Here is a 56,670-nt window from a genome sequence, read left to right as displayed (position 1 = left end):
GGCGGGAACGGCCACGGCGGCGTGGCGCGCTCGGTCCGGCGGGTTCGACGGTCGGACGGCTCTTCAATGGTCTGGAAGCAGACCATTAGGTGGGTGAGCAGCATCGTTCCGGCTGGGCCGGGGCCGCGTCAAGAGCCGAGCGGGAGAACGGGGCGGAACGAGGCCGAACGAGTTCGATCGCCCGCCCGTAGGTACGATTCCGGCGTGGACCTGGACGAAGCACGTGAGCGGGCGCGGCTCGACTGGCAGGCCGGCGCGATCTTCCGCCCGGTCCGCACCGGCAACGCCTTCGAGGAGACCGTCGAGCGGCTCCTCCAGGCCATCAAGCTCGGCGTCTTCGGCTACGGCGACCGCCTCCCGGCCGAACGCGACCTCGCCGCCCGGCTCGGCGTCAGCCGGGAGACCCTGCGGGAGGCGCTGCGCACCCTGCAACAGGCCGGCTGCGTCGAACCCCGCCGCGGCCGCTACGGCGGCACCTTCGTCACCTACCGGATGCCCGCCCCCGACGTCGACGACCTCCGCCGGGCCGCCCGGGACCTCGGCGGCGCGCTGGAGGACGCGCTGACCTACCGCCAGGTCCTGGAGACCGGCGCCGCCGAGGCCGCCGCCCGCCGCGCCCTCAGCCCCGGCCAGCGCGCCCACCTGGAGAGCCGCCTCACCGACCTGGAGGACGCCCCGTCGGACCAGTACCGCCAGCTCGACTCGCGCTTCCACCTCGCCATCGGCGAACTCACCGGTTCCCCCACCCTCGCCGCCGCCATCGCCGAGGCCAGGATGCGCCTCAACGACCTGCTCAACGCCATCCCCATGCTCGACCGGAACATCGAACACGCCGCCGACCAGCACCGGGCCATGGTCCGGGCGATCCTCACCGGCGACCCCGACGCCGCCCGCCGCGCCACCGAGGAACACCTCGCCGCGACGGCCGCCCTCCTGCGCGGATTCCTGGCCTGAGCCCCGGGCCCGTCTGCCGCAAGCACCGCCACTTTCCGCCGGTAGCGATCGCCGGTCAGAGCGCTGTCCTGCTCCGGCAGGCGCTGGCATGGTGTTGGCCATGACTCTGGGATTCAGCGGTGACGTCGCCGGTTACTACGCGAAGTACCGCCGCGGCTACCCTCCCGCGGCCATCGACGCTCTGCAGTCGGCGTTCGGGCTGCACACCGATGATGTCGTGCTCGACCTCGGGTGCGGCACCGGTCAGCTGGCCCTGCCGCTGGCTCGCAGGGTGCGCTCGGTCATCGGCATGGATCCCGAGCCGGACATGCTCCGGCTCGCAGCAGAAGCAGCCGAGCGGCAGGGGATCGCCAACGCGACATGGGTACTCGGCGCCGACAGCGACGTCCCGGCCGTCGGAGCCCTGCTGGGGCAGCGGACCTTGGCGATGACGGTCATCGGCAACGCACTCCACTGGATGCGGCACGACGAGCTCTTCCGGACCCTCGTGCCGATGCTCCGACCCGGTGGCGGAATCGCCGTCGTGGCCAACGGCACCCCCCTGTGGCTGCAGGACAGCCCATGGTCCCGGGCGCTCCGGACCTGCTTGGAACACCACTTCGGCACCAGCCTGTCACCGTCCTGCGGCACCGGCCCCGAGGACCGGGATCGGTACGCGCAGGCGCTCGCCGCCGCCGGCTACGAACGGGTGCAGGAAATCGCGATCGAGTACGACGACGAACTGACCTTCGACCAGCTCATAGGTGGCATCTGTTCCGCCATCCCCGCGCACAAGCTGCCCGGCCCGAAGGACCGGCCGGCCTTCACCGAGTACGTTCGGCAGTCCCTGCCGGCCGGCCAATCCTCCTTCGCCGAACTCGTCAAGGTCTCCGCAGTCGTGGGCAAGGTCGGGTAGCACGGCGGCTTCGGACGCGGGTGCTCGGTGCTCAGCCGTTGAGTGCCGCGGCCGCGGCGTTGACCTGGGTCTGCAGAGCGGTCCTGATCTGCGCCATCGCGGCGGTGTTCTCGGCGATGGCCTGCTGCTCCGTCACGTCGAAGCCGCCACGGCGGGCCGAGCCGTCGCCCTGGACAACGACTACTTCTGGTCGATCCCGCCCGACGAGCTCTACGACGTTGTCAAGGAGCCGGGCAGCCTGACCATCGGGCAGCTCTCCGAATCCTGGCAGCACTTGCAGGATCTGCTCGCCGATGAGGATCGGGCGCTGGGACACCACCTGGTGTGGCTCGCCGACATCCTGAGGGCGATCGGCCAAGAACGTCCCGCGTAGCTGCCACGCGCACCATGCCAAGCGAGCCACCGCCGCAATGCCAAGGGCCACCACCGACACCCGGTCGGCCACCCCGCGCGGCTCTGACGGACACCGAGCGCGGTCGCCGTGCACGGCACAGGCCGGGCGTTGGCCGGGCGCGGCTGAGCGCTCTGCTGCCGCAGTGCGTTCCCGGCAGATATCGGCGAGCCTGCTCGCCTGACGCAACCACCCGAACAGGCCGATTGCCGGGCCGAGGCCGAGGGGAAGGGCTCTGTCGGCCGGGTGCCTCATCGCGCGGGAGAGCCCGCGCGACGGCTCGTCCCCCGGCTGATCGGAGATCGGGTGATGGTACGAAAGGCTCCCCGCAGGCGGCACGCCATCCGCGTCGCCTCGACGGCTGCGGCGGCGTTGCTCGTGGTGGCCGGGCCGAGCGCGACGGAGTTCTCCGCAGCGCCCGCCGCGTCCGGCACCACGAGCAGCGCCGCCGCACCCGACGTGGACACACCCTCCTACCTGCGACGGGACGCCGAGGCGGTCCAGCGGGTGGGGGCGGTCGGGGTTCTGGCGGAGCTACGGGACGGGGAGCGGCACGTACGCGCCCGGGCCGGTGAAGCGGAGTTGGGCAGCGGGCGGCCGGTGGCGTGGCGCTCCTCGATCCGGGTCGGCAGTGCGACCAAGGCGTTCACCGCGACGGTGGTGCTGCAACTGGTCGGCGAGGGGCGGCTCTCCCTGGACGACACCGTCGAGCGCTGGCTGCCCGGCCTGGTCGCCGGCAACGGCAACGACGGCCGGGCCATCACCGTCCGCCACCTGCTCCAGCACACCAGCGGACTCCCCACGGTCTCCGACCTGCCGGGCTGGGAGAGCGCGGAGCAGTTCGAGAAGCACCGCTACGACGCGCACGACCCCCGGTACGTCGTGAAGCTCGCCATGCGGCACCCGCCCAGCAGCGCCCCCGGCACCCGGTGGGAGTACTCCAACACCAACTACACGCTGGCCGGACTGGTCGTCGAAGCGGTGACGGGCCGCTCCTGGGACCACGAGGTCACCTCGCGCGTCATCGTCCCGCTGGAGCTGACCGGCACCTTCGTCCCCGGCCACCGCCCCCACCTGCCGCTCCCGCACCTGAACACCTACTACCAATTCGCCGAGGGCGAGCCGTGGTTCGACACCACGGTGCTCAACATGAAGGACGCGGACGCCGAGGGCTCCATCGTGAGCACCACGGAGGATCTGGGCCGGTTCCACGCGGCGCTGATCGGCGGCAGGCTGCTGGGGCGAGCCGAGCTCGCCGAGATGACGACCACCGTCCCGGTGCCCGAGTTCACGCGGTGGGGGATGCGCTACGGCCTCGGCCTGATGTGGTTCGACCTCAGCTGCGGAGGCGGCTACTGGACGCACTGGGGCGACACCCTCGGCGCCTCCACCCGTGGCGGGATCACCCCGGACGGGCAGCGCGGCATCGTGGTCTCCACCAGCGGAAACGGTGACCACCTGAAGCTCCCGATGGAGGACGAAGCGCTGCACCCACTGGTGGACCACGCACTCTGCCGAGGGCTGTCATGACCCTCCGCCGACGCACCGTCGTCACCGCCCTCGGCCTCACCGCCCTCGTCGGCGCGCTCCCGGCCACCACCCCCGCCGCGGCGGACGGTTGCCCGCCGGTGGGTGACGGCGGGCTCCAGGCCGACGTGGACGCGGTGGCCGCCACCGGTCCCGTGGGGGTGCTCGCGCAGGTCACGACCCCGCACGGCACCCGCACCGCCCGCGCCGGCACGGCCGTACTGGGCACCGCCCTCCCGGTGCCCTGGCCGTCGCGGGCGCGGATCGGCAGTACGACCAAGGCGTTCACCGCGACGGTGGCCCTGCAACTGGTGGGCGAGGGGCGGCTCTCCCTGGACGACACCGTCGAGCGCTGGCTGCCCGGCCTCATCACCGGCAACGGCAACGACGGCCGCGCCATCACCGTCCGCCACCTCCTCCAGCACACCAGCGGACTGTACGACTATCCCGAGGACGCGGCCGGGGTGCCTCAGCTGCGTACGGCGGAGGCGTTCCGTACGCACCGGTTCCGGACGTACTCCGCGGCGGAACTCATCGCCGTCGCGCTGCGCCATCCGCCGGGCTTCCCACCCGGCACCGCGTTCAACTACTCCACCACCGGCTACCAGGTGATCAGCCTGATCATCGAGAAGGCGACCGGCGAAAGCTGGGAACGGCACGTCACCCGGCGTATCCTCCGGCCCCTCGGCCTGCGCGGCACGACCGCCCCCGGCAGTGACCCGCTGATCCACGGCCCGCACCCGCGCGGCTACCGCTCCTTCCCCGACGAGCCGCACCCGGTCGACGTCACCGTCTGCAACCAGACCCTCGGCGGCGCGGGCGGCGCGCTGATCAGCACACCCGCCGAGGTGAACAGCTTCCTCGCCGCGTTGCAGCGCGGCGACCTGCTGCGCCCGGCCGAACAGGCCGAGCTGCACCGCAGCGTCGCGACAGCCGGAGACGTCGCGGAAGCGTGGCCGGGCTCCCGCTACGGCCTCGGCCTGATGTGGACGCCCTCCCCGCACGGCGGGTACTGGGGCCACCACGGTGACACCTTCGGCTTCCATACCCGGGCCGCGACCACGCCCGACGGGCGGCGCGGCTTCACCCTGGTCTGGACCGGCCCCGGCGACGAGGCGACCGAAGCCGCCGCCAACACCCTGGCCGCACACGCGCTCACGGCCGAAGGCGGCGGCGGACCGGAGGGCGGCTGCGGCAGTCGACCATGATCGTTCTCGCCGGGGCCCGACCCACCCGCAGCTCGGGCCCACGGCGGGGATTCCGGGTCGCGCGCAGGTGGACGCTTGCGCGTCGTACGTGTTGACACTCCGATCCAGGCGCTCCAGACTCCCGTATGGGAGCGCTCCCACAGGTCAACTGGCTCCACCCTACGGCGAGTTGAGGAGTTGCGCCGGAGGTCGGGGGCAAGGCCGGCGGGTTCTCCCAGCACGGTCCTTTCCACCCCCCACCCAAGGCCGCGGTGCTGCTGACGGTACGTGCCGAGAGCCCGCTCCGGGCGCTGCGGGCCGTACCGCCCGTGCCGCGGCCGCTGAGAAGGAGACCATGCGTACGACACGCAAGGCGGCCGCCCTGGCGGCAGCCGCGGTGTTGCTGGCAAGCGCCGGAGCCGGCGCCGGGGCCGCGCAGGCCGCCGGCACCGGCCCCGGGCGAGCGGTCCGCACGGCGGCCGCCACCGCGGGCCCGGCGATCACCGTGGACGCCACCAGCGGGCGGCACGCCATCGACCCCCACATCTACGGCATGAACTTCCCCGACGAGGCCCTGGCCAAGGAGCTGCGCCTGCCGATCGGCCGCTGGGGCGGCAACGCCACCACCCGCTACAACTACCAGCTCGACGCCTACAACGCCGGAGCCGACTGGTACTTCGAGGACCTGCACTACAACAACGACACCGCGGCGCTGCCCGCCGGATCGCAGGCCGACAGGTTCGTCGACCAGAACCGCAGGACCGGCACCGACACGCTGATGACCGTGCCGATGATCGGCTGGACGGCGGCCGGCCGCGACAACGGCTGCGGGTTCAGCGTCGCCAAGTACGGTCCCCAGCAGGAGACCGACGCGCAGTGGCGGCCGGACTGCGGCAACGGCAGGAAGCCCGACGGCACCCTGATCACGGGCAACGACCCGGCCGAGACCAGCACGCCCGCGGGCCCGGACTTCGTCAAGGGCTGGGTGAAGTACCTCGACAGCGCCCACGGCACCGCAGGCAGCGGCGGGGTGCGCTTCTACAACCTGGACAACGAACCGGACCTGTGGTTCGGCACGCACCGCGACGTCCATCCGACCGGGCCGGGCTACGACGAACTGCGCGACAGCACCTACGCCACCGCCGCGGCCGTCAAGGCCGCCGACCCGGCCGCGCAGACCCTCGGTCCGGTCGGCTGGGGCTTCAACTCGCTGATCTACTCCGGCCTGGACCAGCAGGTGTGCGGCGAGCAGGGCGGCAGTTGCTGGTCGAACCCGCCGGACGCCGCCGCGCACGGCGGCGTGCAGTTCGCCCCGTGGTACCTGCGGCAGATGAAGGAGTACGAGCAGGCGCACGGGCAGCGGATCCTGGACTACTTCGACGAGCACATCTACCCCCAGCAGTCCGGCGTGTCCGGCAGCGCGGACGACCCGGCGACGCAGGCCCTGCGACTGCGTTCCACCCGGCAGTTGTGGGATCCGTCCTACGTCGACGAGAGCTGGATCAACCAGCCGATCCAGTTCGTCCCCCGGCTGCGCTCGCTGGTCGACCAGAACTACCCGGGGACGAAGCTGGCCGTCTCGGAGTACAACTGGGGCGCCCTGGACCACATCGACGGCGGCCTGGCCGAGGCCGACGTGCTGGGGATCTTCGGCCGCGAGGGGCTGGACCTGGCCACCCTGTGGTCACCGCCGAAGGCGACCGACCCCGGAGCGTACGCCTTCCGCATGTTCCTGAACTACGACGGCCGGGGCGGGGCCTTCGGCGACACCTCCGTCCGGGCCGCGAGCGCCGACCAGGAGAAGCTGTCGGTGTACGCGGCCGAGCGGAGCAGCGACCACGCCACCACGGTCATGGTGATCAACAAGACCACCGGGGACCTGACCGCACCCGTCTCCGTCACCGGCAGCACCGCGCTCGCGGCGGCGGCGCAGGTCTACCGCTACGGCCAGGCCGACCCCACCGCGATCCAGCACCCGGCCGACCAGCCGCTGAGCGGCGGCTCCTTCACCGCGACCTTCCCGGCGTACTCCATCACGGAGTACGTGATCCCCGCCGGCTCGGCCCAGGCCACCCCGCCCTCGGCACCCGGCACTCCCACGGCCGCCGCCCCCGGCGCCGACCGCGTGACGCTGACCTGGCCGGCCGCCACACCCGGCACCTCCCCCCTGGCGGACTACCGCGTGTACGCCGGCGACCCGGCCACCACGGCGCCGCTGGCCACCGTCCCCGCGTCGACGACCACCGCCACCGTCACCGGCCTGACCCCGGCCACCGCCTACACGTTCCGCGTGGTGGCCACCGACACCGCGGGCCGCAGCTCACCCCCGTCGGCCCCGCTGCAGCTCACCACCGGTCCGGCCACGACGAGCGGCTGCACCGTCGCCTACCGGATCAGCAGCGACTGGGGCACCGGCTTCACCGCGGGCGTGACGATCACCAACCGGGCGGCGCCGGTCGACGGTTGGAACCTCGGATTCACCTTCGCCGGCGACCAGAAGGTCACTCAGGGCTGGAACGGCACCTGGTCGCAGACCGGCGCCGCGGTCACCGTCAAGGACGCCGGCTGGAACGCGTCCCTGCCCACCGGTGCCTCCACCACGATCGGCTTCAACGGCGCCTACTCCGGCGCCAACCCCGCACCCGGCACCTTCACCCTCAACGGCACCACCTGCACCACCGCGGGCACCACGGCCGCGGCCGCCCCCACCCCGGCCGTCGGCCACGCACCCGCCCGCGACGCGTCCCACTGACCCACCCCGCACCCCGCACCCCGCACCCCGGACCACGCGCCACGCATGGCCGACCCCGAACACCAGGGGTCGGCCATGCGCCGCTCCGGCAGGCGAGTGGACACGCGGCGTGCCCCCGACGGTGGTCGACCGTGGTCCGTACGCGCCCGAAAGACTGGTGCGCCGCTTGGCCAACGACGACGGGAGCAGCCGTGAGTGTGATCATCGGGACGTGGAATGTGGAGAACCTCTGCCGGCCGCTGCCGGCCGGCAGCCCGCCCGACCCCAGCAAGTGCGCCGCCAAAGACCAGGCCACCTACGACGCCAAGATCGAGGCGCTGGCCGCCGTCATCACCGAGATCGGTCCGGATCTGCTCGGGGTGCAGGAGGTGGGCAGCCAGGAGGCGCTGGACGACCTGGTGGCCAAGCTGCCGGGCACCTGGCACACCGCCCTGTCGGACCACCCGGATCCGCGCGGCATCCGGGTGGGATTCATCAGCCGCTTCCCGTTGCTCGACGTCAAGCAGACCAAGGACTTTCCGACCGGCCTCCACCCTGTCCAGGTCGAGGACGACGGTGTCCCGGGCAGCCCGACCGGAGAGATGGGCCGCGGCGGGCTGGCCGTACGCGTGGAACCGACCCCCGGCCGGAGCCTCCACGTGGCCGTCTGCCACCTCAAGTCGAAGCTGCTGACCTTCCCGAACAAGAAGCACTTCACCGACGACGAGCGCCTGCGCGCCCGCTACGAGGCCTACGCGCTCTTCCGCCGCGCCGCCGAGGCCGTCACCATGCGGGCCCTGGCCGACGACCTGCTCCAGGGTGACGGCCGGACTCACGACGTCATCGTGCTGGGCGACTTCAACGACGGGTGGCAGGCCGCCACCACCCAGATCCTGTACGGCCCGCCCGGCTCGCAGATGGGCACCGGCGGGTTCACCGACCCCGACGGGGGCGACGCCGAGCGCCTGTGGAACCTGGCTCCGAAGATCCTGGAGCAGGACGGCTTCTCGCGCGTCTTCGAGGGCCAGCGCGAGCTCATCGACCACATCCTGATCAGCCACGCGCTGCTGGCCAAATTCCAGGAGGTCTCCACCGGCACCGAGCAGTTGCCGAACGTCGTGGAGGCCCATCCGGCGGCGCCGCACGGCAAGCCGTCCGACCACTCGCCGGTCTTCGCGAAGTTCGACCTTTAGGGCTCGTCTGCGAGGTCGAGGATTCGGCACGGCGCCCGGTCCATCGCCGAAGACCTACGGCTCGCCGACCGGCCGTGGCCCGGCCGGCGAGCCGGGAAGAGGCGACTCAGCGGGCCAACAGGTCCTGGATCGCCGCCGCGATCTCGTCGGGCGCCTCCTCGGCCATGAAGTGGCCTGCCCGGGTCAGCCGGTGGTCCAGGTCCGGCGCCCACGCCTTCCACACCGCGGCGGCGTCGAAGCCCAACCTCGCGCCCCAGTCCTGCTGGACGACCGTCACCGGCATGGCCAGCTGCGACCCGGCGTCCAGGTCCGCCTGGTCGTGCGTGACGTCGATGCCCGCCGAGGCCCGGTAGTCCGCGACGATCGACGTCACCGCCGCGGCGCTCGCCCGCAGGTACTCGGCACGCACCTCCTCCGGCAGGGCGGTCGGGTCGTCGGCCCAGGCGTCGAGGAACGAGCCGAAGAACGCGTCCGCGCTGCCTGCGATCATCGCCTCCGGCAGGCCCGGCGGCTGCGCCATGAGGAAGAGGTGGTAGCCGACCGCCGCCGAGACGCCGCGCAGGACGTGCCACATGTCGAGCGTCGGCACGGCGTCGAGGATGCCCAGGTGGGTGATGGTCTCCAGGTGGTCCAGCCCCGCCCGGAAGGCGACCAGGGCGCCCCGGTCGTGGCCGACGAGGGCGAAGCGCTCGTGGCCGAGCGCCGCCGCCAGGGACACGACGTCGGCGGCCATGGTGCGCTTGGCGTACACCTCGGGGTCGGTGGCCGTCGGCTTGTCGCTGGCGCCGTAGCCCCGCAGGTCAGGGCAGATCACCGTGTGCCCGTCGGCGAGCCGCTCGGCGACGTGTCGCCACATCAGGTGGGTCTGGGGGAAGCCGTGCAGCAGCACGACGGGGCTGCCGCTGCCGCCGACAGCGGCAGCCAGCTCCACACCGTCCGCACCGTCCGCACCGTCCGCGCCGTCCGCGCCGGGCAGGCGGAGGTGATCGAAGCCGGGAATGGTGAGCGCCATGAAAGGCCGTCCTCTCGGGTCGGGACTTGACCGGATCAGCCTGCGCGACGGCGATCAGCAACCGATCAGTACGGTTGGGCGCGGCCGACCCTCGGCGCGGAGGATGGGGGCATGCGAATCGACGTGCTCGGTGCCGTGCGGGCCTTCCGCGACGACGGCGGCCCGGTTGACCTGGGCGGCCCTCGCCATCGCGAGGTACTCGCCCGGCTCGTCGCCGCCGAGGGGCGGATGGTCACCACCGACACCCTGGTCGATGACCTGTGGACCTCTCCGCCGGCCCGCGCCGTGGGCGCTCTGCGGACGTTCGTCGCCGCGCTGCGCCGTGCCCTCGAACCCGACCGGCCGCCCCGCGATCCGCCGCGCATCATCGTCACCGAGGGCTCCGGCTACGCGCTGTCCCTGCCGCGCGAGGACGTGGACGTCCACCGGTTCCAGGACACCCTGGCCCGCGCCCGCCGCAGCCCCGAGGCGGTGACCGACCTCGGCACGGTACTCGCGGCCTGGCGCGGACCGGCCTACGCCGATGTGCCCGACTCCGGATGGGCGCGGCGCGAGCGGGCCCGGCTGGAGGAGCTGAGGTTGGAGGGGGTGGAACTGCGCGCCCGGATCCTCCTCGACGCCGGGGGAGGGGCCGACCTCGTCGCCGAACTGGGTGCCCATGTCGCCGAACACCCGTGGCGCGAGCCGGCCTGGGGGCTGCTCGCCCGGGCGCTCCACCGCGCGGGCCGCCAGGCCGACGCGCTGGCCACCCTCCGCCGTGCCCGCGCGATGCTCGTCGACCGGCTCGGGCTCGACCCCGGTGCCGAGCTTCAGCGCCTGGAGACGGACATCCTCACCGGGGCCGTTCCCCCCGACGGCGCACGTACCGCGTGGACCGGCGCCGGTGTCCGGCTCGGCCCGCGCACCACCGTGGAGCTGGCCCGCACCCTCGCACTGGCGGGTGGCGACGCCCTCGTCCAGTCGCGGCGTGACCGCCTCGCCGCCGTCCAGGCGGCGGAACGTACCGGAGACCTCGCCCTGACCGCCCGGATCATCGGCGCCTACGACGTGCCCGCCCTCTGGAGCCGGGCCGACGACCCCGAACAGTCCCGCGCCGTCGTCGAGGCGGCCGAGCGCACGCTCACCGGGCTCGGCCCGGACGGCCCCGCCGACCTGCGCGCCCGGCTCTTGTCCGTGGTCGCCGTCGAGAGCCGCAGCGCCGATCTGTCCGGGACCGAGCCGAAGCGCGCGCAGTTGGCGGCACGGCAGGCCGAGGCCCTGGCACGGGAGCTGGCCGATCCAGCCCTGCTGGCCTTCGCCCTCAACGGGGTGTTCCTGCAGTCCTTCACCCGTCCCGGGCTCGCGGCGGTACGGGACCGGATCGGTGCCGAGATCCTCGACCTCGCGACCCGGCACGAGCTGCCGAACTTCGCCGTACTCGGCCGACTCGTCCGCCTGCAGTCCGCCTCGGCCCTCGGCGACCTCGACACGGCGACCGCGCACGCCGAGGCGGCCGAACAGCTCGCCGCCACCACCGAGGCGCCCCTCGTCCCCGTCCTCACCGGGTGGTTCCGGGCCCGGGCCATGGCCGCCCGCAGCGCCGAACCCGGCGGACCGACCGCCGCCACGGCCGCGGCGCACTACCGCGCCGCCGAGGACGCCCTCCGGACGGCCGGAATGCCGGGGCTGCACCGGGGTCTGTTCCCGCTCGCCCTGCTGGGGCTGCGCCTGCTGCACGACCGTCCGGCGCCCACCGACCCGCGCCTCGACTGGGGCCCGTACCGCCCCTGGGCGCGACCGCTCGTGCTGCTCGCCCAGGCCCGGGAGGCCCGTACCGGGGAGGCCCGTGCCGCCCTCGCCGCGGTGCCCGAACCACCGCGTGACCACCTGCAGGAGGCCATGTGGTGCCTGACCGCCCGCGCCGCCGTCCGCCTCGGCGAGCGCGGAATCGCCGCGCGCGCCGCGGCCGCCCTGCGCGATGCCCGCGCCGAACACGCCGGCGCCGCTTGCGGAATGCTGACCCTGGGCCCGGTGGCGCGCTACCTGGCCGAGGCGGAGGCATGTGCCGGAGCGGGGTGAGCGACCGGGAGACGCGAACCCCGGGCCGCCGGCGGGTCAAGATTGGGTAACGGGGGATCAGGTCTCTTGCCCCGCCGAATTGTGAGCGTTAACAATCACAGGGCGAAACAGCAGTGTCATGCCCAGTTCACATAAACGACCCGGACGTGGTGCCGCCGGAACCGCGCCGGAGAGGGCCGCGCACGGCCCCACCACCCCACGCCCCCCGTCGCCCCGGTGGCACGTGCAGAACGACAGGAGATCCCCATGTCCGCGCTTCGCGCACGGCTGTCGGCGGTAGTGCTCGCCGCCTGCCTCCTCTTCACCGGCCTGGCGGTGGCCGCACCCCAGCGGGCCGCCGCCGCCGTCCCGGGCTACCTGATGGTGCACTTCACCGGGGAGGGGGCGACCAATCAGCAGACGTACCTCTCGCACAGCACGGACGGTGTGCACTGGAACGACCTCAACGGCGGTGGCATGGTCCTGCGTTCCACGGTCGGCACGAAGGGCGTCCGCGACCAGGCACTGGTGCGCTCTCCCGACGGGAGCCGGTACTGGATCCTCGCGACCGACCTGTGCATCGGCTGCGGACAGTCCTGGGAGGACGCCCAGAACAACGCCAGCCGCAACCTCGTGGTGTGGGAGTCCACGGACCTGGTCACCTGGTCGCAGCCGTGGCTGCTCAACGTCGCCGGCGCGATCCCCGACGGCCGCAACGCGTGGGCGCCCGAGGCGATCTGGGACCCGGCGACCAACAGCTACGTCCTGTACTGGGCGACGAACGCGACGCTCAACGGCGTGCTGAAGCACCGCATCTACTACGCCCGCACGAGCGACTTCCGCACCACCACCGCCCCGCAGCTCTACATCGACCGCCCCGGCACCCAGGGCATCATCGACACCCAGATCGTCGAAGTACCGTCCGGCGTCGGCAACTACCGGTACGTGCGGGCCTCCGGCGACGGCCAGATCACCCTTGAGGGAAGCAACTCGATCCTCGGGACGTGGACCAACCTCGGCAACCTCTCCGGGATCGGCCTCACCGGCTCGCAGGTCGAAGGCCCGATGTGGATGAAGTCCAACAGCGGCAACCAGTGGGCCCTCTACCTCGACCAGTACGCCACGTCCGGCGGCTACATGCCGGTCCTGACGACCGACCCGTCCAACCCCGCCGCCTACAAGAAGCAGGCCTCGGGCAGCTACAACATGGGCGGCACGAAGAAGCGCCACGGCTGGATCCTGAACCTGACGGCCGCCGAGGAGAGCCGCGTGCTCGCCCGCTGGGCCAACACCCCGGCCCAGCGGCTCCAGTCGTTCAACTTCCAGGACCGGTACGTCCGGCACGCCAACTTCGACGCGCGCATCGACCCGAACGTCAACCCCGCCGAGGACTCCCGGTTCCGCCCGCGGCCGGGCCTGGCGGGCACCGGCACCGTCTCCTTCGAGTCGGTGAACTACCCCGGGTACTTCCTGCGGCACTTCAACTACGACTTCCAGCTGGCCTACAACGACGGCAGCGGCCAGTTCGCCCAGGACGCCACCTTCCGCCAGGTCGCCGGGCTCGCCGACCCGAGCTGGTCGTCCTTCCAGTCGTACAACCACCCGGACCGCTACATCCGGCACTACGCGTACGAGTTGCGGCTCGACCCGATCACCACCGCGACGGAACGCGGCGACGCCACCTTCCGCGTGACCGGCTGACCGAGCCGTCGCGTGGCCGTCAGCCCCGTGATCCGGAAGATCCGGCGCGGGGCTGACGGCCACATCGGTTCAGGTCCAGGCGGCCCGGCTGAGGGCTGCCCCGCAATGACCGGTCCCGACTCCGGACGCGGCTGGATGCGGTCCAGGATCAGGTGGATCGGCCGTCCGGCAGCAGCGTGATCCCGAGGGCGAGGGCGCCCAGCTGTTCCTTCTCCGGCGGGTAGATGCCGCGCAGGGCCGCCAGGACGGCGTCCGGATCGGCGGTCGCAGGGGTGATCGTGGCCGGGTCCTCGTGTGCGAGGAGGGCGGCGAAGTCCGGGTAGCGGTCGACGCGGGTCACCTCGCACTCGACGCGGCGGCCGTGATCGGAGTGGAAGGTGATCGTGTCACCAGGGCGGATCGCCGCCTTGGCCGGTGTGGCGACACGTACCTCGACCGCCTTGACGCCGGAGGCGACGAGTTCGAAGTACTCGGGGAGCAGGTGAAGGCGGTGCTCGTTCATCGTCGAACTCTCCTCGGGTCCGGTTCAATCACTGTGTACCTTCGCCAGTGTCGTCGAGACACCGCCTCGCGTGCCTGCACGGGGTACCCCCGGCGGCCGGGAGCCCGGCGGTCATGGAGCGGGTAGCATCCGGCGGATGGACGTGGTGATGGGGGCGCTGCCTCGTGGGCTCGCGCTGGTGGAACGGGTGGTTCGTGGGGAGCTCGACCCGCGTGGGGGGCCCGGTGTGATCCGGCTGGCCGAGGATGCCCGGTTGGACAAGGGGCAGGCCTCGCGGTTGTTGCGGGATCTCGTCGACTCCGGTGTGTTGGCCCGGGACGGGCACGAGTTCCGGGCCGGGGCGGGGCTGTTGGGCGTGGCGGCGCAGGTGGGGCCGTGGGGGGTGGAGAGCCGGGCGCTGCTTCGGGAGCTGGTGGTCCGGTTCGGGGCGTGCGCGTACGTGGATGTCCTGTGCGGGGCGATGGTGCTCTCGGTGCGGGCCGAGCTGGCGGCCTGGGCCGAGTTCTCCTGGGCGCGGGCGGGCCGGCTGACGCCGGTCTGGTGCACGGGGGCGGGGCGGGCGCTGCTGTTCGACCACGCGCGGGAGGAGGTCGCCGAACTGCTCGGCGGCGAGGACTTCATCGGGGCGGGCGGGCCGTACGCGCCGCGGTCGGTGGACGAGTTGGTGGCCCGGGTCGGCGCCGACGCCGAGCGCGGGGTCGCGGTGTGCGAGAGCGAGTACGACGAGGACGTGCTGGAGGTGGCCGCGCCGGTGCGGGGCCCGCGCGGGGACGTCGTGGCGTCGGTCAGTGTCGTCGTGCCGCATGCGGCGGTCAGGGACGACCGGGACGAGCTGGTGGCCGCCGTCGGTGACGCGGCGGCGAGGTTGGCGGCGCTGCTCGGCTGAGGCCGACCCCCGATCGGCCGGTGGCGGTCAGTCAGGGTCCGCGGAACGCAGCGCGGCGCTCAGCCACGCGCTCCAGCGGACCACCGACTCGGCGCAGGCCGGCGTCGCGGGCTCCAGGCGGCGGCGCGGTCCGACGACCTGGACGGCGGCGACGATCTCGCCGCGGAAGTCCCTGACCGGGGCGGCGAGCGAGTACAGGCCCGGCTCGGCCTCCTGGTCGACGATCGTGTACCCCCGCTGCCGCGCCGCGTCGAGGCGGGCCAGGAAGTCGTCCAGGCCGGTCGGCGTGTTGGGGCCGTGCCGGACGAAGGCCGTGCGGGCGAAGACCGCCTCGATCTCGGCGCGGTCGGCGTCGAACAGCAGCGCCTGGCCGGCGTCGCTGCAGTAGGCGGGGTAGCCGCGGCCCACCCAGGACACGAACGAGGCGAGGGTCGGCGGCATCGCCTCAAGGATCGTCACCGAGCTGGCGCCTCGCAGGACGCCCAGGTAGGCGCACTCGCCGGTGTCGGCCGCGACGCCCTCCAGCGCGGTGCGGCCGTCCCGCCGCAGCCGGGCCTCGGTCACCTGCTGGGCCCGCGCGTACAGCTCCCAGGCGACGGCGTAGCGCAGTGACGCGCGGTCGCGGTGCAGGAACCGGGCGGCTTCGAGGCTGCGCAGGATGCGGGAGACCTGGGTGCGTTCGCGGCCGAGCAGGGCGGCGACCTCCGCGGCGGTGTGTCCGCGCGGGTCCTGCGGGGGGTGCTCGGCGAAGAGGCGGAGGACGGCCAGGCCGCGCTTCAGAGTGCTGTCGGTGGTGGTGGTCATCGCGGGCCGAGCATAGCGCCGACGCGCGGGCCGGCGGCGCGTCCCCGAGGCCGACGGCGCAGCCCGCAGCACGGCTCACAGCGCGGTTCGTTGCGGCGGCATTGCAGCAACATTGCCTTGCCGTGCGGAATACGCAACTTGACTTGCTTATTCCGCATCCGGCGATAGCCTCTGTTCCCATCCACCGAAAACACGCCCATCCGGGAGTTCCCTTGTCCGCTGTACGCCGCCCGCTCGTGCTCCTCGGCTCCGCGATGCTGCTCCTGGCGGGCTGCGCCGACCCGTCCACGCCGTCCACCGGGCCGGCCGCCGCACCGTCCGGCGCAGCCTCCTCCGCCGCGGCGGTCGCGCAGGACGCGGCCCTCGCCGCCAAGGTTCCGGCCGGGCTGAAGGCGAGCGGGATCACCGTCGCCAGCGACGTCAGCTACCCCCCGATGGACTTCTTCGCCGCCGACAACCAGACGGTGACCGGCGCCGAGGCCGACCTCGGCAACGCGCTCGGCGCGGTCCTCGGCGTCAAGGTCACCTTCGTCAACGTGCCCTTCGACTCGATCATCCCGGGGCTGCAGGCGGGCAAGTACCAGCTCGGCATCTCCTCCTTCACGGACACGGCCGAGCGGGAGAAGGTCGTCGACTTCGTCACCTACTTCAACGCCGGCACGTCCCTGCTGGTCCCGACCGGCAACCCCACGGGGCTCAAGCCCGAGGGCGACTCGCTGTGCGGGCGGACCGTCGCCGTCGCCAAGGGGTCCACGCAGGCGTTGGTGGACCTGCCGGCCCGGGAGAGCACCTGCAAGACGCCGATCAAGGTCAGCACCTTCCCGGACGGCACCGGTGTGAACCTCGCCGTCACCAGCGGCCGCGCCGAAGCCGCCCTGGCGGACTCCCCGGTGGCCGCGTACGCCGCCAAGCAGTCCGGCGGCAAGCTGGAGGTCGCCGGGTCCTCCTACGACAACGCGCCCTTCGGCATCGCGGTGCCGAAGAACAGCGAGCTGACCCCGCTGCTGCAGTCGGCCCTGACGGCCCTGAAGGCCGGCGGTGGCTACCAGCGCATCCTCGCCGCCTGGGGCCTGGAGTCCGGCGCGCTCGGCGAGTTCAAGATCAACGCAGCCTCGTGACGGACCGTAAGGCAGACACCGTGACGGACCCGGTGACGGACGATTCGACCGACCCCGCGACGGACGCGTCGCTGCCGATTCACCGGCGGCGCAAGCCGGGCCAGTGGGTGCTGACCGTCGTGGCCGTGCTCCTCGGCTCGGCCCTGCTCCAGTCGGTGATCACCAACCCGCGCTTCGGCTGGAGCACGGTCGGCGCCTGGCTGTTCAGCCGGACCGTCATGACCGGCCTGCTGGCCACCCTGGAACTGACCGCCGCGGCGATGGCGATCGGGCTGGTGCTGGGCATCGGGCTGGCGCTCATGCGCTTGTCGGACAACCCCGTGGCCCGCCTGATCAGCCAGTTCTACATCTGGCTCTTCCGGGGCACGCCGCTGCTGGTCCAACTGCTGTTCTGGGGCTTCATCTCCGCGCTCTACCCGACCCTGTCCCTGCACCTGCCGTTCCTGCCGGCCATCGGCGCCGTCTCCGCGAACTCCGTCATCACCACCTACGCGGCGGCCCTGCTCGGCCTCGGCCTCAACGAGGCCGCCTACCTCGCCGAGATCATCCGGGCCGGCATCGTCTCCGTCGACCCCGGGCAGACCGAGGCGGCGGAGTCGCTGGGACTGTCCCAGGCCAGGACGCTGCGCCGAATCATCCTGCCCCAGGCGATGCGGGTGATCATCCCGCCGGTCGGCAACGAGACCATCTCCATGCTCAAGACGACCTCGCTGGTGAGCGTGCTGGCCTACGCCGAACTCCTGTACTCCGTGCAGATCGTCTACGCCCGCACCTACCAGACCATCCCGCTGCTGATCGTCGCCAGCATCTGGTACCTGGCCGTCACCACCCTGCTCAACATCGGCCAGCACTACCTCGAACGTCACTTCGCGAAAGGCAGCCGCCGATGACGGCCCAGACGGCCCAGCCGGCTCAGCCGGCCCAGACGGTCCAGATGGTGCAGGCCACCGGGGTCCGCAAGGCGTTCGGCGGACAGGAGGTGCTGCGCGGCGTCGACCTGTCCGTTCCGCGGGGGAGCGTCACCTGCGTGATCGGTCCCTCCGGCTCCGGCAAGTCCACCTTCCTGCGCTGCGTCAACCACCTGGAGCGGCCCGACGGCGGCCGGATCCTGGTGGACGGTTCGCCGGTCGGCTACGAGCCGTACCGGCGCGGGCTGCGCGAACTGCGCCGTCGCGACGTGGCCCGGCAACGCCGCCAGATCGGGATGGTCTTCCAGCGCTTCCACCTGTTCCCGCACCTGACGGCACTCGACAACGTCGTCGAGGGACCGGTCGGCGCCGGCCGCCCCCGGGCGGAGGCCACCGAGGAGGCGATGGCGCTGCTGGCGCGGGTCGGCCTCGCCGACCGGCGCGACGCCTACCCGGCCCAGCTGTCCGGCGGCCAGCAGCAGCGCGTGGCCATCGCCCGCGCCCTCGCGATGCGGCCGAAGCTCATGCTGTTCGACGAGCCGACCTCGGCCCTCGACCCGGAACTCGTCGGCGAGGTGCTGGACGTCATGCGCGACCTCGCCGCCGACGGTATGACGATGCTCGTGGTCACCCACGAACTGGCGTTCGCCCGCGAGGTCGCCGACGAGATCGCCTTCTTCCACGACGGCCGCGTGCTGGAATCCGGCCCGCCCGACCGGCTGCTCACCGCCCCGGACCACCCCCGAACCCGCGACTTCGTGACGAGAGTCCTGTGACGAGTAACGCTGTAACGAGTAGTGCCGTACCGCGCAGTGCCGTACCACGTAGTGCCGAAACGAGTGCCGTGAGGAGTGCCGTGACCACCTTCCGTGACGCCCTGGCCGCCGGGCCGCTCGTCCTGGACGGCGGCATGTCCAACGAGCTGGAGGCCCAGGGACACGACCTGAGCGGCGTGCTCTGGTCCGCCCGGCTGCTGCGCGACGCCCCCGACGCGATCACGGCGGTCCACCGCGCCTACTTCGAGGCGGGCGCGCAGATCGCCATCACCGCCAGCTACCAGGCCACCTACGACGGCTTCGCCCGGCTGGGCATCTCCCGCGCCGAGACCACGACGCTGCTGCAGCGCAGCGTGAGCCTGGCCCGCGAGGCCGCCGCCGGGAGCGGCTGGGTCGCGGCGTCGGTGGGACCGTACGGCGCCATGCTGGCCGACGGCTCCGAATACCGGGGTGACTACGGGCTGACGGTGGCCGAACTCACCCGTTTCCACCGTCCCCGGCTGGAGGCCCTGGCCGAGGCGGGCCCCGACGTCTTCGCCGTCGAGACCATCCCCGACGTGCGGGAGGCCGAGGCCGTGCTGACCGCCCTCGACGGCCTCGGCATCCCGGCCTGGCTCTCCTACAGCATCCGCGGGGCGACCACGAGCGCGGGCCAGCCCCTGGCCGAGGCCTTCGCCCTGGCCCGGAGCAGCGCGGACGTGGTCGCCACGGGCGTCAACTGCGCCCCCGCCGACCAGGTCGCCCAGGCCCTGACCCTCGCCCGGGCCGCCGGCCTGCCCGGCGTCGCGTATCCGAACGGCGGCGGCGTCTGGGACCCGGAGGCACGGCGCTGGCAGGGCCAGGAGGGCGAGATCGCGGATCTGGCCGGTGACTGGCTCGCCGCCGGCGCGGGCATCGTCGGCGGCTGCTGCCGGGTCGGCCCCGACGGGATCCGTGAGCTGGCCGCGCGCCTGGGCTCCGCCGCGGGCGCCGACGGCGCAAGCACCTCCTGAGAGCGGCCGCCCATGCCTGCCGCGCCGGCGTCGGCCTCGGTGGCAGTGTCGGAGCCCGCCACGACCTACCTGACGCCTCTGCTGGTCTCCCGCCGCCATGTCGACCTGCACCGCGTCACCACCACGTCCTGTCGCGCCGAGGAGGCCCCGCCGATCCGCCCGCCCTCGTAACCGAATCGCTTCCCAGGAACGCCATCGATGTCGCAGCCCACCGCCATACCCGTGATCGACCTGTCCGCCCCCGACCGTGCCGCGCTTCACCGCGCGGCCCGCGACGTCGGCTTCTTCCACCTCGTCGGCCACGGTGTCACCTCCGCCGAACAGGCCCGGCTGCTGGACGCGGCCCGTACGTTCTTCGCCCTGCCGCAGGCCGACCGCGACGCGATCGACAACCTCAACTCCCCGCACTTCCGCGGCTACACGCGGATCGGCAACGAGCGGACCCAGGGCCGCCGGGACTGGCGTGACCAGCTCGACGTCAGCAACGAGCTGCCCGCCCGAGTGCCCGGCCGCGGCGAGCCGCCGTACTGGTGGCTGGAGGGCCCGAACCAGTGGCCCGTCGCGCTGCCCGAGCTGCGCGAGAGCGCGCTCAGCTGGATGGAGCACCTCAGCACGGTCGCCCACCGGCTGCTGCACGAACTGCTCGCCGCGATCGGCGGCCCCGAGGACTTCTACGACGACGCCTTCGCGGGCAGCCCGCGCAACCACCTGAAGCTGGTGCGCTACCCGGGACGCGCCCCGGACGGGGAGGACCAGGGGGTGGGCGTGCACAAGGACTACGGCTTCCTCACCCTGCTGCTGACCGACGGCGTCCCCGGCCTGCAGGTCGAGGCGCCCGGCGGAGCCGGCTTCATCGACGTGCCCCAGCTGCCCGGGGCCTTCGTGGTGAACCTGGGCGAGCTGCTGGAGGTGGCCACCAACGGCTACCTCAAGGCCACCAACCACCGCGTGGTCTCCCCACCCGGCGCGCGCGAGCGCTTCTCCGCACCCTTCTTCTACAACCCCCGCCTGGACGCCCGGATCGCCCCGCTCCCGTTCCCGGGCGCGGCGCAGGCGACGGGCGTCACCCAGGATCCCGCGAACCCGCTGTTCGCGGAGTTCGGCTTCAACGAACTCAAGGGCTGGGCCCGCGCCCACCCCGAGGTCGTCCGGAGGCACCACCCCGAACTGCTTCTCGGGTAGCCGCAGGAGCGGGCAGTCGTGGGCCCGAGCACACCTCTCCGGGCGGTCGACCACGGTCGACCGCCCGGAGAGGTGTGCTCGTTGTTCGTCCTTCTCACAGCTGGGTGAGTGCGACCTCGTCGCGGTAGCCGTCGCCGGAGGATCGTCCTTGCCGGACGGCCCCGCGTGGTGGCGACGTCGCTCCGGCCTGGTGGAGCCGTGCGAACCGGTCGGCCGCCTCGGTCGGCCGAGGTGGCCGAGCGAGGCGGCCGACCGGTCGCGGGTGGGGGCTTTCAGGACCGGCGGGTCACTTGATGCTGCCGGCGGCCAGGCCGCTCCTCCAGTAGCGCTGGAGCAGCAGGAACGCCGCGACCAGCGGGGCGACGGACACCAGGGCGCCGCTGATGACCACCATGTGGAGGCTGGGGTCGTGGATGGTCTGCGAGTCCCAGACGGCCAGGCCCAGGGTGACCGGGTACAGGTCGTGGTGGGAGAGCATGATCAGCGGCAGCATGTAGTTGTTCCAGATGCCCGCGAACTGGAACAGGAAGATCGTGATCAGCGCGGGCTTGAGCAGCCGCAGCGACACGGTGAAGAAGATCCGGAACTCGCTCGCGCCGTCCAGGCGTCCCGCCTCGAGCAGCTCGTCGGGGACGGACGCGGCCGCGTAGATGCGTGCCAGGTAGACGCCGAACGGGCTGACGGCGCTGGGCAGCAGCACGGACCAGTAGGTGTCGGCCAGGCCGAGGCGGCTCATCAGCAGGAAGACCGGCAGGGTGAGCGCGGTCGCGGGGACGAGGATGCTGGCGAGGATGGTGGAGAAGACGGCCTGCCGGCCGCGGAACTCGTACTTGGCGAGGGCGTATCCGGCCATGGTGGACAGCAGGGTCGCGAGGGTCGCGCCGCCGCCCGCGTAGATGGCGCTGTTGAGCAGCCAGCGGAGGTAGATGTGGCCGTCGCGCTCGAAGAGGTTGCTGAGGTTGGTGCCGAGGTCGATCTGGGAGAACCACAGGCCCGGGTGGCTGATGAGGTCGGCCGCGCTCTTCGTCGAGGCGACCACCAGCCACCACAGCGGCAGCAGGAAGTAGGCCGCGGCCAGGAGCATGAACGCAGTCGGCGGAAGGGAGCCGGTCCACGCGCGGATACGAGGGCTGCTGCTCATGCGTTGGTCCTCCGCTGAGTCGTCTTCATGAGGACGTAGGACAGGATCGCCGTGGTCAGTGCGAGGATCACCGAAAGCGTGGCGGCGTAGGAGTAGTTGTTCCCCGAGGCCTGGTTGAACGCCATGATCGTCGGCGTGAACGAGCTGGACACCGAGGACGAGATGCCGTGGAGCACCTCCGGTTCGGTGAACAGCTGGAGCGTTCCGATGATCGAGAACAGGGTGGTCAGGGCCAGGGCCGGACGCAGGATCGGCACCTTGATGTGCCAGGCGACCTGCCAACCGGTGGCGCCGTCCATCCGGGCGGCCTCGTACAGGGCCGGGTCGATCGCCCGCAGCGCCGAGTACAGGATGATCACGTTGTAGCCGGTGTAGGTCCAGGTCACGATGTTCGCGATGGACCACAGGATCCAGTCGGGGCCGAGCAGGTCGGGGCTGAGCCCGAGGCGGCTCAGAGCGCCGAGGACGGGGCTGAGCCCGGGGGAGTACAGGTAGCCCCACACGATCGCCCCGATGACCGCCGGTACGGCGTACGGGAGGAACACGGCGATCCGGAAGAAGCGCTTGAGGCGCAGCACCCCGGAGTCCAGCAGCAGCGCGATCAGCAGCGCGAGGGCCAGCATCAGCGGGACCTGGACGATGCCGAACAGCAGCACCCGCCCGACGCTGTGCAGGAAGTCCGCGTCGCTCAGGGCTGCGGTGTAGTTGGCGAGGCCGGCGAAGACCTCCGACGCCTGGCCGAAGGCGCCCTCGCGGTGGATCTGGTAGAAGCTGCGGTCGATCGCGTACCCGATGGGCACCAGGTAGAAGGCGATGAACAGCAGACCGAACGGCGCGATGAAGGCGAGTGCCGTCGTCCGGGCGCGCGCCCGTTGCGGGGACTTCGCCGCGGTTCTCGCGCTGCTCGGGTTTCGGCTCGGCTGCCGGGCCGCGCCGCTGTGCTGGGGGTGCATGGTTCTCCTCGACTGGCCGCGGGCCGCACCGGTCGGTCGGGTACCGGCGCGGCCCACGCGGAACAGGGCTACTGCTGGACCTTCAGGCCCTGCTGCTTCATGGCGTCCACGGTCTTGCGCTGCGCCGCGTCCAGGCCCGCGGACAGGGAGCCCGTGCCGTTGACGGAGGCGTTCACCGCGTCGCCGAGCGCGCCGTAGGTGTTGGTCATGACCGGTCCCCACTGGAAGCCGGTGTTGACCTCGCCGGACGCCTTGGCGAAGACGTCGTAGACCTTCTGGTCGCCGTAGAAGGGGTCGGGCTGCTGGAGCTCGGGCAGGGCCGCCCCGGCCTTGGCTGCCGGGTAGAGCCCGCCGTTGGTGATCTCCAGGGCGAGGGCCTGCGGGTCGGTGCTCAGCCAGAGGGCGAACTGGGCGGCCTCGTAGGGGTGCTTGGAGTTCTTGAAGACCGCGGTGGAGGAGCCGCCCCAGTTGCCGTTGGCCGCCTCGCCGGCGTTCCACTGGGGGAGGGGGGCGACGCCCCACTTGCCGGCCGTCTTCGGGGCGTCGGTCTTGACCAGCGGGACGGCCCAGACCGGGGCGGCCCAGGTGAGCAGCTTGTCCTCGTTGAGGCCCTGGTTGAACTGGTCGCTGAAGTCGATGGCGTTGGAGAGCAGGCCCTCGGAGCGCAGCCGCTGCCAGTACTCGGCGGTCTCCTGGGTGGCCTTGTCGTTCACGGACGCCTTCCAGGCGTCCTTGTCGAGGGAGAACCAGCTCGCGCCGTGCTGCCAGGCCATCGACGCGAACCAGGCACCGCCCGTGGCGCCGTTGCTGAGGTAGACGGACGGGTCGGCCTGGTGGACCTGCTTGGCCGCCGCCTCGAAGTCCGCCCAGGTCTGGGGGACGGCGATGCCGTACTTCGCGAACAGGTCGGTGCGGTAGTACAGGGCCATCGGGCCGGTGTCCTGCGGGATGGCGTAGGCGGCGTTCTCGCCGAAGGAGACCTGGCGCCACGTCCAGTCCTGGAAGTCGCCCTGGTGCGAGGCGACGCCGCAGCCGGCGACGTCACGCAGGCCGCCCTGGAGGCGGTACTCGGGCAGGTGGTCGTACTCCATCGTGCTCAGGTCGGGGGTGCTGCCGGCCTTCACGGCGTTCGACAGCTTCTGGTAGGTGCCCTTGTCGCCCGAGGGGACGTTCTCCAGGGAGACCTGGACGTCGGGGTGGGAGGAGTTCCACAGCGCGACGACCTTGTCCATGCCCGGGACCCAGGACCAGTAGGTCAGAGTCACCTTGCCCGAGGACTTCTGGCAGTCCCCGCCGCCTGCGGCGGCGGGTGAGGAGGAGGAGGAGCCGCAGGCGGCGAGCGAGGCGGTCAGCGCGGCGGCCAGGCCGGCGGCCAGCAGGCTGTGACGGACTCTGTCTCTGGAGGGGGTCTTGTTCATCGCGGACGTTCCTTGTCGGTACAGGGCCAGGCGGTGCGGGGCGCGTCACCCGCGGGCAGTGGGGGATTGCCAGTCAGGGAAGGGTGCAAGGCGCCGTGGTCGAGGAGAGACCAGCCGGGCGATCGAGGGTGCCGGGGCCGTGTTCACGTGAACGCGGCCAGCTGTTTCGACAGTGTGTCGATGGCCACCATGGGTGTCAAGAGGCCGTTACGCGCCCGTTGCCAAGAGGCGATTTGTCCCTCCTCTCCTATTTATTCATGGGATTGACGTCCACTCCTTGACTTCGAGCCGTGTTCACGTGACCATCGCCTCATCGGCCCGACGCGGAGTGGAAGGATGCAGGCATGGCTACCGAAGAGACGAACCCGGTCGCGAAGAGCGGCCGCAAGCGCGCCGCGACCAGGGCCGACGTCGCAGCGTTGGCGGGCGTCTCCGCGCAGACCGTCTCCCGCGTGGTCAACAACCGCACCAACGTCGACCCGAACACCCGGGCCGAAGTCCTCGCGGCGATGAGCGTCCTCGGCTACCGGCCCAACACGGCCGCTCGGGCCCTGGTCACCGGACAGTTCCGCATGATCGGTGTGATCAGCTTCGATCTGAGCGCCTACGGCAACGCCCGCACCCTCGAATCGATCTCCACCGCCGCCCGCCGGGCCGGCTACAGCATCAACCTGATGGGTGTGGAGGCCTCCACCGAGAAAGCCGTGCAGGAGGCGTTCCACGAACTGACCGTCCAAGCCGTGGACGGCATCGTCGTGGTCCAGGCCCAACTGCTCGACACACCGACCCTGCGCCTGCCCTACGGCGTGCCGGTCGTGATCATCGCCGGCGACGAGCACCAGCGGTACCCGGTTGTCGACACCAACCAGGCCGAAGGCGCCCGGCTCGCCGTCGCCCACCTGCTCGACCTCGGCCACCGCACGGTCTGGCACGTCGCCGGCCCGCAGGACTCCCCCTCGGCCCGGCAGCGAGCCGAGACCTGGCACGCCACCCTCAAGGCCGCCGGCGCACCGGTGCCGCCGGTCTCCTACGGCGACTGGACGGCCGCCAGCGGCTACCAGGTCGGGCTGCGCCTGGCCGACGAAGCCGAGCTCACGGCCGTCTTCGCCGCCAACGACCAGATGGCGCTCGGCGTGATCCGCGCCCTGCACGAACGCGGCCGCCAGGTGCCCCACGACGTCAGCGTGGTCGGCTTCGACGACATCCCCGACTCCGACTCCTTCCTGCCCCCGCTGACCACGGTCCACCAGGAGTTCGAGCAGGTCGGCCAGGAGTGCATCGCCTCCCTGCTCCACCAGATCAACCACGACCAGCAGACCCCGCCCCGCGCCGAGGTCCAGCCCCGGCTCGTGGTGCGCGACAGCACCGCCACACCGCGCGCCTGACCCACCACTGCCACGCCGCTCGTCCGACCCGCGACCGCCCCACCGCGCGCCTCACCCACCACCGCGACACCGCACGCCCGACTCACCACCGCACCCCGAGAGGAGCACCGGTCCCGCACGCCCGCCCGTGCGGTGCCGTACACAGCCATGCCTGAAAACACCACCGACCGCACCACCGACCGCACCGCGGGCCTGCGCAGGCGCCTGGGCGGCCTCGCCTTCGGCGGCGACTGGAACCCCGAGCAGTGGTCGGCCGCCGTGCGCGCCGAGGACTACGAGCTGATGGCCGAGGCCGGGGTCAACCTGGTCACCGTCGGCGTGTTCGCCTGGTCCAAGGTGGAGCCCGAGCGCGACCGCTTCGACTTCTCCTTCTACGACCGGCTGCTCGACGAGCTCGCCGACCGCGGCATCACCGCCGACCTCGCCACCATGACCGCCTCCCCGCCGCCGTGGCTCACCGAGGAGCACCCCGAGATACTCCCGGTCACCGCCGACGGCCTCCGGCTGTCCCCCGGCGCCCGCCAGCAGTACTGCCCCTCCAGCCCCGTCTACCGCGACCGCGCGACGCGCCTGGTCGAACAGCTGGCCACCCGCTACGCCGGCCACCCGGCGCTCGGCCTGTGGCACATCAACAACGAGTACGGCTGCCACGTCGCCGCATGCTACTGCGACGTCTCCGCGGCGGACTTCCGCAACTGGCTGCGCGGCCGCTACGACGACATCGACGCCCTCAACGACGCCTGGACCACCGAGGTGTGGGCCCAGCGCTACACCCGGTTCGAGCAGATACTCCCGCCACGCACCACCCCTTACGTCGCCAACCCCGCCCAGCAGCTCGACTACCAGCGCTTCAGCGACCAGGCGATGCTCACCTGCTACGAGCTGGAGCGGGAGGTCCTGCGCCGGCACTCCCCGGACATCCCGGTGACCACCAACTTCATGGCCGGCTTCAAGCCGGTCGACCAGCACGCCTGGGGCCCCCGCACGGACATCGCCAGCATCGACGCCTACCCCGACCCGCACGACCCGCGCGCCCACATCGCCGCCGGCCTCGCCTACGACGTCCTGCGCGGAGCACGCGGCGGAGACCCGTGGATGCTGATGGAGCAGGCCGCCGGAGCCGTCAGCTGGCGCCCCGCCAACGGCGTGAAGCAGCCGGGCCGGATGAGGCTGTGGAGCTGGCAGGCGGTCGCCCACGGCGCGGACGCCGTGCTGTTCTTCCAGTGGCGCCAGTCCCGCGGCGGCTCCGAGAAGTTCCACTCCGCGATGGTCCCGCACGCCGGACCCGACACCCGCGTCTTCCGCGAGATCACCGAGCTGGGACGCGAACTGGCCGCCGCACCGGACCTGGCGGGATCGCGCGTCCACAACCGGGCGGCCGTCCTGCTGGACTGGGACAGCTGGTGGGCCCTCGAACTCGATTCGCACCCCGTGGACAACCTTCGCCAGCTCGACCGCCTGCTCGACTGCTACGCGCCGCTGTTCGAACTCGGCATCCCGGTCGACGTCGTCCGGCCGGACGCCGACCTCTCCGGCTACCGCCTCCTGGTCGCCCCCTCCCTCTACCTCCTCAGCGAGGAGGACGGCGCCCGGCTCACCGAGTGGACCGCCGCCGGCGGCCACCTGCTCGCCACCTTCTTCACCGGCATCGTCGACGACTTCGACCGCGTCCACCTCGGCGGCTACCCGGGCCCGCTGCGCGAGGCCCTCGGCATCCGCGTGGAGGAGTTCCAGGCGCAGGCCGAAGGCGAGACCAGCAGCCTGTCCGTCTCCGGCACCGCCGACCTCTGGCGCGAGGACCTGCGCCTGGAGGGCGCCACCGCCGAACTCGCCTTCGCCGACGGCTCTCCCGCCGCCACCCTCCACCACCACGGCAGCGGCACCGCCCGCTACGTCGCCACCCGCCTCGACCCGGCCACCATGCGCGACCTCATCGCCCGGGCCGCCGCCGAGGCCGACGTCCACCCCGTCCTGCCCGACCTGCCGCACGGCGTCCAGGCCGCGCTCCGCCACGGCGACGACCAGCGGTACCTGATCCTGCTCAACCACACGGACCAGCCGCAGCACATCACCCTCCCCAAGGACACCTGGCAGGAGCACCTGCTCCTCGCCCAGACCCACGCCGACACCCTCGAACTCCCCGCCCACGGCGTCGCCGTCCTCCGCACACCGGCCGAACCCGAGCACTGAGAACGCCCCGCACACCCTCGTGTGCCTGCCGCCCGACGGCAGGCACACGAGGGCACGCGACACTGACACCGCTGCGGCCGGCCGGGCGGTTCGTCGGGCTGCCCCGGCTGCTGCTCGGCCTGCCGGCCGGTGTCCGGATCGGCCGGTTACCCCGGCGGGCCTGTTCGCGTGGCCGGCTGGCTGGGTGTGCTGACCATGGCCCAACTGCTCCTGGTCGCGCTACTCACCGGCACCGCGGCGGTCACCTTCGCCGCCGCCTACCAGGCGTACCTGCCGGAACTCCTCCACCGGGACGACCTGGTCGAGGGCAACGCCACGCCCTTCGGCCTGCTGCTGCCGGCGGCCGGCCCTGCACGCGATCGGCGCGGCCGTCATGGTGGCCGGGGCGGTCCTCTGCAACGTCGTCCTCGGCAGCTTTCGCCAGACGTACGCCCCGCGCGCGTTGCTCACCCGGGTGGTGGCCACCTCGATGTTCGCCAACCAGGCCACCATCCCACTCGGCGCCGTCGCGGGCGGCGGTCTTGGCGCGGCCCTCGGGCTCCGGACCACGATGTGGATCATGACCTGCCCTCGGGCCCGGCGCCCGCCGACCGGATCTGATGGTCGGGGCACCGCCGGGCACACCCCTGAGGACGCTGTGGTGGCCCGTCTCCCGGCTGGTCAGGCGTCCGGGGTGCCCGCGGCCAGGGGTCGGTGTCGGTGTGTTCGATTTCAAGGTCCTGCCGGAGATCAGGGAGCGTCCTTGGTGTGGCTTCGGGCGAAGTGCCATGGGGCGGGCGTGTTGGCGGCCTCGTACTCGTCTGCGATGCCGAAGACACTCCCGCATCCTGGGCATTCCGCCCGGCCGAAAAGGTGCGTCAGGCCCCAGGCGAGTCTTTGCTGGCCATCCCGTACGGCCGACTCATGCAGCATCCGCGCGGTGCCGGCCAGCTCGTGCGGGGTGGCCGGCCGGAGCGGGACCTGGTGGACGTCCCCCAGATTCCAGTCCCGGATCGAGGAGTAGCAGCCGTAGTCGCCGACCGCGATCGTCACCGGTGCGTCGCAGTGGGGGCAGCCGACGGTGACGAAGGAGTCTCTGAAGTCGTCCAGGCTCTCGAACCACAGGGGCCGGCCGTCGAACGCGAGCATGTCCCGCAGCCGGCCTAGGTAGGTCTTCCGGTCCAGGCCAGGCCTCAGCCGGGCGGCGGCCGTGGCCCGCAGCTGGGCGAGGGTGGGTGCACAGCGGGCGACTTCTTCGTCGCCGCCGTGGGGTTGGAGGAGTCCACCCGCTATGGCGCCGGCCAGGTCGAGCGCCCAGTCCCCGGTGTCCTCGGCCTTCGCGATCTCCGCCGGCCGCGGCAATGCGGCGATGCTCGCGGGGGTGATCGCCCCCTGGTGGCACAAGCGTGTCCAGAGCAGGTCGATCGCCTCCTGGTCACGATCGACGGCCCGGTCCAGCAGCCCGGGTATCGCGTGTGCCGGGCCGTAGGCGTCGTAGAGTGTGGACCAGTCGATCATCCGGTGATTCAAGCATGCTGCCGAGCGGCCTCCACGGGTCGGTGAGTCGCAAGCGAGACACCTACGCCACCGCCAGTGCTGAGGCCTGCGGCGCCGGGAACGCGGCGTGTTCCCGCCCGACGAAGGGAGTTGGGTTGTGCTGACCACTACGCACCCGCCGTAGGTACCTCTGGAGAGCCCAGAGGGCCTTACGGAGGCTCTCGATGTCCCGAACTGTCCGCACGACTCCAAGGCAGCTCCGCGTCCGAGAGGGCGCGTCGGAGTCCATGTTCCTGCATGACCTGCGCTACGCGAACGCTGAACTGGCCCAAGCAGCCCGTGAAGGCCGTCGCCCTGCCCCGGTGAAGACGCTGCGCCGGATCACCTCTTGGCAGTGGATGGTGCTCTACTGCAGGAAGGGTTCGTTCTCCGCCGAGATCGCTTCGGCTGAGGGCCGCGCCCGGCTCCAGGGACGACTCGACGCCCAGCGGATCCGCGGGCTGCACCACGCTGGCCACGACCTTGACGGCGCAGATGTACCGCCGGTCCGCCACCGTCATGGTGTGCTCTGGAATGCCTGGTAGAGGCGAAGCACCCAGGATTGATCGGCACTCGCGAGTGCAGGAAGTGCGTACCGGTGTCGGCTCTCCGCGTCGGAGGGCTCGCCTTGGCCGGCGTGTGCCGGCCGGTTGCGCCCGTGCGCCCTTGACGGTTCGTCAGTCGAGCGAAACGGTGAGGGGTGCAAGGATCCGCAACCGGCTTGGGTCTGGGACCGCGCCGTCCCGCACGGGCAGTACACCGTCCGACCAAGCCGTCCACCACCACCCGCCGGGCAGCCAGCACCATGTTCGTCCCCGTCGTCCCCGTCGTCCAGTGTCACCGAGGCCCGCAAGGCCCTCGCCGCCCGCCTGGTCGGCCTGCGCAAGGACGCAGGCCTGACCGGCGACGAGCTGTCCGCCCGCTGCGGATGGCACCCCGCCAAGACCTCCCGCATCCAGAGCGGCAAGTCCGCCCCTTCCGAGGACGACCTGCGCGCCTGGTGCACCGCCTGCGACGCCGACGACCAGGCCGCGGACCTCATCGCCGCCACCCGCGCGGTCGACTCCATGTACACCGAGTGGCGCCGCATGGAACGCAGCGGGCTGCGCGCCGCCCAGGAGTCCGTGGCCGCCCTCTACCGGCGCACCGACCTGTTCCGCGTCTACGCCAGCCGCGTCATGCCCGGCATGGTCCAGACTCCCGAGTACACCACCGCCGTCCTGCGTTCGATCCAGCGCGCCCGCGTCGAAGTCGACGACGTCGCCGATGCCGTGGAGGCCCGCCTGGAGCGCCAGCGGATGCTGTTCTCCGGCCGGCACCGCTTCGGCCTGCTCATCGAGGAGTGGGTGCTGCGCGCCGCGGTGTGCGACCCGGAGACGATGGCGGCCCAGCTCGGCCACCTGCTCGTCGTCTCCTGCAGTCCGTTCGTCAGCGTCGGCGTCATCCCGACCGGGTCCGACCGGCCGCACCTGCCAGTGGAGGACTTCTACATGTTCGACGAGGCCGAGGTGGCCGTCGAGTTGACCTCCGGCTACCTGCGGATCACCCAGCCGCGTGAGGTCGCCGACTACGTGCGCACCTTCACCGACCTGGCGTCCATGGCCGTCCACGGGGCCGGTGCCCGTCGGCTGATCACGGCGGCGATAGCCACTCTCGGGTGACTTCGCGCAAGATGGCGCAACCTCGTTGAGTGTCCGGCCGCTCACTCCCTACCGTCGACCTCGTCGCCCACCGTGATGGACCGGACACCCGATCCCCGGCGGGTGAGCAGGGGCGCCCCTCTACTCCTCCCGGGCCCCGGGAGGGCACCATCACAGCGACGACGAGGAGGTCGGTATGGACATCGACGGAGGCCACAGCAGCGGTGGCGGGGATGGGGGAGACGGGCACCCCGGCACGCCGTGGACGCCGCCGTCCGACCCGCCGTCCCCGGACGGCAGCACTCCGCCCGGGGACGGGGGACACCGCAAGTGACGCTCGCACCTGAGCAGGAGGACCGCCCCGCGCCGGGGCGGTCCTTCCCCGTCGCCGACGCGTGGGCGCCGGCCTTCGACGCCGTCCCGCGCTCGCTGTTCCTGCCGGACCTGATCTGGGCGCACGACATGGCCACCGGGAAGAGCCGGCCCCTGGCGCGGACCGGGGACGAGCCGGGCTGGCTGGCGGCGGCCGCCGCCGACATCCCGATCGTCACCCAGTGGGACGACGGCGAGCACCAGGGCGCCGAGCCCGGCACGGTGCCCACCAGCTCCACCTCGATGCCGTCGCTGGTCGCCTCCATGCTGGACGCCCTCCGGCTCGAGCCCGGGATGCGGGTACTGGAGCAGGGAACCGGCACCGGCTGGAACGCCGCCCTGCTCGCCCACCGGCTCGGCGACGCGAACGTCACCACCGTCGAGATCGACGCCGCCGTGTCCGCCCAGGCCCGCGCCGCACTCAAACGGGCCGGCTACCGCCCGACCGTCGTCTGCGCGGACGGCGCGCTCGGCTGGAGGGACGGCGCTCCGTACGACCGGATCACCGCGACGTACGGGCTGCGGGAGATCCCGCGGGCGTGGATCGAGCAGACCCGCCCCGGCGGGCTGATCCTGGCGCCCTTCGGCACCCACTACTCCAACGCCGACGCCCTGGTCCGCCTCACCGTGACCGGCGACGGCACCGCGAGCGGGCCGTTCCTCCAGCCGGTGGAGTTCATGAAGATGCGCTCCCAGCGCCTGCGCCGGCCGCAGAACCCGCCCAGCGGCGGCACCGTCGCCGACCACACCACCACCGCCGTCCTGCCACCGCACGGCAGGTTCGACCCGTTCCCCCTCGCCGCCGGTCTGCGCCTGCGCGATGTCGTCCACGCGATCCAGCCGCACGACGACGGAGCCCGCACCCTGTGGCTCTACTCCCTGACCACCCCGGCCTGGTCCGCCGCGACCTTCCGGGACGGCGAGGACGCGCACCCGGTCCGCCAGTACGGCGGGCGCCGCCTGTGGGAGGACTTCGAACAGACCCTCACCTGGTGGCGCCAAGCGGGCGAGCCCGGCGTCGAGCGTCTCGGACTGACCGTCACCCCGGACGGCTGGCACGCCTGGCTGGATCACCCGGCCCAGCCGATCTGACCCGTCCCGCCCACCCCGCCCATGCGAGTCCGGCCCGCGCGTCTCCCGTCGGTGGCCGGAATAGGCGGTGTCGCGGTGCTGTTGGCCACCGGTGATCGCTGACGATCACCGAATCGAGGGGGCCGCCATGAGTGGACCGATCACCGCTGTCGCCAGGCTGAAGGCCGCACCGGGGCAGGAGGAGCGCGTGCGGGCGCAGGCCCTGTCGCTGGTCGGGCCGACGCTCGCCGAGCCGGGGTGTCTGTTCTACCGCCCCTACCAGGACCCGCTCGACCCCGGCTCCTGGGTGGTCGTCGAGCAGTGGGCGAGCCGGGCGGAGTTCGACGCCCACCTGGCCGCGCCGCACATGGCCGAGGCCTTCGCCGCCGGCGCCACCTTGCTGGCCGGTCCTCCGGAGCTCCAACTCCTCGCCGATCTGGACTGACCGCCGCCCGCCCGGAGCGTGGTCGCCTGCCCGGAGTCCTTCCCGTCCCCACGCTCTTCTGCGGCTGGGCTTCACAGCGGCGACGTCTGGCGAAGCCCAGCCTCTCACGTGGTCTCGGCACGCCCGCAGGAGGAAGAGCGAGAGGTTCCCTATGTCGACATGTCGGCCAAGCCCGGGTTCACAGCCACCGCTTGGCCGCTTCGACGCTGTCGCCTCCGCTGGTGTTGAACGCGATCGCGGCCTTTGGCGCATGCCGCCGGACCAGATTCACGACCTGCTCGAACAGCGGCAGAAGCGGTTCCGGCTTGCGAATTCCGCCGCCGATGACGACGACGTCCCACTCGCGCTCGGACAGTGCGGTGACCATCGTGGACTCGGCCGACTCGTCCAACGCGATGAGCACCATGGACGCGTCGACGGCGTGTTCGCCAAACCGTGTCAGCTCCTGGTCGAGGGCCGCGCGGATGGGGGCGGGCTTCGGTCGGGATCGCCCGGTGTACCCGCCGTGTGGTCGGGATTCACCTCGGGCCGGTGTCGGTGAGGGTGGTGGACGTCGCCAGGTCGGCCGGGGGACGTGAAAGGGGCTCAGGCGCCGTCTCGGAGTGCTCCGTCGGCTGACCGGTACTGTTCGCGGGCGAGGTCGATCACGGTGCGTCCGATCTCGTGCAGCAGCGCGGAGACCTCCGTGGCGTCGAGGTAGATGTCCTCCGCGGCGAGGGAGAGGGTGAGTCTGTCCTCGTGGCTGGTCAGGTGCATCGCCATCTTGATCCGGTGCGGGCCGGAGTCGACGGTGTTCGGGTCGTGGTGGATCAGGGGCATCGCGGGCGGCTCGTCGTCGGGGTGCAGGAACGCGTCGGCGAGGTCGGGGCGCGGGGTGTGCGGGGCGGGGTCGGTGGCGAGGGCGCGCAGGTCGTTGAAGAAGATCGAGGTGTCGGCGCCGGCCTCCTCGATCAACGCCTGGACGGCGTCCGGGTCGTGGGGGCAGTGGCGTGCCGCGGTGCGGATCGCCCGGTCCACGGCGCGGATCTCGGCCGCGGTGTCCCCGGTGTCGCCCGCCGCCGCGATGTAGATGGGTTGGGCGCGGTGGCCGATGTAGGAGCGGGTGGTGGGTGACCAGCGGTTGGCGCATTCGACCTTGAACACCGTGCGCCCCACGCCCAGGACCCGGTGGATGGCGGTGGCGGCGGCGACGAGTGTGATCGCGCCGGAGGCGAAGAGGGCGAGTTTGCGTGCCAGGTATTCGTGGGCTGATTGGAAGGGGTCGGTGCTCAGGGATGCGGCCTGGGCCATCGGGGTGGCGGGTGAGTGGCGTGCGGTGCGCAGCGGGTTGTCGGCGGCGGCCTGGATGGCCGGGCGCATCAGTTCCAGTGCCCGCCGGCTGCGTTCGCGCCCGCTCGCGCCGCTCTCCTCGGCCGCGGCGGCGAGCGGGTCGAACACGACCGGCTCCGGCGTGCGCCCGGCGATGATCCGGTGCAGGTCCTCCACGACTGCCACGGTGCCGGCCCCGTCCAGGTTCACGTGCGGGGCGACGATCCCGATCAGGTGCGCGCCCGCGCCGCACACGCCCAGGGCGATCCGCACCGGCGTGTCCCATTCGAGGTCGAAGGGTTGGCTGGTCCAGGCGTTCAGGTGTGCCGAGAGCGCCTCTTCGCACCGGTCGGGATCGGCTTCGGCGATGATGTCCACGCCGATCCGCCCGCCCGCGTCGACGATCTGCTCCGCGACGCCGCCGAGGGGATCCAGCCGGAACCGGGTGCGCAGGGCGACGTGGCGTTCGATCAGGGTGCGCACGATCGCGAGCGCGTGGTCCACCGTCACCGGTCCGTCCTCGCCGGGGGGCAGGTAGCAGCGAAACTGCCGGTTCCATTCGTCGGCTGGGGCGACGCGTTGGATCTCGGCTCTGATGTAGCGCTGACCCCAGGTGGTGGTGAAGGTACCGCCGTTGTCCGCGTGGAAGGCGAGTTCGCGTCGCGCGGGGGCGGGTCCCGGGTTCATGCGCCTGCCTCTCGTTGGTCGGTGGACGGCGCAGGGGCGCGGACGGCGGCTCTCACCGCAACCGGGCCAGGACGCGCAGGTGGTCGAGGTCGCGCACGTCCGGCAGCTGCAGGTAGAAGCAGCCCACGCCGGCCGCCTCGATCCCGGCCAGCTTTGCGCGGACCTGCTCCACCGTGCCGATCTGTCCCCCCAGGTCCAGTGAGAGGTCCAGCCCGGCCCGCGCGGCCCGCCCGGCCAGGTCCGCCTCGTCCGCTCCGACGCAGGCCAGGTGCGCCGCGGAGATCGCGAGCGTGTCGGGATCGCGGCCTTGTGCGGCGCACTCGGCCCGCACCCGTCCCACCACCTGCTCGATGACGCCGGGGCGGGGGAACTCGATGTTGAACTCGTCGGCCCAGCGGGCGGCCAGGCGCAGGCCGCGCGGTTTGCCGTGGCCGCCGAGGATGATGCGCGGGGTGGGGGCGGTGGCCTGCGCCCCGGCGGGGCAGTCCTGGAGGCGGTAGTGCGGGCCGTCGTGGTCCAGGCGCGTGCCGGGTTCGGCGCGCCAGTAGCGGGTGAGGATCTCCAGCTGCTCCTCAAGGCGGTCGAAGCGGGTCACCACGTCCGGGAACGGCAGGCCGAAGGCCCGGTGTTCGGCCTCGTACCAGCCCGCGCCCAGCCCCACCTCCGTCCGGCCGCCGGACATCGCGTTGACCTGCGCGACGATCACCCCCAGCGGGCCCGGTGCCCGCAGCGTCGCGGGGGTGACCAGGGTGCCGAGGGCGATGGTGGAGGTCTCCCGGGCCAGGGCGGCCAGGGTGGTCCAGGCGTCCAGCGGGGGGACGAGGGCGGGGCGGCCGTGCAGGGGCAGGTAGTGGTCGGTGGTGAAGAAGCCGTCGAAGCCGAGCTGTTCGGCCAGGACGGCGGCCTCGCGCAGGTCGTCGTAGGAGGCGCCGTCCTGGGCCTCGGCCAGGATCCGCAGGCGCATCATCGGCCGCCTTCCGTCGCACCGGCACCGGCACCGGCACCGGCGCCGGCCGGTACGGGCCGGCGCAGCGCGGCGCGCAGCCTGGCGGCGATGCCCTCGGCGTCCAGGCCGGCCGCGCCGATCGCGTCCTCCCAGCCGCCGTAGCCGGACACGAACCGCGTGGGCAGGCCCATCCGGATCACCCTCGGCATGCGCGGGGCGGCCTCGACGGCCCGGCCGCCGCCCACCCCGTCAGAGTCGTCAGCGCCGTCAGAGTCGTCAGCCCCGACCGCGTCGTCGGCGTCGGCGTCGGAGAGGTGGTGCAGCAGTTCGGTGCCCAGGCCCCCGTCGCGCAGGTGCTCCTCGACCGTGACGACCACCGGGCTGCGCCGGACCCGCTCGATCAGCGCGGCATCCAGGGGGCGCACCGTGTGCACGTGCTCGACCGCGACCGACAGCCCCTCCTCGGCCAGGGCTTCGGCCGCCGCCAGGGCGTTGGGGGTGAGCGAGCCGAGCGCGACGATCGTCGCGTGCGCGCCGTCGCGGATCCGCGACGCCCGGCCGATCACCGGCGGCTCCAGGCCCGCGGCGATCGGGGCCGGTTCGTAGCGTGGGACCCGGAGGTAGGCGAAGATTCCGCCGCGGACGGCCTGGTCGGTCAGGGCCGCGGCCTCGGCCATCGAGGCGGGGGAGAGCAGGGTCAGGCCGGGGACGGTGCGTAGCAGTGCGAGATCGTCGACGGCGCAGTGGGTGGGGCCGAAGTGGTGGTAGGCCACGCCCGGGCCGGTGCCGAGCAGGACGACCGGCAGTTCGTGCAGGGCGACGTCGATCAGCACCTGTTCGAAGCAGCGGCGGGTGAGGAACGTGGCGATGGTGGAGACGACCGGGCGGGCGCCGGCGAGTGCCATTCCGGCGGCCATGCCGATCACGTTCTGTTCCTGGATGCCCTCCATGAAGAACTGGTCGGGCAGTTCGGTGCGCATGTCGGCGAGCAGGGTGGGGTTCAGGTCGGAGCCGATGAACACCACCCGCCGATCGTCGCGCGCCGCGTGGTGGACCGCGTCCCAGACCGTGGGCGTGCTCATGTGTCGGCTCCCTGTCGCCGCGTGTCGGTGTCGGCGTCGAGTGATCGCCACAGCGACTCCAGTTCCGTCTCGGTGAATCCGATGCGGTAGTGCCAGGTCGGTACGTTCTCGGCGAGGTCCAGGCCCCGGCCCTTGACGGTGTGGCAGATCACCGCGAGCGGGCGTTGCGGGGCGGGGCGGGGGGCCTGCAGGGCGGCGGCGATGGCTTGGGGGTCGTGGCCGTCGACTTCGGCGGTGTTCCAGCCGAACGCGGCGAAGCGGGCGGCGGGGGAGCCCGGGTCCAGGATCTGCGCGGTCGGGCCGGCCGATTGCAGGGTGTTGCAGTCGACCAGCGCGTGCAGGTGTGCCAGTTTGTGGTGGCTCGCGGACATCGCGGCCTCCCAGACGGAACCCTCGCCGAGTTCGCCGTCGCCGAGGACGACGAACACCCGGCCGCCGGAGCCCTGGCGGCGCAGTTCGAGGGCGATGCCGAGGCCGACGGACAGGCCGTGGCCGAGGGCGCCGGTGGAGCACTCGATGCCCGGGACCAGGGCGCGTTCGGGGTGGCCGCCGAGGCGGGAGCCGCGTTTGCCGATGGTGGCGAGTTCGGCCGGGTCGAGGTAGCCGTGTTCGGCCAGCAGGGTGTACTGGGCCAGGCAGGCGTGGCCCTTGCTCAGGATCACGCGGTCGCGCCCGGGGGCGTCCGGATCCTGCGGATCGTGCACGGCGACGGTGTCGTAGAGCGCGCGCATGATCTCCATGACGGAGAACGACCCGCCGACGTGTCCGCCGCCGGTGGCCACCAGCGAGGCCAGGGCGGTGCGGCGCAGGGCGAGGGATCGTTCGTCCAACGGTGCCCGGTTCACGGCGCTCCTTCCACGATGCGGTCGATTTCCTCGGCGAAGCCCTCCAGCAGCCGTGCGGCCGCCGCGGCCGGGATCATCCCGTCCCGGTAGCTCAGGCCGAGCGAGAAGCCGGACGGGAGGGAGGTGACGGAGGCGTCGAGGGTGTAGCCGCGCCGGTCGCGGCGGCCGTAGCCGTCGGCCGCCGCCACGTGCAGGCCCGCGAACCGAAGCGGCTCGCGTGCCCCGGACGGCTCGGGTGTTTGGGTGTCCTCGTTGACGTGCAGGACGAGGAAGGGCTCGTCGTCCGGCATCAGCCACTGCGTGGTGTGTTGGCGGGCGATCCGTTCGATGGGGTGGAACGCGTACGCCATCGAGTCCGCGACGGTGCGCGCGACCGCGCGGATCTCGGCCTCGCCGCGCCCGTGCGGTACCGGTGCCACCCGTGCCATGGTCAGGCCCGCGAGGGAGCCGACGGTGGTCGCGACGCCGGGGAGGTTGCGGTTGGCGGTGTACCAGTAGACGGTCACGTCGCGGGTCGCCGCGGCGCGTGCCGCGGCGCGGGTCAGGGCGAAGACGACGAGGGCGTGCAGCGTGGTGCCGTACTGGGCGGCCCGCTCCCGCAGCGCGCGGCCGGTGGCGGCCGGGCGGGTGCGTACCAGCAGGACGTCGCCGGCGGCCCGGTCCTGGCCGGGGCCGGCGAGGTCGGGGTGGGCGTAGGGTCGCCAGATCGGTCCGTCGCCGATCTGGCGGCGCCAGTGTTCCTCGGCGGCGCGGCCCTGCGCGTCCTGGCACAGGGCGTTCTCCAGGCGGGCGAAGTCGTGGCCCTCGATGTCGCCGCTCGGCGCGGGCGCGGGTACGGGCGTGGGCGCGGGCGCGGGTGCGGGCTCGGCGGTGCCGGTCGCGCGTCGGGAGTACTCGTCGGCGAGGGCGTTGTTCAGGACGTGGCAGGAGACGCCGTCGCTGACGATGTGTTCCACCGTCACCCACAGCTGGTGGTGGTCTTCGCCGAAGTCGGCGAGCAGGAAGCGGGCGAGGCGTCCGGAGCGCAGGTCCAGGGGCCGCCAGGCCAGGTCCAGTACCTCGGCGGGGTGCAGGTGCCGGGCGTCCACCGGTTCGAGGCCGTAGGAGGCGGGTTCGACCTGCTGGGCGTAGCCCTCGTCGGAGATCCGGAAGCGGGTGCGCAGGGCGCTGTGGCGGGTGACGACCGCGTGCACGGCCGCGTCGAGGGCGTCGACGTCGAGCGGGCCGCGCAGGTCGAAGCCGGCGAGGAGCAGCTCGGCGTGGGCGCGGAAGGCGGGCCGCCCGGACTGTTCGGCCAGGCGCAGCCGTTCCAGCCGCGAGGCCTGGTTCTCGCTGACCGGCCGCCACCGCGTCGACGCCTCCGCCTCCGCCGTGCCTGTCGTGTCCGCCCCGTCCGCCCGGGTGGTCAAGGCGTCGGCGAGGTCCTGCGGGCTCGGGTGTCGGAAGATATCGGTGAAGGTGATCGTCCGGCCGGTCGCGGCCGAGGCCGTGCGGGCGTAGATCTCGGCGTGCAGCGACGTTCCGCCGGCCGAGAAGAACGATGTCTCGGGGGTGGCCCCGGATACGCCGAGTACCGCTTCGAGGGTCTCGACCAGCACGGAGGTGAGGTCGGCCACGGTCATCCGCTCCTTCGTTCGAGCCAGGCCGCGCGGATCGCGGCGACCTGGACCTTGCCGCTGGTGGTCACCGGCAGCGACCCGGCGTCGACGGTCTCGACATGCGCCACGATGACGCCGAGCCGCTCCAGGACGCGGGCGCGGACCGAGGCGGTGAGCGCCGCCCGGTCCTGGACGCCGGGCACCGTGAGGCCGGGCACGGTCTCGGCGACCACGACCACCTCCTGCCGGTCCGCCACCCGGTCGTCGACGAACGCCGCCGCGCGGCCCGGCCGCAGTCCCGCCACGCTCGCGCAGGCGGCGACCAGGTCGTGCTGGAAGAGGTTGACGCCGTTGAGCACCATCGCGTCGTCGGCCCGGCCGAGGACGAACACCTCGCCGCCGTGCAGGAAGCCGAGGTCGCCGGTGGGCAGGGCCCGGCCCGGCTCCCGCTTCGCGCCGTGCAGGTAGCCGCGCATCACCTGGGGGCCGTGGACCTCCAGCTCGCCGACGACGCCCTCGCGTCCGCCCGCGCCCGCCACGGTCACCGAGGTGTCGGGCACCGGCGGCCCGCTGGAGAGCAGTTCCCGGCCGCCCGGATCAGGCGCGACCACCTCGCCGGGCCGCAGGGTGGCGGGGCTGACCCGCAGCCGGCGCGGGCGCGTGCCGGGCGTGCTCGCGGTGACGGTGAGCGTGGCCTCGGCCATGCCGTAGGAGGGGCAGAAGGCCTCGGGCCGAAAGCCCGCAGGGGCCGCGAACGCGGTGAAGGCGTCCATCGTCTCGGGCCGTACGACCTCGCCGGCGCTGCGCGCGATCCGCCAGCGGCTCAGGTCCAGGCCGTCGAGGTCGGCCGGCGCGATCCTGCGCACGCAGTGCGCGTAGGCGAAGTCCGGGGCGCTGGAGAGGGTGGCCCGGTGCGTGTGGACGGCGCGCAGCCAGCGGATCGGCTCCGCGATGAAGTCGCCGGGGCGCAGCAGTACCGAGGGGTGGCCGGAGAACAGCGGCCGGATGACGGCGGTGATCAGCCCCATGTCGTGGTAGAGCGGGACCCAGCTGACCGCGACGTCGTCCTCGTGGTCGCCGTAGACCGCGCGCGCCTGCCGGCAGTTCGCCTCCAGCATCGCCGTGCTCAGCACCACGCCGCGGGGGCGCTTCGTCGATCCGGAGGTGTACTGCAAAATCACCGGCGCGTCGGCGTCCCTGGTCGCGGCCGGGGAGTGCACGGGCTCGGCGGCGGCCAGTTCGGCCGGGTCCACGGACGCGACGGCGGCCAGGCCCTCGATGCCCTCGATCGCGGTGCGCCGCAGCGTCTCGGCGGGGGTCTCGATCAGCGCGCTGGGCGCGCAGTCGGCCCACACCCCGGCCAGCCGGTCGGCGTAGGCGCCGTCGCGACGTCCGCGCGGGGTGGGCAGCACCACGGCGACGCACCCCTCCGCAGCCACCGCGAGCAGCGCGGCCACCAGGTCCGGCCCGCCGGGCAGGGACAGCGCGATCCGCTCCCCGGCGGCCGTGCGCCGGGCCCGCAGCCCGCCGCGCATCGCCGCGACCCGCCGGGCGAGTTGGTCCCAGGTCACGGCGACGGATCCGTCGGGGTCCTCGGCGACGAAGGCCGGCGCGTCAGGCCGCCGGGTGGCGGCGGTTCGGAGCCAGCCGTGAAGGGAGTTCACCGAGGATCCTCGGTCCGGTCGGAGCCACCGGCGGCGTGTCCGCCCCTTTCCCGCACGATCTCCTGGACCCTTCGGGGTGTGCCGGCGTCGAGCAGGTCCCACAGTTCCAGTTCGACCCCGTACTCCTCGGCGATCCGGGCCAGGAGCGTGGTCGCCCGCAGCGAGTCGACGCCCGCCGCCACCAGGTCGTCGTCCGGGCCGATCGGGGTCTGCAGCACCGACGCCCACAACCGCAGGTATTCGCTCTCGGGTTCGGTGAGCGTGGAGAACATGTAGCTGGCGTGGCCCGCGTAGTCGAAGCCGGAGTCGTGGGGGCCTTTGAGGCCGTGCATCACCAGCGACCAGGTGGCCTCGAAGAACCGGACCGTCCATTTCGCCGATTCCAGCTCCGCTACGGCCTGCGCGCCGTCGAGCCCGTGGGCGTCGAGTCCGTAGGCGTCGAGCAGCAGGGCGTCCGCGCGTGCGTCGAGGCCGCCGGCCATCGAGAGTGTGGCCAGGTCGTAGAGGCCGTCGCCGAGTCCGGCGAACTCCCAGTCCACCAGGTAGAGCTGCTTCCCGGCGGCCAGGATGTTGTTCTCCCACAGGTCGTTGTGGCTGAGCGCCACCACGGCGCGCTCGGCGCTCGCCGCTTCGACGTCCGCGAGGCGCCGCAGCGCGTCGCCCGTCCACGGCGGAAGCTCCAGGCCGCTGCGCCGGGCGTCGTCCACCAGGTGCCTGATGCGGCGGAAGACCGCGCCGCCCGGCCGGTCCGGCAGTCCCGGCAGTGCGCTGATGGAGTGCAGTCGGCGGACCAGTTCGCCCAGGCGGCGCAGCATGGCGGGGTCGTTGAGCTCCGCCCGCTCGGGGGCGCGCGCGTCCTCGATCCAGGGCGTCACCATGGTGCCGGTCGAGGCGTCGTGGTACAGCAGTTCGGGGGAGAGGCCCGCCGAGGCGGCGGCCCGGGCTGCCGCGGCCTCCTCCACCCGGTCGATGCCCAGGTGCGCCGCGCTCGCCGGATCGGCCAGCCGCACGGCGTAGCGCTGCGCGGATCCGCCGGTGCTGACCACCCAGATGCTGTTGTTGAGGCTCCGCACCCCGGTCTGCGCCTCGACTTTCAGGCCGTGGGCGTCGGCGAACAGGGGGATGGAGGCGATGGCCTCGTGGATCGCCGTGCTCATGGGTGCCCTTCCGGGGTGTCGGTGAGTGGGGCTGTGGGGGTCGACGCGGTGTAGGCGACGAGGGTGGCGTCGCGGTCCTCCAGGCAGGCCCACGGCCCGACCGAGGCGCGCAGCCGTACGGCGGCCTCCAGCACCGTGGTCGAGGGGGTGCCGGTGAGTCCGGCGTACGACTCGATCGCGCCGGTCAGGCAGGTCGCGAGCAGGTCCAGGGAGTGCTCGCCGCAGCGGGCGGTGTGCTCGGCCACGGTGAAGCGCAGGCCCTGCGGGTCGCGGTCGATGTGGAGGACTGTCGTCGGCGAGGTGGGCGGTGCGGCCGGGGCCGGGGCGGGCGGCAGGGGGCTGTGGTCGCGGATGTCCAGCCGGTAGTGCGGCCGCTGGCGCCCGATCGGGTCGGGCCCGAGGGCGGCCGGGTCCACGGGCAGGTGGCCCAGTGCCTCGCGGTAGGTACGGTCCAGGGCGCGCGCCCAGTCGTCGGCGGCGAGATCGCGGGCCGAAGTGAGGTCGAGGACGAGCGGCACCGTGACCGAGAGCGGCCCGACCAGGCGCCGCCGCTCCTCGTCGTCGCGCTGCGGGTGGGCCTCGGCCGCCACGATCTCCCCGTGGGCCCAGACCGCTTCCTCGGCGCGGAAGAAGGCCGCGCGCAGCAGGTTGGGCCAGGAGACGCCGATGGCAGTCGCGTGGGCGAGGAACGCGCGGGCCGTCGCGGCGTCCACCGCGCCGCCGGCCCGGGCCCACCGGTGGTGCGCGCCCGCTCGCGGCACGACGGGCCGGCCGGTGAACGGCTGGTCGAGCAGGCCGCGGAAGTACTGGGCGTTGGCCCGCAGCCGCGCGCGGGTGCGGGGGTCGTCCTCGCGCGTGGCGACCGCGGCGAGGGAGGGTGCCGGACGCCACGCCGGGGGGCGGCCGGTGCGGGTCGCGGCGACGGCCGCGGCCAGGTCCCGGGCGAGGATCTCCAGCCCCGGCCGGTCGCTCAGCGACGGGCAGACCCGCAGGACCAGGCGCCGGGCGGGCGCGTCGTGGAGGGCGAACCAGCGCGGCCGCTCCTCGGGCCACGACGCGGGCGCCTCCGCGCGGAACTCCACCTCGGGGGCGTCGAGGACGAACTGGAAGTCGCCGGCGGCGGGCGCGCAGACCGTGCGCAGCGCCTCGTGGCGGCCTACCACGGCCGCGAGCGCGTCCCGTGCCTGACCCAGCGTCAGGTCATCGGTGTCGACGGCGACTTCGCCCCACTGGGGCGGCGTCGAGAGGTGGGTGCGCTGGCCCGCGAGCAGCGGGATGCGGTGCGCCAGGGTTGCCGTCATCGGCTGTCGGCCTCCTCGCCGGTGTAGCGCAGGACGAACAGCGGCCCGTCCTCGGCGTGGACGCGGTCGGTGTCCGGCAGGGCGACCACGGCGTGGCCGCCCTCGATCCGCCAGGTCAGTGCGTGCGGGTGGCCGAGCAGCTCGAAGCGGCCGCCCTCGCGCACGGTCGCGCCGGTCGGCAGGCGCAGTTCGGTTGCCGGTCCGGGGGGCGCGGCGACGTGCAGGGAACCGTCCGCGCCGACGGTGAACCTCAGTGCTCCGGCAGCCGGAATCTCCCAGGTGCTGCTGCCGTACACGGCCTCGCCGTTGACGGCCAGCCAGCGGCCGATGGCGCGCAGCCGTTCGGCCTGGGCCGGCGGGATGGTGCCGTCCGCCCGCGGCCCGACGTTGAGCAGCAGGTTGCCCCCGTGCGCGACGGTGTCCACGAGGGTGGCGATCAGCTCGGCCGCGCTCGCCAGGTGGGCCTCGTTCTCCTGGTCGTTGTGGCCGAAGGAGATGCCGATCGCGCAGCAGGCCTCGTAGGGCGCCTGGGGCCCGCCGGCGGCGTGTCCGTGCCCGTACTCGAAGCTGCGGAAGTCGCCGTGCGCGGCGGATCCGGCGCGGTCGTTGACGGCCACGCCTTCGGGCGCGGTGGTCGCCGAGGCGTTGTAGAAGTCCGCGATGACCTGGTTCGAGCGGAAGTAGGCGTCGTCGCCGGGCAGGTCGAACCAGAGGATGGAGGGCCGGTAGCGTTCGACCAGTTCGGTGATCTGCGGGATCACGTGGTCGGTGGCGTAGTCCCCGATGGGCCGGTAGCCGCGGTAGGGCACGGGCGCGCCGGTGAAGGCGTTGCGGGCCTCGCGCCGGTGGTTGAAGGCGAGGTCGAACAGCGGCTCGTCCGCGTCGGCCGCCCGACCCGGGCGGGGGGCCGGGTTGAACCATTCGGCCATCGCGTAGAACAGGCCCGTGCGCAGCGGGGATCCGGCCGCCGCCGCGGTCAGCTCGCCGACGATGTCCCGGCGTGGGCCGAGCGCGCCGGTGTGCCGGTCGGTGGTGGCGCTCGGCCACAGGGCCACGCCGTCGTGGTGTTTGGCGACCAGGACCAGGTAGCGGGCCCCGGCCTCGCCGAACAGCTCGATCCACGCCTTGGGGTCCCAGGCCTCGGCCCGCCACCGGTCGATCAGGTCGTCGTAGGTGACGTGCTCGCCGAACTCGCGGCGGTGGTGCTCCAGGTGCGGGTGGCCGGACTGGGCGGCGAAGCCGGGGATGTGGCGCCGCAGTTCCTCGGGCGTCACCTGCTGGTAGAACCAGTACCACTCGGCGAAGCCGTAGAAGGAGTGCTCCGGGCAGGCGAAGGCGGGCACCGAGTACGGCCCCCAGGTGACCATGATCCCGAACTTGGCCTCGCGCCACCACGGCGGGGCGGTGTGCTCGGCGAGCGAGGCGGCCGTCGGCAGGTACCCGGGCGTTGGCTCGGTCGTGGGCTGGTCCCCGGACGCCCGTCCGGCCGTGGGCGGGTCCCCGGGCGTCGGCCCGGTCGGCGTCACCACGGCAGCGGCCCGTCGAGTTCGAAGAAGCCCCCGGACGGCCCGTCGTCCCCGAGCGTGGCCAGCTGCGCGATGACGCGCGCGCCCTCGGCCGGCGGCTGCCCCTGGAAGCCGCTCACGTGCGTGGCCGAGGTGCCGGGGGAGGCCGCGTTGACCTTGATGTGCCGCAGGTGCGGATCCGCGCGCAGCATCAGGTCCGTCTGCACCGTGATCATGTTGAGGGCGGTCTTGGACGCCGCGTAGGCCAGGATCGGCAGTGCGGGCAGGCCGGATCCGGCGAAGGCCGAGGCCCGGGCGAGCGAGCCGCCACCGCTGGAGACGTTCACGATGCGCGCGCTGCTGGATTTCCGCAGCAGCGGCAGCGCCGCCTTGGTGACCAGCGCCGGGCCGAACGCGTTCACCTGGAAGATCCGCTCCAACTGGTCGCGGGTGACCTCGGCCGCCGAGGCCGTGTCGGTGATCCCGGCGTTGTTCACCAGGACGTCCAACGCCGCGTGGCGCTCGGCGACTTGGATGAAGGCCTCGTCGATACTGCGATCGTCGCGCACGTCCAGGCGCACCGAGTGGACGGCGCCGAACGGGGCGAGTTCACCGAGGGCCCGCTCGCCCTCCGCCACGTCGAACACCCCCAGTACGACGGCGAATCCGCGTCCGAGCAGGGCCCGCGCGGTCTCCAGACCGAGACCGCGCTCCGCGCCGGTCACCAGGGCGGTTCGCAATGAGATTCCCCCCTCCGGGATTGAACGCTGAATGAGCATCAGTCATCGGATGTATCGGCACTTTAGTCGAAGCTGTGAACGACCTGTCAAGGGCACAATGCCGCGTCTCACTCCCCGGGTTGAGGCTTGACAGGGGTCTGGTGGCACCTCATGGTTGGTAATAAGTCCGCAGCCTCATTGATTCATCCGATGTCTTTCGAGGAGGGTCATGTCCATCACCGTCTCGCGCGACCGACATCACCGGTATTCGGTGGTGGCCAGCGGCGAGGCGCTCGCGCCGACGGGCCCACTGCGGAGGGTGCTTCAGGAACACACGGGCGAACAGCTCGTGGTGGTGGACGAGGCGCTCTGGCCCACGTACGGGCCCGCGATCGAAGCCCTGCTGGCCGAGAGCGCGCACCGGATCCTGCGCCTGCCCGCCGGCGAACAGAACAAGACCCTCGACGCCACGCTGCGCGTGGTCGAGGCGATGGACGCCTGCCGGATACCGCGCCGCTCCAGCCCCGTCCTGGCCATCGGCGGCGGTGTCCTGTGCGACCTGGTCGGCTTCGCCGCGAGTATCTACCGCCGTGGTGTGCCCTACATCCGTGTGCCCACCACGTTATTGGCGCAGGTGGACGTCTCGGCCGCGATCAAGACCGGTGTCGACCACAACGGTTTCCGTAACCGGCTCGGGACGTTCTGGCCCGCCGCGTTGACCGTCGTGGACCACGGCTTCCTGGCCACCCAGACGTCCGAACAGATCTCCCAGGGTCTCGGTGAGGTGTTCAAACTCGCCCTCATCGCCTCCGAGGACCTCTTCGCTCGACTCGCCCGGCTGCCCGCGGACTGGAGTCCGCAGTGGTTCGCCACCAGCGCCGACGCCGCCGCGTTGATGCGTCAGGCCCTGGAGCTGATGGTCGCCGAGCTCAGCGACGACCTGTGGGAGGACAACCTCGCCCGCCGCGTCGACTTCGGCCACAGTTTCAGCCCTCTGATCGAGATGCGTACCGGCCTGCACCACGGTCACGCCGTCGCTCTGGATTGTCTGCTCGGTGCGAGTATCGCTGCCGGGCGAGGTCTGCTGGCCACCGAGACCCTCCCGCACATCGCCGCCGTGATGCGGCGCTGTGCGCTGCCGGTGCGCCATCGAGCGTTCGAGGACGTCGACGAACTCTGGACGGCGCTCGCCGAGGTGGTGCATCACCGTGACGGTGCCCAGCACTTGCCGGTCCCGATCGACCTGGGCAAACACGCCTTCCTGGAAGACCTCACCAGGGCCGAACTGGCTGCCGCTGTTCGCCGGCTGCGACGGGCTGTGTGAGCGTGCGCCCCTTCGTGCGTGTCTTGGGTCGTTATGGGGAGTTGTTGGTGGTTGCGGGTTGGCGTCGTTTGGCGGTTTTGGTTGGTGTTCATGTGGTGCAGGCGGTGTTTCCGGTGTTTTTGGTGGGTGCTTTCGCGGGTGTTTTCGATGCGGTGGATCGTCCGGGTGGTTCGGGGCGTTCTGGTGTGGTGTTGTCTGCGTTGCTTCTGCTCGGTGTTCTGCTTGCTGTTCAGCGGGTGTTGGAACTCGCTGTCGATCCGGTGCAGTCGTGGTTGGTGCGTGGTATCGATGTGGCGTTCCGTGATCGTGTGATTCGGGCGTTGTATCGGCCGGCGACGATCGAGCACGGTGAGACGTCGACGATGCGTGGCAATCTGGCGGTCCTTGGTGATGATCAGCGTGGACACACTCCCGCGAACGCGCTCGCGGCCGCTGTGTCGCTCACGGCCAAGGCGTTTGCTTGTTGTTGGTGTCTGGTGATCGTGGCGGAGCGTTCCGTGTGGGCGGCTTTGGTGGCGGCGGTGACGTTGGTGTTGCGTCGTCGGTTGCAGCAGCGTTCTTTCGGTTACCTCTACGAGTCCTGGGGTTTGGTCGGGGTGCCCGCGCGTTGGTACGAGTATTGGCGGCAGTTCCACATCGATCCGGCCGCGGCGAAGGAGTTGCGGGTGTTCGGTCTCGCGGACTGGTCGCTGGGTCGTTTCCTGGACGCGGCCGCGGCGCGTTTCGAGCCGGTGACCCGGGGTCGGCGTCGGGCCAGTCGTACCAGTTGGCTTCCCTTCACGATCGGTGCCGCGGGTATGTTCGCCGCGTTGGCGCTGGTGGTGACGCGTCACGACCTGTCGGGCGCCGCGCCGGTGTCGGCGTTGGCGGCGATTCTTACGGCTTGGCGTTTGGCGGAGCCCGGGGGTGAGAACCTCGCGATCGAACACGCCCGGCCGTTTCACCGCGCGGCGACGGAGGTCCTTGAGGTCAGTACGCGTCGTGCCGAGGCCGAACGCGTTCGCCGGCAGGGCGCACCCGTTGTGGCGGTCGTTTCCGCTGCCCCGCCGCGGCTGCGTTTCGAGGATGTCGGTTTCCACTATCCCGGTACCGACGCCGGCGTTCTGTACGGCGTGGACCTCGATATCGCGCCCGGCTCGACGCTCGCTCTGGTGGGCCCGAACGGTGCGGGTAAGTCCACGGTCACCAAGCTCCTCACCCGCCTGTACGAGCCCACTACCGGGCGGGTCACGGTCGACGGCGCCGACCTGCGCCACGTCGACGCCACCGCTTGGCGTGGGCGTGTCGCGGTCATGCTGCAGAACTTCGTCCGCTACGAACTGTCGCTGCGGGCGAACGTCGTGCTCGGCGCACCGGAACGCCGCCACGATCGGGAGTTCATCGACGCCGTCCTGCCGGAACTCGGCCTGGAGGACCTGCTCGCCAGACTGCCCGACGGTTGGGACACCCGCCTCGGCACGGGCGGTGACGGCGGCGTGCAGCTCTCCGGCGGCGAGTGGCAGCGTGTCGGCCTGGCCCGCGCCGCGTTCGCCGTCCACGCCGGACGCGACATCATCGTCCTCGACGAACCCACCGCCCACCTCGACGCCGAAGCCGAGGCACTCGTCCTCGGCCAACTCGCCCGACTCACCGCGTCCGCCACCGTGATCATCGTCTCGCACCGCCTCGCCACCACCCGCCGAGCCGACCGGATCGTCCTGCTGAGCTCCGGCACCGTCGCCGAATCCGGCACCCATGACCAGCTGATCGCCCTCGACGGCGGCTACGCCCGCATGTACGCCGCGCAGGCCGAGCACTACCGCGCCGACGAAGACCCCACCGGCGCGCCCGCGGACGCGGACGCGCACGCGGACACACCGGAGAACGCGAGCACACCCGAGGACGCACGCGGGAACGCGCACGCACCTATGGACGCGGGCGTGGGCGCATCCCAGGTCAAGAACGCACCCGGGAACGCGGACGCACCCGGGAACGCGGACACACCGGAGAACGCGAGCACACCCGAGGACGCACGCGGGAACGCGCACGCACCTATGGACGCGGGCGTGGGCGCATCCCAGGTCAAGAACGCACCCGGGAACGCGGACGCACCCGGGAACGCGGACGCACCCGGGAACGTGGACACACCGGAGAACGCGAGCACACCCGAGGACGCGGACGCACCCGCCCCCGCGCACGTACCCGGGAACGCACCCGTGCTGCCGGTCAGGGACCGCCCGTGAAGACGATCCGCCGTAATCTGGTCCTGCTTCGTGAGACGGCCCGGATTCTGTGGGCCATCCGGCGTCGTGAGTTCCAGTTCCTGATCCTGTGTTGGGTGGGCCTCGCGCTCTGCCAGCCGTTGCTGGCCTGGTTCCTGCGTGATCTGATCATCGCCGTCACCGACGGGCACACCGCCGAGGCCCTCGGCTATGCCGCCGCCGCCACGTGCGCTCTGGCGCTGTCGGCGCAGGCTTTGTTCCAGAGTTACCTGTTGCGTATCGAGATCCTTGAACAGGCCGGCCTGGGTCTGGCTACCCGCCTGTTGCGGGCGGTGGCGGAGCGGTTGGGTGTGGACCATCTCGAGGATCCCGACACGCTGGACCGGATCCGGATCGGGCTCAACGGCTGGGTGGTGGTGTCGGCGTTCACCGGCGGTGCCCAGCTTCTGGTCGTCGCCGCCGGCCTGGCGTTGACGTTGCCCGCGATCGGTACCGGGCCGGGCCTGTCGATGCTGCTGGTGCCGCTGTGTCTGCCGCTGGTCTACGCTTCGGCCCGCGCGTTGGAGCATTCGGCGCGGGCCGAGGACGGGGCCTCGCGGTGGGAGCGGACGGCGCACAGTCTGCTCGCGACGGTCGTGGACCCGGCGGCGGGTAGCGAACTGCGGGTCAGCGGTGCGATGCCGGCGGTGTTGGAGGAGTACCACCGTCATGCCGACCGCGGCGCGTCGATCCGTCTGCGCGGCCAGGTGGCGGCGGGGCGCGCGCTCGCGGTGGCCTGGCTGGTGCTGAGCGCCGGTTTCATCGCGATCCTCTACGTCGGTATCGGGCGCGCCGCGATGCCGGCGGCGGACACCGTTCCTCTGATCACGGTCTGTCTGCAGTTCCAGGGCATCGCGGTGGCGATGGTCAACGGCACCGCCGAGGTCGTGCGGGGCGGCCGGGTGGCGCGCATCCACGAGTCGATCGTGGACGAGGTGCGCCGTGGTGACTCCGCCGCCGGTGCGGCCGGCGACCTGCCGGTCCGGTTGGCCGGCGGGATCTCGCTGCGGGGGGTGGGCCTGCGCTATCCGCGCGCCGCACGCGACGCCCTGAGCGGCCTCGATCTGGATCTGCCGGCCGGGTCCCTGGTGGCGGTGGTCGGCGCCCACGGGTCCGGGAAGTCCAGCCTCGTCAAGGTCCTGACGGGCATGTACGAGCCCACTGCCGGCAGTGTCACGGTGGAGGGCCGGGACCTGGCCTCCTGGGGGGTGCGGGCCTGGCGCACCCGCACCAGCGCGTGTTTCCAGGACTACGTCCGCCTGCCCACCACCATCCGCGAGGCGGTCGGCATCGGCGACCTGAGCGCGCTGGACGACGACGCCAGGATCCTCGCGGCCGTCGGACTCGGCGGCGCCGACGAGGTGCTCGCCCGCCACCGGGGCGGGCTGGAGACCCGGCTCGGCGGCGCCGGGGAGGGCACGGACCTGTCCGGCGGACAGTGGCAGCGCCTGGCGCTGGCCCGCTCGTGCATGCGCCCGGACCCGCTCCTCGTGGTCCTCGACGAGCCCACCGCCTCGCTCGACCCGATCGCCGAGCACCGGATCTTCGAGCAGAACGCCGCCCTGGCCCGGCGACGCGCGGCGGCCCACGGCACGATCACGCTGGCCATCACGCACCGCTACTCCACCGTCCGTTCGGCCGACCTGATCGTGGTGCTGCGCGAGGGCCGCCTCCACGAGGCGGGCACGCACGAGGAGCTCATGGCGCGTGGTGACGTGTACGCGCGGATGTACATCCGCCAGCGCGACGCCCTCCTCGATCCCACGCCCGACCCTCCGACCGACACCTCGACCGACCCCCCGCCCGACCCGACGTCCGACTTCACGACCGACCCCGCGCCCCGCACGCCTGCCCCTATGACCCGCGCACCTGCCCCGCCCGCCGGGGCGGGCAGCGCATGAGCACCCCGGGAGAGACCTTGGAACCGACCCCCACGCCCGTGCCCACGCCCGCCGCCCCTGTGCCTGCGCCCGTGCCCGCCGTGCCTGAGTCCGCCGCGCCCGCGGCTGAGGCCGCCGTGCCCGAGGGCGCCGTTCCTGCGTCTGCCGCGGGGGAGTTGTCGCGCACGGTGTTGGACGCCGCCGCCGAGGCGCTCGAGGTCTTCGGCGACTACGACACCGGCCGTTTCGCCCTGACCCTGAGCGGCTCGATCAGCAAGGGCACCTCGGATGCCCTCTCCGACGTCGATTTCCGTTTCTACTCGGACAAGCCGCGCCCGGACGCGGGCCCCGGCTGGGAGGCCCGGTGGCAGGCGCTGCGTCGGCGGTGGGACGAGCGCGGCGTGGTCCTGGACGAGCCGTGGTTTCGGACCGTCGGGGAGGTCGACGCGTGTGTGGACTCCTGGCTGGCCGGTCACGGTGTGCCCGACGATCTGATCTGGACGGTGTGGGGCTACCATCCGCTGGCCGACCTGGCCCGGCAGGTGCCGATCTATGACGCGCACGATCTGGTCGGCCGGTGGCGTTCGCTGCTGGTGCCGTATCCGGACGCGGTCCGGCTGGCGACGATCCGCCGTCACCTGCCGGCGTTGTTGTACTGGCGGGGCGACTACCACTACCGCAACAAGGCGCGGCGCGGGGACCTGGTCTTCCTCGCCGGGCTGACCACGAAGCTGGTGCACCACGTCGTCCAGGTCCTGGCCGCGCTGAACCGCGCGTACTACCCCGGTGACGGCAACAACCTGCGCCTGCTCTCCACACTTTCGATCCTCCCGTCGAAGGCCGAGGAACGGATCACGCGGATCCTCTACCCGGCGCAGGCGGCCGCGGACCTGGTCGGCCAGCGCGAGCAGCTGATCGCCCTGATCGACGAGACGGCGGCCCTGGTGACGGCCGAGTTCCCGGACCAGGACTGGTGGGGCCATGACCACTGAGACACCCACCACTGAGCCGGCCGATGAGGCATCCACCGACGAGACGCCCGCCACGGTGACACCCACCGGTGAGACGCCCGCGGGGCGTTGGATCCCCTGTGAGGAGGACGCGTCGGGCCACAGTTTCGGCTCCGAGGAGCTGGCCGCGGTGACCGAGGTCCTGACCTCCGGGCGGTTGCTGTCCGATTCCGGGGGCTTCGTCGGCCGGCTGGAGGAGGCGTTCGCCGCCCGTTACGGCGCCGCGGGCGCGGTGGCCTGCTCTTCCGCGACCTCCGGCATCCAGGCCGCGCTCGTCGCTCTCGGCCTGCCCCGGGGCGCGGAGGTGATCACGACTCCGCTCACCGACATCGGTGGTGTGGCGCCGATCGTGGCGGCCGGCCTGGTGCCGGTCTTCGCGGACGTCGACCCGGTCACCGGCAACCTGGACCCCGCCTCCGTCGAGGCCGCGGTCGGCCCGCGTACCGAGGCGATCGTCGTCACCCACCTGGTCGGCAAACCGTGCGACATGACCGCCCTGGCCGCGATCGCCGAACGCCACCGCCTGCTGATCGTCGAGGACTGCGCGCAGGCCTACGACGCCCGCCACGCCGGCGTCCCCGTCGGTACCTTCGGCGCGATCGCCTGCTACAGCACCCAGCAGACCAAGCACATCTCCGCCGGCGAGGGCGGGCTGATGCTGGTGAACGACCCGGGCCTGATCGCCCCCGTCCGCTCGTGGATCAACAAGGGTGTCGAGGGCGGCGTCCGCTCCCGCACCGAGGACCACCCGATCGTGGGCGCCAACGCCCGCATGACGGAGCTCCAAGCCGCCGTGCTGTGCGCGCAGTTGGACAAGCTCACCGGCTTCGTCACCGCCCGCATCACCCGCGCGCGGGAACTGTCCGCCGCCCTCGCCGACATCCCCGCACTCACCACGCCGAGCAGCGGCGTCGGCGAGGTGCAGACGTACTGGAAGTACCTGCTGAGCGTCGACCCGCACCGCCTGCCGGGTGTACGGGAGCGCCTGGACGCCGAACTCGACGCGCGACGGGCCGTCGTCCAGCCCTGCTACCTGCACCTGCCGCTGTTCACCAAGAGCCTGTTCGACCGCCACGCCGTACGGCTGGTCGGCGAGAGCGCCGCGGCCACCGGCCGGCGCCCCGCCACGGCGGAGGGCTTCGACGGCATGCGCGGGTTCACCGACCGGGCCGTGGTGCTGTGGTGGAACGAGCGGATCGGCGCGGCCGATGTCGCGCGGATCGCGGACCTGGTCCACACGGTCGTGGCGAAGGGCTGAGGGGCGATGGCCTTGATCGGACTCGACCAGCGGCTGCGCGACCTCGCCCGCGACCGTCCCGCCCGCGCCGCGCTCATCACCGTGGACCACCTCGGCGCCGAGGAGACGCTGACCTGGCGCGCCCTGGACGAGGCCAGCGCGCGGGCGGCCGGCCGGCTGCCCGCGCGCGGCACGGCGGCGGTGCTGGTGCCCGCCCCGACCGGCGCCCGGGCCCTGGTCGACCTGCTCGCGGTGCTGCGGGCGGGGCTGACCGCGCTGGTCACCGAACCGGCCCTGCCGCGTGCGGCCGTCGAGGACGCCGCCCGCGCGATCGCCGAACGTACCGGCCAAGCCGTGACCGGCCTCGACGCCACCGTCCTGGCCCCCGCACCCCGCCGGGGTGTCGCCTTCGGGCCGGGCGGCGGGGGTGGTGCGGTGCTGCTGACCGGCGGCACCTCCGGCACCCCCAAACCGGTGCTGCGCCCCGGCGCACCCGCCTGGGACGGGGCCAGGGGCGCGCCGCTGCTCTACCAGCAGACCGGATGGCGCCCCGGCCAGGCCCACCTGGTGGCCGGCGCCTGGTCGCACGCCGCCCCCTATACCCACCTGGTCGAGGCGGTCCTCAGCGGCAACACGATCCTCGCCCCGCGCCTGTTCGACCCGGCCGTCGTCCTCGCCGCGATGGCCCGCCACCGCCCCGCGTGGACCCAGCTGACACCCACCCACATGCACCTGCTCGCCCCCCTGCTGGCCGGCGCCCCGCACGCGCTCGGCGCGCTGCGCGGCGTCCTGCACACGGCCGGACCCTGCCCGCCGCGTACCCGCCACGCCTGGATCGACGCGATCGGCGCCGAGCGCCTCTTCGAGATGTACGCCTCCACCGAGGGCATCGGCGTCACCCTGTGCCGGGCCGACGAATGGCTGCGCCGCCCCGGCACGGTCGGGCGCGGCTTCTTCACCCGCGTCCGGATCCTCGACGAGCCCAGCGGCGAGGTGCTTCCCGCCGGCGAACTCGGCACGGTGTACATGCGTACCTCGGCGCCCCCGACGCTCACCCTCACCGCCGGCCCGTCCGACCGGGACGGTTTCCGCACCGTCCACGACCTCGGCCGCCTGGATGGGGACGGCTACCTCTACCTCGAAGGCCGCGCCGACGACATGGTCGTCATCGGCGGCGAGAACGTGCACACCGACCGCGCCACGACCGCCCTGCGCGACCACCCCGCCGTCGCCGACGCCGCCGTCGTCCCCGTCCCCGACGACACCCTCGGCACCCGCCTGATCGCCCTCGTCGTCCCCCGACACCCCGACACCGGCCACCCCACCCCCCTCGACCTGACGACCCACTGCCTCACCCGCCTCTCCCCCCGCGAAACCCCCGGCGAGTTCCGCCTCGTCCCCACCCTGGCCCGCACACCCGCCGGCAAACTCCACAAGGACACCCTGCGCCACCTGATCGCACCACCCCGATAACACCGCCGCGGGGACGAGACGCTCACGGCTTCCCCGGAGCAAGCTGGACCTCCTCAACCCGCCGACTCCTCCCCGCCGTTGAGCCGGGAGGCCCGCGGGCAGCTCCAGCGCACCACCATCCCCACCGAGGAGAACCACGCCCATGAGCGCCACCGAAGCGAGACGCCCGAGCCGTTCAGCAGGATCAAGGTCCGCGTCACCGGCCTGGTCTTCTGCGGCACGGATGTCGCGCTGCTGCGACGGGACCGGGCCGACTCCGTGCACTACACCACCATCGGCGGCAACGTCCACGACGGCGAGGACTACCGCGAGGCCGTCCTGCGCGAGCTCGAGGAGGAACTCGGCCTCGGCCCGCGACCTGGCCTCCACCGCCCCGGAGCTGATCTGGATGGCGGACGCCCGGATCACCCGCCCCGGCCCGACCCCGCCGCCCCGCAAGTTCCACCTGATCTACCGCCTCCACGTCACCCCTGAGGTCCGCGCCCGCCTCGCCACCCAGGAGTTCGACGAACTCCCCGACGGCAGACACGAACTCGGCACCGTCGAGTGGCACGACTACCGCACGGTCGACGCCCTCCCGCTCTTCCCGCCCATCGGCAGGCAGATCGCCCAGCTCGACACGCCGACCGCCCCGGTGCACAGGTTCGAGCTCGAGCCGATCACGGACGAGAACTACACCTGGATCTGACCCGCACCACCCCGGCGCTCCGGCCGACCCGAGAACCTCACGGAGCCGTTCGAGGAGCGGCGACTCCAGGGGGGCGCGCGAGCCCCGACGGTGCACGAGCCGACCCGCATCGCACCAAGGCCGCTGCGCCGCGCCACGAGGGTGCGGGCGTCCGGAATCGTGAGTGATGTGCGGACCTGGGGCAACGAATCCCGGGGAATCGTCATAAGATTATGAATCCCTATCGGCCGCCCGGTTCGTCCGGGTGGCCTATAGGGGGACCGTGCGCTTGAGGCTGCCTGGGAAGCTGCCCGCGTTGGATGCCCGCCTTTTGGGATCGGAGTTTGGGTTTGGAAATTAGTATCCCCAGGCTCGAGGCCGTCGCGCTTGTCGAGGCCCTGCTGATGGAAAGGCAACAGGCCGGGAAAGAGCTGGCGGTCATCGGGGTCCGTGAGACCCCTGTGGGGTGGATCGTCGCCTGGCATTCTGCCCGATTCAAAAATAATCCCACGCCCGACGGTGAAGACGGAAGAATCTATCAAATCCCGGGAGAAACTTTTCGAACCGAAGACTGGCAGGCGATGTTCCGTGAGCAATTCAAGGGGATCCGGCGACCGGACGAACTTGTCGAGTCCACGCGTGCGGCGCTCCAGGAAGGTGGGCAGATCGCGGCGGTCCGCCACCTGAGAAGATGTGCACCTGCGCTCAACCTGTCCCAGGCAAGAGAGTATGCTCTGGCAGTTCAGCGGGAGGGGTATCCGCCAGACGACCTTCTGTCTCTGACCCGAGAACCTGAAATCTGCCCGCGGTTCCCCATTCTGAGGGTCGCTGGGCCTGCAATCTGAGACCGCGCCCTGCGCGGTGAGGCCGAGCGGACGTCCGCGGCGGCAAAGGGATTACGGTAGTGCGAGCGCGGGCCGTGACGGCGGTGGGCCTTGTCATGCCGGGACCCTGGGCCCGCACCCCAAACGCGGTGGTGGGCAAACCGGGATCTGTGCACCCGCGGGCGTTACGGGGCCGGTGCCGCGGCGGCTGGCCGGGTGCTCGCTCACCTGCTGGTGGCCTCGGAAGGCCGGCCGGTGATCGTCCCGGGCGGCGTGG

At 72.4% G+C, this 56,670-nt stretch carries 51 protein-coding genes; 30 read left to right on the top strand and 21 right to left on the bottom strand.

The window, feature by feature from the left end; genetic code table 11:
• The first annotated feature begins 204 nt into the window (after window positions 1-204).
• The gene (locus ACFP3U_RS23910) at window positions 205-954 is read left to right on the top strand and encodes a FadR/GntR family transcriptional regulator (RefSeq protein WP_380227683.1); all 750 of its coding nucleotides are present in this window, start codon (window positions 205-207) and stop codon (window positions 952-954) included.
• A gap of 88 nt (window positions 955-1,042) precedes the next feature.
• On the top strand, window positions 1,043-1,849 hold the full coding sequence (locus ACFP3U_RS23905) for a class I SAM-dependent methyltransferase (protein ID WP_380227682.1): 807 nt from the start codon (window positions 1,043-1,045) through the stop codon (window positions 1,847-1,849).
• Window positions 1,850-1,880: 31 nt separating this feature from the next.
• Here ACFP3U_RS23905 and ACFP3U_RS23900 read toward each other — a convergent pair whose 3' ends face one another.
• Window positions 1,881-2,294: a hypothetical protein gene (locus ACFP3U_RS23900; RefSeq protein ID WP_380227681.1), complete on the bottom strand. Its 414-nt coding sequence runs from the start codon at window positions 2,292-2,294 to the stop codon at window positions 1,881-1,883.
• 255 nt (window positions 2,295-2,549) lie between these two features.
• Between ACFP3U_RS23900 and ACFP3U_RS23895 the strand changes: the two genes are divergently transcribed.
• From ACFP3U_RS23895 to ACFP3U_RS23880, 4 genes are all read left to right on the top strand, one after another.
• Window positions 2,550-3,770, top strand: a complete 1,221-nt coding sequence (locus tag ACFP3U_RS23895) for a serine hydrolase domain-containing protein (RefSeq protein WP_380227722.1) — start codon at window positions 2,550-2,552, stop codon at window positions 3,768-3,770.
• Window positions 3,767-4,975, top strand: a complete 1,209-nt coding sequence (locus tag ACFP3U_RS23890) for a serine hydrolase domain-containing protein (protein ID WP_380227680.1) — start codon at window positions 3,767-3,769, stop codon at window positions 4,973-4,975. Before ACFP3U_RS23895 ends, ACFP3U_RS23890 begins: the two co-directional genes overlap by 4 nt.
• 334 nt (window positions 4,976-5,309) lie before the next feature.
• The gene (locus tag ACFP3U_RS23885; RefSeq protein WP_380227679.1) at window positions 5,310-7,706 is read left to right on the top strand and encodes a glycoside hydrolase family 44 protein; all 2,397 of its coding nucleotides are present in this window, start codon (window positions 5,310-5,312) and stop codon (window positions 7,704-7,706) included.
• A gap of 191 nt (window positions 7,707-7,897) precedes the next feature.
• A complete protein-coding gene (locus tag ACFP3U_RS23880) occupies window positions 7,898-8,878 on the top strand; it encodes an endonuclease/exonuclease/phosphatase family protein (RefSeq protein WP_380227678.1) in 981 nt (326 codons plus the stop codon).
• Between the two features lie 106 nt (window positions 8,879-8,984).
• Here ACFP3U_RS23880 and ACFP3U_RS23875 read toward each other — a convergent pair whose 3' ends face one another.
• Window positions 8,985-9,890, bottom strand: a complete 906-nt coding sequence (locus ACFP3U_RS23875) for an alpha/beta fold hydrolase (protein ID WP_380227677.1) — start codon at window positions 9,888-9,890, stop codon at window positions 8,985-8,987.
• Window positions 9,891-10,001: 111 nt separating this feature from the next.
• On the opposite strand from ACFP3U_RS23875, the gene ACFP3U_RS23870 reads away from it, so the two are divergent.
• Together ACFP3U_RS23870 and ACFP3U_RS23865 are read left to right on the top strand one after the other, a co-directional pair.
• Window positions 10,002-11,948 (top strand): BTAD domain-containing putative transcriptional regulator, encoded by a 1,947-nt coding sequence (locus ACFP3U_RS23870; protein WP_380227676.1) that lies wholly within the window; start codon window positions 10,002-10,004, stop codon window positions 11,946-11,948.
• Window positions 11,949-12,194: 246 nt separating this feature from the next.
• The gene (locus ACFP3U_RS23865; RefSeq protein ID WP_380227675.1) at window positions 12,195-13,628 is read left to right on the top strand and encodes a glycoside hydrolase family 43 protein; all 1,434 of its coding nucleotides are present in this window, start codon (window positions 12,195-12,197) and stop codon (window positions 13,626-13,628) included.
• Window positions 13,629-13,776: 148 nt separating this feature from the next.
• Here the strand turns inward: ACFP3U_RS23865 and ACFP3U_RS23860 are convergent, their stop codons facing one another.
• On the bottom strand, window positions 13,777-14,130 hold the full coding sequence (locus ACFP3U_RS23860) for an ASCH domain-containing protein (RefSeq protein WP_380227674.1): 354 nt from the start codon (window positions 14,128-14,130) through the stop codon (window positions 13,777-13,779).
• A 136-nt stretch (window positions 14,131-14,266) separates the two neighbouring features.
• Between ACFP3U_RS23860 and ACFP3U_RS23855 the strand changes: the two genes are divergently transcribed.
• Window positions 14,267-15,016: an IclR family transcriptional regulator domain-containing protein gene (locus ACFP3U_RS23855; protein WP_380227673.1), complete on the top strand. Its 750-nt coding sequence runs from the start codon at window positions 14,267-14,269 to the stop codon at window positions 15,014-15,016.
• Window positions 15,017-15,043: 27 nt separating this feature from the next.
• Here ACFP3U_RS23855 and ACFP3U_RS23850 read toward each other — a convergent pair whose 3' ends face one another.
• Window positions 15,044-15,820 carry an IclR family transcriptional regulator gene (locus tag ACFP3U_RS23850; protein WP_380227672.1) on the bottom strand — a complete coding sequence of 259 codons (777 nt, stop codon included), beginning with the start codon at window positions 15,818-15,820 and terminating at the stop codon, window positions 15,044-15,046.
• Between the two features lie 212 nt (window positions 15,821-16,032).
• Between ACFP3U_RS23850 and ACFP3U_RS23845 the strand changes: the two genes are divergently transcribed.
• The 6 genes from ACFP3U_RS23845 (at window position 16,033) to ACFP3U_RS23820 (ending at window position 20,796) form a co-directional block, all read left to right on the top strand.
• Window positions 16,033-16,938 carry an ABC transporter substrate-binding protein gene (locus ACFP3U_RS23845; RefSeq protein ID WP_380227671.1) on the top strand — a complete coding sequence of 302 codons (906 nt, stop codon included), beginning with the start codon at window positions 16,033-16,035 and terminating at the stop codon, window positions 16,936-16,938.
• Window positions 16,939-16,970: 32 nt separating this feature from the next.
• Window positions 16,971-17,828, top strand: a complete 858-nt coding sequence (locus tag ACFP3U_RS23840; RefSeq protein WP_380227670.1) for an amino acid ABC transporter permease — start codon at window positions 16,971-16,973, stop codon at window positions 17,826-17,828.
• Window positions 17,829-17,872: 44 nt separating this feature from the next.
• The gene (locus ACFP3U_RS23835) at window positions 17,873-18,622 is read left to right on the top strand and encodes an amino acid ABC transporter ATP-binding protein (protein ID WP_380227721.1); all 750 of its coding nucleotides are present in this window, start codon (window positions 17,873-17,875) and stop codon (window positions 18,620-18,622) included.
• 80 nt (window positions 18,623-18,702) lie between these two features.
• Entirely contained in the window at window positions 18,703-19,614 is a 912-nt protein-coding gene (mmuM, locus tag ACFP3U_RS23830; protein ID WP_380227668.1) for a homocysteine S-methyltransferase, read from the top strand.
• A 12-nt stretch (window positions 19,615-19,626) separates the two neighbouring features.
• Window positions 19,627-19,785 carry a hypothetical protein gene (locus ACFP3U_RS23825; RefSeq protein WP_380227667.1) on the top strand — a complete coding sequence of 53 codons (159 nt, stop codon included), beginning with the start codon at window positions 19,627-19,629 and terminating at the stop codon, window positions 19,783-19,785.
• A gap of 27 nt (window positions 19,786-19,812) precedes the next feature.
• Window positions 19,813-20,796 (top strand): isopenicillin N synthase family dioxygenase, encoded by a 984-nt coding sequence (locus ACFP3U_RS23820; RefSeq protein WP_380227666.1) that lies wholly within the window; start codon window positions 19,813-19,815, stop codon window positions 20,794-20,796.
• A gap of 286 nt (window positions 20,797-21,082) precedes the next feature.
• Here ACFP3U_RS23820 and ACFP3U_RS23815 read toward each other — a convergent pair whose 3' ends face one another.
• The 3 genes from ACFP3U_RS23815 to ACFP3U_RS23805 all read right to left on the bottom strand — a co-directional run bounded on the left by ACFP3U_RS23815 (window position 21,083) and on the right by ACFP3U_RS23805 (window position 24,308).
• Entirely contained in the window at window positions 21,083-21,937 is an 855-nt protein-coding gene (locus ACFP3U_RS23815; RefSeq protein ID WP_380227665.1) for a carbohydrate ABC transporter permease, read from the bottom strand.
• On the bottom strand, window positions 21,934-22,890 hold the full coding sequence (locus ACFP3U_RS23810) for a carbohydrate ABC transporter permease (RefSeq protein WP_380227664.1): 957 nt from the start codon (window positions 22,888-22,890) through the stop codon (window positions 21,934-21,936). Before ACFP3U_RS23810 ends, ACFP3U_RS23815 begins: the two co-directional genes overlap by 4 nt.
• Before the next feature lie 68 nt (window positions 22,891-22,958).
• Window positions 22,959-24,308, bottom strand: a complete 1,350-nt coding sequence (locus ACFP3U_RS23805) for an ABC transporter substrate-binding protein (RefSeq protein WP_380227663.1) — start codon at window positions 24,306-24,308, stop codon at window positions 22,959-22,961.
• Window positions 24,309-24,652: 344 nt separating this feature from the next.
• Here ACFP3U_RS23805 and ACFP3U_RS23800 point away from each other — a divergent pair, with 344 nt between their 5' ends.
• On the top strand, window positions 24,653-25,693 hold the full coding sequence (locus ACFP3U_RS23800) for a LacI family DNA-binding transcriptional regulator (RefSeq protein WP_380227662.1): 1,041 nt from the start codon (window positions 24,653-24,655) through the stop codon (window positions 25,691-25,693).
• A gap of 147 nt (window positions 25,694-25,840) precedes the next feature.
• On the top strand, window positions 25,841-27,883 hold the full coding sequence (locus ACFP3U_RS23795; RefSeq protein WP_380227660.1) for a beta-galactosidase: 2,043 nt from the start codon (window positions 25,841-25,843) through the stop codon (window positions 27,881-27,883).
• Between the two features lie 219 nt (window positions 27,884-28,102).
• On the opposite strand, the gene ACFP3U_RS23790 is transcribed toward ACFP3U_RS23795, so the two are convergent.
• Both ACFP3U_RS23790 and ACFP3U_RS23785 read right to left on the bottom strand, forming a co-directional pair.
• The gene (locus ACFP3U_RS23790) at window positions 28,103-28,363 is read right to left on the bottom strand and encodes a hypothetical protein (protein WP_380227659.1); all 261 of its coding nucleotides are present in this window, start codon (window positions 28,361-28,363) and stop codon (window positions 28,103-28,105) included.
• Between the two features lie 249 nt (window positions 28,364-28,612).
• Window positions 28,613-29,380, bottom strand: a complete 768-nt coding sequence (locus ACFP3U_RS23785) for a hypothetical protein (protein WP_380227657.1) — start codon at window positions 29,378-29,380, stop codon at window positions 28,613-28,615.
• 266 nt (window positions 29,381-29,646) lie between these two features.
• Between ACFP3U_RS23785 and ACFP3U_RS23780 the strand changes: the two genes are divergently transcribed.
• From ACFP3U_RS23780 to ACFP3U_RS23765, 4 genes are all read left to right on the top strand, one after another.
• Window positions 29,647-29,943 carry a hypothetical protein gene (locus ACFP3U_RS23780; protein ID WP_380227656.1) on the top strand — a complete coding sequence of 99 codons (297 nt, stop codon included), beginning with the start codon at window positions 29,647-29,649 and terminating at the stop codon, window positions 29,941-29,943.
• Between the two features lie 105 nt (window positions 29,944-30,048).
• The gene (locus ACFP3U_RS23775) at window positions 30,049-31,059 is read left to right on the top strand and encodes a helix-turn-helix domain-containing protein (RefSeq protein WP_380227655.1); all 1,011 of its coding nucleotides are present in this window, start codon (window positions 30,049-30,051) and stop codon (window positions 31,057-31,059) included.
• Between the two features lie 309 nt (window positions 31,060-31,368).
• Window positions 31,369-32,502 carry a methyltransferase domain-containing protein gene (locus ACFP3U_RS23770; RefSeq protein WP_380227654.1) on the top strand — a complete coding sequence of 378 codons (1,134 nt, stop codon included), beginning with the start codon at window positions 31,369-31,371 and terminating at the stop codon, window positions 32,500-32,502.
• 127 nt (window positions 32,503-32,629) lie between these two features.
• Window positions 32,630-32,926, top strand: a complete 297-nt coding sequence (locus ACFP3U_RS23765; protein ID WP_380227653.1) for a putative quinol monooxygenase — start codon at window positions 32,630-32,632, stop codon at window positions 32,924-32,926.
• 178 nt (window positions 32,927-33,104) lie between these two features.
• Here ACFP3U_RS23765 and ACFP3U_RS23760 read toward each other — a convergent pair whose 3' ends face one another.
• The 11 genes from ACFP3U_RS23760 to ACFP3U_RS23710 all read right to left on the bottom strand — a co-directional run bounded on the left by ACFP3U_RS23760 (window position 33,105) and on the right by ACFP3U_RS23710 (window position 45,759).
• Entirely contained in the window at window positions 33,105-33,392 is a 288-nt protein-coding gene (locus ACFP3U_RS23760) for a hypothetical protein (protein ID WP_380227720.1), read from the bottom strand.
• A gap of 119 nt (window positions 33,393-33,511) precedes the next feature.
• Window positions 33,512-34,921, bottom strand: a complete 1,410-nt coding sequence (locus ACFP3U_RS23755; RefSeq protein WP_380227652.1) for a hypothetical protein — start codon at window positions 34,919-34,921, stop codon at window positions 33,512-33,514.
• A 52-nt stretch (window positions 34,922-34,973) separates the two neighbouring features.
• Complete coding sequence (locus tag ACFP3U_RS23750; RefSeq protein WP_380227651.1) at window positions 34,974-35,888, bottom strand: TIGR03560 family F420-dependent LLM class oxidoreductase; 915 nt, start codon at window positions 35,886-35,888, stop codon at window positions 34,974-34,976.
• The gene (locus ACFP3U_RS23745) at window positions 35,885-36,949 is read right to left on the bottom strand and encodes a transketolase family protein (RefSeq protein ID WP_380227650.1); all 1,065 of its coding nucleotides are present in this window, start codon (window positions 36,947-36,949) and stop codon (window positions 35,885-35,887) included. The genes ACFP3U_RS23750 and ACFP3U_RS23745 overlap by 4 nt, the downstream gene beginning before the upstream one ends.
• Window positions 36,946-37,794 (bottom strand): transketolase, encoded by an 849-nt coding sequence (locus ACFP3U_RS23740; protein ID WP_380227649.1) that lies wholly within the window; start codon window positions 37,792-37,794, stop codon window positions 36,946-36,948. Before ACFP3U_RS23740 ends, ACFP3U_RS23745 begins: the two co-directional genes overlap by 4 nt.
• Window positions 37,791-39,416, bottom strand: a complete 1,626-nt coding sequence (locus tag ACFP3U_RS23735; RefSeq protein ID WP_380227648.1) for a condensation domain-containing protein — start codon at window positions 39,414-39,416, stop codon at window positions 37,791-37,793. Before ACFP3U_RS23735 ends, ACFP3U_RS23740 begins: the two co-directional genes overlap by 4 nt.
• On the bottom strand, window positions 39,413-41,056 hold the full coding sequence (locus tag ACFP3U_RS23730) for an AMP-binding protein (protein ID WP_380227647.1): 1,644 nt from the start codon (window positions 41,054-41,056) through the stop codon (window positions 39,413-39,415). Before ACFP3U_RS23730 ends, ACFP3U_RS23735 begins: the two co-directional genes overlap by 4 nt.
• Window positions 41,053-42,213 carry a phosphotransferase gene (locus ACFP3U_RS23725; protein WP_380227646.1) on the bottom strand — a complete coding sequence of 387 codons (1,161 nt, stop codon included), beginning with the start codon at window positions 42,211-42,213 and terminating at the stop codon, window positions 41,053-41,055. The genes ACFP3U_RS23730 and ACFP3U_RS23725 overlap by 4 nt, the downstream gene beginning before the upstream one ends.
• Window positions 42,210-43,514 (bottom strand): hypothetical protein, encoded by a 1,305-nt coding sequence (locus ACFP3U_RS23720; RefSeq protein WP_380227645.1) that lies wholly within the window; start codon window positions 43,512-43,514, stop codon window positions 42,210-42,212. The genes ACFP3U_RS23725 and ACFP3U_RS23720 overlap by 4 nt, the downstream gene beginning before the upstream one ends.
• Window positions 43,511-45,043, bottom strand: coding sequence for an alpha-L-fucosidase (locus tag ACFP3U_RS23715; RefSeq protein ID WP_380227644.1), 1,533 nt, complete (start codon window positions 45,041-45,043; stop codon window positions 43,511-43,513). The genes ACFP3U_RS23720 and ACFP3U_RS23715 overlap by 4 nt, the downstream gene beginning before the upstream one ends.
• Window positions 45,037-45,759: an SDR family NAD(P)-dependent oxidoreductase gene (locus ACFP3U_RS23710; protein WP_380227643.1), complete on the bottom strand. Its 723-nt coding sequence runs from the start codon at window positions 45,757-45,759 to the stop codon at window positions 45,037-45,039. The genes ACFP3U_RS23715 and ACFP3U_RS23710 overlap by 7 nt, the downstream gene beginning before the upstream one ends.
• A gap of 208 nt (window positions 45,760-45,967) precedes the next feature.
• Here ACFP3U_RS23710 and ACFP3U_RS23705 point away from each other — a divergent pair, with 208 nt between their 5' ends.
• The 6 genes from ACFP3U_RS23705 (at window position 45,968) to ACFP3U_RS23680 (ending at window position 54,902) form a co-directional block, all read left to right on the top strand.
• Complete coding sequence (locus tag ACFP3U_RS23705) at window positions 45,968-47,062, top strand: sedoheptulose 7-phosphate cyclase (RefSeq protein WP_380227642.1); 1,095 nt, start codon at window positions 45,968-45,970, stop codon at window positions 47,060-47,062.
• Complete coding sequence (locus tag ACFP3U_RS23700) at window positions 47,059-49,284, top strand: ABC transporter ATP-binding protein (RefSeq protein WP_380227641.1); 2,226 nt, start codon at window positions 47,059-47,061, stop codon at window positions 49,282-49,284. Before ACFP3U_RS23705 ends, ACFP3U_RS23700 begins: the two co-directional genes overlap by 4 nt.
• Window positions 49,281-51,203 (top strand): ATP-binding cassette domain-containing protein, encoded by a 1,923-nt coding sequence (locus ACFP3U_RS23695; RefSeq protein WP_380227640.1) that lies wholly within the window; start codon window positions 49,281-49,283, stop codon window positions 51,201-51,203. Before ACFP3U_RS23700 ends, ACFP3U_RS23695 begins: the two co-directional genes overlap by 4 nt.
• A 167-nt stretch (window positions 51,204-51,370) precedes the next feature.
• Window positions 51,371-52,174: a DUF4037 domain-containing protein gene (locus ACFP3U_RS23690; RefSeq protein ID WP_380227639.1), complete on the top strand. Its 804-nt coding sequence runs from the start codon at window positions 51,371-51,373 to the stop codon at window positions 52,172-52,174.
• A complete protein-coding gene (locus ACFP3U_RS23685; RefSeq protein ID WP_380227638.1) occupies window positions 52,164-53,450 on the top strand; it encodes a DegT/DnrJ/EryC1/StrS family aminotransferase in 1,287 nt (428 codons plus the stop codon). Before ACFP3U_RS23690 ends, ACFP3U_RS23685 begins: the two co-directional genes overlap by 11 nt.
• 6 nt (window positions 53,451-53,456) lie before the next feature.
• Entirely contained in the window at window positions 53,457-54,902 is a 1,446-nt protein-coding gene (locus ACFP3U_RS23680) for an AMP-binding protein (RefSeq protein ID WP_380227637.1), read from the top strand.
• 53 nt (window positions 54,903-54,955) lie between these two features.
• Here ACFP3U_RS23680 and ACFP3U_RS23675 read toward each other — a convergent pair whose 3' ends face one another.
• On the bottom strand, window positions 54,956-55,102 hold the full coding sequence (locus ACFP3U_RS23675) for a hypothetical protein (protein WP_380227725.1): 147 nt from the start codon (window positions 55,100-55,102) through the stop codon (window positions 54,956-54,958).
• On the opposite strand from ACFP3U_RS23675, the gene ACFP3U_RS23670 reads away from it, so the two are divergent.
• The 3 genes from ACFP3U_RS23670 to ACFP3U_RS23660 all read left to right on the top strand — a co-directional run bounded on the left by ACFP3U_RS23670 (window position 55,086) and on the right by ACFP3U_RS23660 (window position 56,414).
• The gene (locus tag ACFP3U_RS23670) at window positions 55,086-55,376 is read left to right on the top strand and encodes an NUDIX domain-containing protein (protein ID WP_380227719.1); all 291 of its coding nucleotides are present in this window, start codon (window positions 55,086-55,088) and stop codon (window positions 55,374-55,376) included. The genes ACFP3U_RS23675 and ACFP3U_RS23670 overlap by 17 nt on opposite strands.
• Window positions 55,291-55,590 carry a hypothetical protein gene (locus ACFP3U_RS23665; RefSeq protein ID WP_380227636.1) on the top strand — a complete coding sequence of 100 codons (300 nt, stop codon included), beginning with the start codon at window positions 55,291-55,293 and terminating at the stop codon, window positions 55,588-55,590. Before ACFP3U_RS23670 ends, ACFP3U_RS23665 begins: the two co-directional genes overlap by 86 nt.
• 329 nt (window positions 55,591-55,919) lie before the next feature.
• Window positions 55,920-56,414, top strand: a complete 495-nt coding sequence (locus ACFP3U_RS23660; RefSeq protein ID WP_380227635.1) for a hypothetical protein — start codon at window positions 55,920-55,922, stop codon at window positions 56,412-56,414.
• The last annotated feature ends 256 nt before the right edge of the window (window positions 56,415-56,670 follow it).

Source organism: Kitasatospora misakiensis (assembly GCF_042656005.1).
Taxonomy (GTDB): Bacteria; Actinomycetota; Actinomycetes; order Streptomycetales; family Streptomycetaceae; genus Kitasatospora; species Kitasatospora misakiensis.
Note: the sequence above shows the minus strand (reverse complement) of the source record. Positions and strands in the feature narration are given on the sequence as shown.

Coding starts and splice junctions, on each gene's coding strand:
- ACFP3U_RS23820 (WP_380227666.1), top strand. CDS start 19,813: ATGTCGCAGCCCACCGCCATACCCGTGATCGACCTGTCCGCCCCCGAC.
- ACFP3U_RS23805 (WP_380227663.1), bottom strand. CDS start 24,308: ATGAACAAGACCCCCTCCAGAGACAGAGTCCGTCACAGCCTGCTGGCC.
- ACFP3U_RS23765 (WP_380227653.1), top strand. CDS start 32,630: ATGAGTGGACCGATCACCGCTGTCGCCAGGCTGAAGGCCGCACCGGGG.
- ACFP3U_RS23865 (WP_380227675.1), top strand. CDS start 12,195: ATGTCCGCGCTTCGCGCACGGCTGTCGGCGGTAGTGCTCGCCGCCTGC.
- ACFP3U_RS23685 (WP_380227638.1), top strand. CDS start 52,164: ATGACCACTGAGACACCCACCACTGAGCCGGCCGATGAGGCATCCACC.
- ACFP3U_RS23725 (WP_380227646.1), bottom strand. CDS start 42,213: ATGAGCACGGCGATCCACGAGGCCATCGCCTCCATCCCCCTGTTCGCC.
- ACFP3U_RS23890 (WP_380227680.1), top strand. CDS start 3,767: ATGACCCTCCGCCGACGCACCGTCGTCACCGCCCTCGGCCTCACCGCC.
- ACFP3U_RS23835 (WP_380227721.1), top strand. CDS start 17,873: ATGGTGCAGGCCACCGGGGTCCGCAAGGCGTTCGGCGGACAGGAGGTG.
- ACFP3U_RS23720 (WP_380227645.1), bottom strand. CDS start 43,514: ATGACGGCAACCCTGGCGCACCGCATCCCGCTGCTCGCGGGCCAGCGC.
- ACFP3U_RS23785 (WP_380227657.1), bottom strand. CDS start 29,380: ATGATCGACTGGTCCACACTCTACGACGCCTACGGCCCGGCACACGCG.
- ACFP3U_RS23735 (WP_380227648.1), bottom strand. CDS start 39,416: ATGACCGTGGCCGACCTCACCTCCGTGCTGGTCGAGACCCTCGAAGCG.
- ACFP3U_RS23665 (WP_380227636.1), top strand. CDS start 55,291: ATGGCGGACGCCCGGATCACCCGCCCCGGCCCGACCCCGCCGCCCCGC.
- ACFP3U_RS23680 (WP_380227637.1), top strand. CDS start 53,457: ATGGCCTTGATCGGACTCGACCAGCGGCTGCGCGACCTCGCCCGCGAC.
- ACFP3U_RS23850 (WP_380227672.1), bottom strand. CDS start 15,820: ATGACCACCACCACCGACAGCACTCTGAAGCGCGGCCTGGCCGTCCTC.
- ACFP3U_RS23885 (WP_380227679.1), top strand. CDS start 5,310: ATGCGTACGACACGCAAGGCGGCCGCCCTGGCGGCAGCCGCGGTGTTG.
- ACFP3U_RS23800 (WP_380227662.1), top strand. CDS start 24,653: ATGGCTACCGAAGAGACGAACCCGGTCGCGAAGAGCGGCCGCAAGCGC.
- ACFP3U_RS23905 (WP_380227682.1), top strand. CDS start 1,043: ATGGTGTTGGCCATGACTCTGGGATTCAGCGGTGACGTCGCCGGTTAC.
- ACFP3U_RS23825 (WP_380227667.1), top strand. CDS start 19,627: ATGCCTGCCGCGCCGGCGTCGGCCTCGGTGGCAGTGTCGGAGCCCGCC.
- ACFP3U_RS23855 (WP_380227673.1), top strand. CDS start 14,267: ATGGACGTGGTGATGGGGGCGCTGCCTCGTGGGCTCGCGCTGGTGGAA.
- ACFP3U_RS23870 (WP_380227676.1), top strand. CDS start 10,002: ATGCGAATCGACGTGCTCGGTGCCGTGCGGGCCTTCCGCGACGACGGC.
- ACFP3U_RS23810 (WP_380227664.1), bottom strand. CDS start 22,890: ATGCACCCCCAGCACAGCGGCGCGGCCCGGCAGCCGAGCCGAAACCCG.
- ACFP3U_RS23875 (WP_380227677.1), bottom strand. CDS start 9,890: ATGGCGCTCACCATTCCCGGCTTCGATCACCTCCGCCTGCCCGGCGCG.
- ACFP3U_RS23755 (WP_380227652.1), bottom strand. CDS start 34,921: ATGAACCCGGGACCCGCCCCCGCGCGACGCGAACTCGCCTTCCACGCG.
- ACFP3U_RS23745 (WP_380227650.1), bottom strand. CDS start 36,949: ATGAGCACGCCCACGGTCTGGGACGCGGTCCACCACGCGGCGCGCGAC.
- ACFP3U_RS23750 (WP_380227651.1), bottom strand. CDS start 35,888: ATGATGCGCCTGCGGATCCTGGCCGAGGCCCAGGACGGCGCCTCCTAC.
- ACFP3U_RS23780 (WP_380227656.1), top strand. CDS start 29,647: ATGTTCCTGCATGACCTGCGCTACGCGAACGCTGAACTGGCCCAAGCA.
- ACFP3U_RS23705 (WP_380227642.1), top strand. CDS start 45,968: ATGTCCATCACCGTCTCGCGCGACCGACATCACCGGTATTCGGTGGTG.
- ACFP3U_RS23815 (WP_380227665.1), bottom strand. CDS start 21,937: ATGAGCAGCAGCCCTCGTATCCGCGCGTGGACCGGCTCCCTTCCGCCG.
- ACFP3U_RS23860 (WP_380227674.1), bottom strand. CDS start 14,130: ATGAACGAGCACCGCCTTCACCTGCTCCCCGAGTACTTCGAACTCGTC.
- ACFP3U_RS23795 (WP_380227660.1), top strand. CDS start 25,841: ATGCCTGAAAACACCACCGACCGCACCACCGACCGCACCGCGGGCCTG.
- ACFP3U_RS23895 (WP_380227722.1), top strand. CDS start 2,550: ATGGTACGAAAGGCTCCCCGCAGGCGGCACGCCATCCGCGTCGCCTCG.